Source organism: Rahnella sp. 2050 (assembly GCF_040544515.1).
GTDB classification, from domain to species: Bacteria; Pseudomonadota; Gammaproteobacteria; order Enterobacterales; family Enterobacteriaceae; genus Rahnella; species Rahnella aceris.
This window is the reverse complement of record NZ_JBEPKE010000003.1, coordinates 457780-514197: the sequence shown is the minus strand read 5'-3', so window position 1 is coordinate 514197 and position 56418 is coordinate 457780. Positions and strand designations below refer to the sequence as shown.

58 protein-coding genes and 1 pseudogene (1 of these 59 only partly in view) are annotated in these 56418 nt (G+C 53.0%); 34 read left to right on the top strand and 25 right to left on the bottom strand.

Translation table 11 applies throughout. The features are described from left to right. Positions 1-183: 183 nt before the first annotated feature. The 5 genes from ABIC79_RS15980 to ABIC79_RS15960 are packed head-to-tail and all read right to left on the bottom strand — an operon-like array spanning position 184 to position 5481. A complete protein-coding gene (locus tag ABIC79_RS15980; RefSeq protein WP_013577860.1) occupies positions 184-1698 on the bottom strand; it encodes an ABC transporter substrate-binding protein in 1515 nt (504 codons plus the stop codon). Then, complete coding sequence (locus ABIC79_RS15975; protein WP_013577861.1) at positions 1679-2728, bottom strand: ABC transporter ATP-binding protein; 1050 nt, start codon at positions 2726-2728, stop codon at positions 1679-1681. Before ABIC79_RS15975 ends, ABIC79_RS15980 begins: the two co-directional genes overlap by 20 nt. Beyond that, a complete protein-coding gene (locus tag ABIC79_RS15970) occupies positions 2712-3689 on the bottom strand; it encodes an ABC transporter ATP-binding protein (RefSeq protein ID WP_217244504.1) in 978 nt (325 codons plus the stop codon). Before ABIC79_RS15970 ends, ABIC79_RS15975 begins: the two co-directional genes overlap by 17 nt. After that, a complete protein-coding gene (locus ABIC79_RS15965; RefSeq protein WP_013577863.1) occupies positions 3686-4546 on the bottom strand; it encodes an ABC transporter permease in 861 nt (286 codons plus the stop codon). Before ABIC79_RS15965 ends, ABIC79_RS15970 begins: the two co-directional genes overlap by 4 nt. Continuing rightward, positions 4543-5481, bottom strand: a complete 939-nt coding sequence (locus ABIC79_RS15960; protein ID WP_013577864.1) for an ABC transporter permease — start codon at positions 5479-5481, stop codon at positions 4543-4545. Before ABIC79_RS15960 ends, ABIC79_RS15965 begins: the two co-directional genes overlap by 4 nt. A 227-nt stretch (positions 5482-5708) precedes the next feature. Here ABIC79_RS15960 and ABIC79_RS15955 point away from each other — a divergent pair, with 227 nt between their 5' ends. Both ABIC79_RS15955 and ABIC79_RS15950 read left to right on the top strand, forming a co-directional pair. Then, positions 5709-6464, top strand: coding sequence for a LuxR family transcriptional regulator (locus tag ABIC79_RS15955; RefSeq protein ID WP_013577865.1), 756 nt, complete (start codon positions 5709-5711; stop codon positions 6462-6464). Positions 6465-6553: 89 nt separating this feature from the next. Continuing rightward, entirely contained in the window at positions 6554-7453 is a 900-nt protein-coding gene (locus tag ABIC79_RS15950) for a proline iminopeptidase-family hydrolase (protein WP_354567752.1), read from the top strand. Positions 7454-7530: 77 nt separating this feature from the next. On the opposite strand, the gene ABIC79_RS15945 is transcribed toward ABIC79_RS15950, so the two are convergent. Beyond that, complete coding sequence (locus ABIC79_RS15945) at positions 7531-8517, bottom strand: AraC family transcriptional regulator (protein ID WP_354567750.1); 987 nt, start codon at positions 8515-8517, stop codon at positions 7531-7533. Between the two features lie 60 nt (positions 8518-8577). Here ABIC79_RS15945 and ABIC79_RS15940 point away from each other — a divergent pair, with 60 nt between their 5' ends. The 4 genes from ABIC79_RS15940 (at position 8578) to ABIC79_RS15925 (ending at position 12989) form a co-directional block, all read left to right on the top strand. Continuing rightward, on the top strand, positions 8578-9816 hold the full coding sequence (locus tag ABIC79_RS15940; protein ID WP_013577868.1) for an MFS transporter: 1239 nt from the start codon (positions 8578-8580) through the stop codon (positions 9814-9816). Positions 9817-10350: 534 nt separating this feature from the next. After that, complete coding sequence (locus ABIC79_RS15935) at positions 10351-11784, top strand: cytochrome ubiquinol oxidase subunit I (RefSeq protein WP_112151520.1); 1434 nt, start codon at positions 10351-10353, stop codon at positions 11782-11784. Beyond that, complete coding sequence (gene cydB, locus ABIC79_RS15930) at positions 11777-12781, top strand: cytochrome d ubiquinol oxidase subunit II (RefSeq protein WP_354567747.1); 1005 nt, start codon at positions 11777-11779, stop codon at positions 12779-12781. Before ABIC79_RS15935 ends, cydB begins: the two co-directional genes overlap by 8 nt. Before the next feature lie 58 nt (positions 12782-12839). After that, positions 12840-12989 (top strand): DUF2474 domain-containing protein, encoded by a 150-nt coding sequence (locus tag ABIC79_RS15925; RefSeq protein WP_013577871.1) that lies wholly within the window; start codon positions 12840-12842, stop codon positions 12987-12989. A gap of 29 nt (positions 12990-13018) precedes the next feature. Here the strand turns inward: ABIC79_RS15925 and ABIC79_RS15920 are convergent, their stop codons facing one another. Then, positions 13019-13780 (bottom strand): FadR/GntR family transcriptional regulator, encoded by a 762-nt coding sequence (locus ABIC79_RS15920; RefSeq protein WP_354567744.1) that lies wholly within the window; start codon positions 13778-13780, stop codon positions 13019-13021. A 222-nt stretch (positions 13781-14002) separates the two neighbouring features. On the opposite strand from ABIC79_RS15920, the gene ABIC79_RS15915 reads away from it, so the two are divergent. The 8 genes from ABIC79_RS15915 (at position 14003) to ABIC79_RS15880 (ending at position 21712) form a co-directional block, all read left to right on the top strand. After that, positions 14003-14743, top strand: a complete 741-nt coding sequence (locus ABIC79_RS15915) for an SDR family oxidoreductase (protein ID WP_013577873.1) — start codon at positions 14003-14005, stop codon at positions 14741-14743. Between the two features lie 63 nt (positions 14744-14806). Beyond that, on the top strand, positions 14807-15649 hold the full coding sequence (locus ABIC79_RS15910; RefSeq protein ID WP_217244505.1) for a fumarylacetoacetate hydrolase family protein: 843 nt from the start codon (positions 14807-14809) through the stop codon (positions 15647-15649). 26 nt (positions 15650-15675) lie between these two features. Then, positions 15676-16953 carry an L-fuconate dehydratase gene (locus tag ABIC79_RS15905; RefSeq protein WP_013577875.1) on the top strand — a complete coding sequence of 426 codons (1278 nt, stop codon included), beginning with the start codon at positions 15676-15678 and terminating at the stop codon, positions 16951-16953. Between the two features lie 34 nt (positions 16954-16987). Further along, positions 16988-17842, top strand: a complete 855-nt coding sequence (locus ABIC79_RS15900; protein WP_354567741.1) for an amidohydrolase family protein — start codon at positions 16988-16990, stop codon at positions 17840-17842. Then, complete coding sequence (locus tag ABIC79_RS15895; protein WP_037033115.1) at positions 17842-18618, top strand: L-fucose dehydrogenase; 777 nt, start codon at positions 17842-17844, stop codon at positions 18616-18618. Before ABIC79_RS15900 ends, ABIC79_RS15895 begins: the two co-directional genes overlap by 1 nt. Then, entirely contained in the window at positions 18615-18959 is a 345-nt protein-coding gene (locus tag ABIC79_RS15890; RefSeq protein WP_013577878.1) for an L-rhamnose mutarotase, read from the top strand. The genes ABIC79_RS15895 and ABIC79_RS15890 overlap by 4 nt, the downstream gene beginning before the upstream one ends. Positions 18960-19071: 112 nt before the next feature. Continuing rightward, positions 19072-20310, top strand: coding sequence for an L-fucose:H+ symporter permease (gene fucP / locus ABIC79_RS15885; protein WP_013577879.1), 1239 nt, complete (start codon positions 19072-19074; stop codon positions 20308-20310). A 196-nt stretch (positions 20311-20506) separates the two neighbouring features. Continuing rightward, positions 20507-21712, top strand: coding sequence for an MFS transporter (locus ABIC79_RS15880; protein ID WP_112197588.1), 1206 nt, complete (start codon positions 20507-20509; stop codon positions 21710-21712). Positions 21713-21759: 47 nt separating this feature from the next. Here ABIC79_RS15880 and ABIC79_RS15875 read toward each other — a convergent pair whose 3' ends face one another. The 3 genes from ABIC79_RS15875 to ABIC79_RS15865 are packed head-to-tail and all read right to left on the bottom strand — an operon-like array spanning position 21760 to position 23187. Further along, positions 21760-22470 (bottom strand): ArsR/SmtB family transcription factor, encoded by a 711-nt coding sequence (locus tag ABIC79_RS15875; protein ID WP_354567738.1) that lies wholly within the window; start codon positions 22468-22470, stop codon positions 21760-21762. Beyond that, entirely contained in the window at positions 22467-22859 is a 393-nt protein-coding gene (locus ABIC79_RS15870; protein WP_013577882.1) for an amino acid-binding protein, read from the bottom strand. The genes ABIC79_RS15875 and ABIC79_RS15870 overlap by 4 nt, the downstream gene beginning before the upstream one ends. Continuing rightward, positions 22852-23187 (bottom strand): antibiotic biosynthesis monooxygenase family protein, encoded by a 336-nt coding sequence (locus ABIC79_RS15865; protein WP_013577883.1) that lies wholly within the window; start codon positions 23185-23187, stop codon positions 22852-22854. The genes ABIC79_RS15870 and ABIC79_RS15865 overlap by 8 nt, the downstream gene beginning before the upstream one ends. A gap of 264 nt (positions 23188-23451) precedes the next feature. Here ABIC79_RS15865 and ABIC79_RS15860 point away from each other — a divergent pair, with 264 nt between their 5' ends. Together ABIC79_RS15860 and ABIC79_RS15855 are read left to right on the top strand one after the other, a co-directional pair. Next, positions 23452-24435: a DUF1852 domain-containing protein gene (locus ABIC79_RS15860; RefSeq protein ID WP_112151513.1), complete on the top strand. Its 984-nt coding sequence runs from the start codon at positions 23452-23454 to the stop codon at positions 24433-24435. A 31-nt stretch (positions 24436-24466) separates the two neighbouring features. Continuing rightward, complete coding sequence (locus ABIC79_RS15855) at positions 24467-25498, top strand: methionine synthase (protein WP_013577885.1); 1032 nt, start codon at positions 24467-24469, stop codon at positions 25496-25498. Positions 25499-25683: 185 nt separating this feature from the next. Here the strand turns inward: ABIC79_RS15855 and ABIC79_RS15850 are convergent, their stop codons facing one another. Further along, positions 25684-26244 carry a YceI family protein gene (locus ABIC79_RS15850; RefSeq protein WP_121019827.1) on the bottom strand — a complete coding sequence of 187 codons (561 nt, stop codon included), beginning with the start codon at positions 26242-26244 and terminating at the stop codon, positions 25684-25686. A gap of 69 nt (positions 26245-26313) precedes the next feature. Then, positions 26314-27444: an HD-GYP domain-containing protein gene (locus ABIC79_RS15845; protein ID WP_354567734.1), complete on the bottom strand. Its 1131-nt coding sequence runs from the start codon at positions 27442-27444 to the stop codon at positions 26314-26316. A gap of 275 nt (positions 27445-27719) precedes the next feature. On the opposite strand from ABIC79_RS15845, the gene ABIC79_RS15840 reads away from it, so the two are divergent. The 3 genes from ABIC79_RS15840 to ABIC79_RS15830 all read left to right on the top strand — a co-directional run bounded on the left by ABIC79_RS15840 (position 27720) and on the right by ABIC79_RS15830 (position 29757). Further along, positions 27720-28502, top strand: coding sequence for a winged helix-turn-helix domain-containing protein (locus ABIC79_RS15840; protein ID WP_354567732.1), 783 nt, complete (start codon positions 27720-27722; stop codon positions 28500-28502). Next, positions 28499-28990: a FidL-like protein gene (locus ABIC79_RS15835; protein ID WP_014416560.1), complete on the top strand. Its 492-nt coding sequence runs from the start codon at positions 28499-28501 to the stop codon at positions 28988-28990. The genes ABIC79_RS15840 and ABIC79_RS15835 overlap by 4 nt, the downstream gene beginning before the upstream one ends. Before the next feature lie 200 nt (positions 28991-29190). Further along, on the top strand, positions 29191-29757 hold the full coding sequence (locus tag ABIC79_RS15830; protein WP_013577890.1) for a YfaZ family outer membrane protein: 567 nt from the start codon (positions 29191-29193) through the stop codon (positions 29755-29757). A 92-nt stretch (positions 29758-29849) separates the two neighbouring features. Here ABIC79_RS15830 and msrA read toward each other — a convergent pair whose 3' ends face one another. The 5 genes and pseudogenes from msrA to ABIC79_RS15805 all read right to left on the bottom strand — a co-directional run. Beyond that, positions 29850-30578 carry a peptide-methionine (S)-S-oxide reductase MsrA gene (msrA, locus tag ABIC79_RS15825; RefSeq protein WP_013577891.1) on the bottom strand — a complete coding sequence of 243 codons (729 nt, stop codon included), beginning with the start codon at positions 30576-30578 and terminating at the stop codon, positions 29850-29852. An 18-nt stretch (positions 30579-30596) separates the two neighbouring features. Continuing rightward, positions 30597-31103 (bottom strand): peptide-methionine (R)-S-oxide reductase MsrB, encoded by a 507-nt coding sequence (gene msrB / locus ABIC79_RS15820; RefSeq protein ID WP_013577892.1) that lies wholly within the window; start codon positions 31101-31103, stop codon positions 30597-30599. A 240-nt stretch (positions 31104-31343) separates the two neighbouring features. Then, entirely contained in the window at positions 31344-33383 is a 2040-nt protein-coding gene (locus tag ABIC79_RS15815; RefSeq protein WP_241917425.1) for a glycoside hydrolase family 31 protein, read from the bottom strand. After that, positions 33380-34759, bottom strand: a complete 1380-nt coding sequence (locus tag ABIC79_RS15810) for a glycoside-pentoside-hexuronide (GPH):cation symporter (protein WP_014416564.1) — start codon at positions 34757-34759, stop codon at positions 33380-33382. Before ABIC79_RS15810 ends, ABIC79_RS15815 begins: the two co-directional genes overlap by 4 nt. 326 nt (positions 34760-35085) lie before the next feature. Continuing rightward, a pseudogene (locus ABIC79_RS15805) lies at positions 35086-35183 on the bottom strand (hypothetical protein); the annotation flags it as partial. A 51-nt stretch (positions 35184-35234) separates the two neighbouring features. On the opposite strand from ABIC79_RS15805, the gene ABIC79_RS15800 reads away from it, so the two are divergent. The 4 genes from ABIC79_RS15800 (at position 35235) to idi (ending at position 37931) form a co-directional block, all read left to right on the top strand. Then, the gene (locus ABIC79_RS15800; protein WP_013577895.1) at positions 35235-35654 is read left to right on the top strand and encodes a MarR family winged helix-turn-helix transcriptional regulator; all 420 of its coding nucleotides are present in this window, start codon (positions 35235-35237) and stop codon (positions 35652-35654) included. A 206-nt stretch (positions 35655-35860) separates the two neighbouring features. Next, positions 35861-36343 (top strand): Hcp family type VI secretion system effector, encoded by a 483-nt coding sequence (locus tag ABIC79_RS15795; protein WP_013577896.1) that lies wholly within the window; start codon positions 35861-35863, stop codon positions 36341-36343. Continuing rightward, the gene (locus ABIC79_RS15790; protein ID WP_013577897.1) at positions 36340-36816 is read left to right on the top strand and encodes a DUF2778 domain-containing protein; all 477 of its coding nucleotides are present in this window, start codon (positions 36340-36342) and stop codon (positions 36814-36816) included. The genes ABIC79_RS15795 and ABIC79_RS15790 overlap by 4 nt, the downstream gene beginning before the upstream one ends. A 581-nt stretch (positions 36817-37397) precedes the next feature. Further along, complete coding sequence (gene idi / locus ABIC79_RS15785; RefSeq protein WP_013577899.1) at positions 37398-37931, top strand: isopentenyl-diphosphate Delta-isomerase; 534 nt, start codon at positions 37398-37400, stop codon at positions 37929-37931. Here idi and ABIC79_RS15780 read toward each other — a convergent pair. Next, positions 37884-38420, bottom strand: coding sequence for a P-loop NTPase family protein (locus tag ABIC79_RS15780; protein ID WP_041689187.1), 537 nt, complete (start codon positions 38418-38420; stop codon positions 37884-37886). The two genes, idi and ABIC79_RS15780, sit on opposite strands and share 48 nt — an antisense overlap. A 505-nt stretch (positions 38421-38925) precedes the next feature. Between ABIC79_RS15780 and ABIC79_RS15775 the strand changes: the two genes are divergently transcribed. After that, on the top strand, positions 38926-39183 hold the full coding sequence (locus tag ABIC79_RS15775; RefSeq protein WP_014416568.1) for a biofilm/acid-resistance regulator YmgB/AriR: 258 nt from the start codon (positions 38926-38928) through the stop codon (positions 39181-39183). Between the two features lie 59 nt (positions 39184-39242). Here ABIC79_RS15775 and ABIC79_RS15770 read toward each other — a convergent pair whose 3' ends face one another. Beyond that, positions 39243-40100, bottom strand: a complete 858-nt coding sequence (locus ABIC79_RS15770; RefSeq protein WP_013577902.1) for an SDR family oxidoreductase — start codon at positions 40098-40100, stop codon at positions 39243-39245. Positions 40101-40220: 120 nt separating this feature from the next. Between ABIC79_RS15770 and ABIC79_RS15765 the strand changes: the two genes are divergently transcribed. From ABIC79_RS15765 to ABIC79_RS15740, 6 genes are all read left to right on the top strand, one after another. After that, positions 40221-40637: a winged helix-turn-helix transcriptional regulator gene (locus tag ABIC79_RS15765; protein WP_013577903.1), complete on the top strand. Its 417-nt coding sequence runs from the start codon at positions 40221-40223 to the stop codon at positions 40635-40637. A 118-nt stretch (positions 40638-40755) separates the two neighbouring features. Continuing rightward, positions 40756-41322: an antibiotic biosynthesis monooxygenase gene (locus ABIC79_RS15760; protein ID WP_354567724.1), complete on the top strand. Its 567-nt coding sequence runs from the start codon at positions 40756-40758 to the stop codon at positions 41320-41322. Between the two features lie 14 nt (positions 41323-41336). After that, positions 41337-43217 carry an amidohydrolase gene (locus ABIC79_RS15755; RefSeq protein ID WP_119262397.1) on the top strand — a complete coding sequence of 627 codons (1881 nt, stop codon included), beginning with the start codon at positions 41337-41339 and terminating at the stop codon, positions 43215-43217. Between the two features lie 121 nt (positions 43218-43338). Next, positions 43339-44244, top strand: a complete 906-nt coding sequence (gene gcvA, locus ABIC79_RS15750) for a transcriptional regulator GcvA (RefSeq protein WP_013577906.1) — start codon at positions 43339-43341, stop codon at positions 44242-44244. Between the two features lie 75 nt (positions 44245-44319). Beyond that, positions 44320-45147, top strand: a complete 828-nt coding sequence (locus tag ABIC79_RS15745; protein ID WP_013577907.1) for a DMT family transporter — start codon at positions 44320-44322, stop codon at positions 45145-45147. Between the two features lie 20 nt (positions 45148-45167). Continuing rightward, complete coding sequence (locus ABIC79_RS15740; protein WP_014416573.1) at positions 45168-46058, top strand: oxidoreductase; 891 nt, start codon at positions 45168-45170, stop codon at positions 46056-46058. A 58-nt stretch (positions 46059-46116) separates the two neighbouring features. On the opposite strand, the gene chbG is transcribed toward ABIC79_RS15740, so the two are convergent. From chbG to ABIC79_RS15710, 6 genes are all read right to left on the bottom strand, one after another. Continuing rightward, on the bottom strand, positions 46117-46875 hold the full coding sequence (gene chbG / locus ABIC79_RS15735) for a chitin disaccharide deacetylase (protein WP_354567720.1): 759 nt from the start codon (positions 46873-46875) through the stop codon (positions 46117-46119). Positions 46876-46921: 46 nt separating this feature from the next. After that, on the bottom strand, positions 46922-48265 hold the full coding sequence (locus ABIC79_RS15730) for a 6-phospho-beta-glucosidase (protein WP_354567718.1): 1344 nt from the start codon (positions 48263-48265) through the stop codon (positions 46922-46924). A gap of 60 nt (positions 48266-48325) precedes the next feature. Then, positions 48326-49162 (bottom strand): transcriptional regulator ChbR, encoded by an 837-nt coding sequence (gene chbR, locus ABIC79_RS15725; RefSeq protein WP_013577911.1) that lies wholly within the window; start codon positions 49160-49162, stop codon positions 48326-48328. 14 nt (positions 49163-49176) lie between these two features. Beyond that, positions 49177-49524, bottom strand: coding sequence for a PTS N,N'-diacetylchitobiose transporter subunit IIA (chbA, locus tag ABIC79_RS15720; protein ID WP_013577912.1), 348 nt, complete (start codon positions 49522-49524; stop codon positions 49177-49179). Between the two features lie 65 nt (positions 49525-49589). Next, complete coding sequence (gene chbC, locus ABIC79_RS15715) at positions 49590-50948, bottom strand: PTS N,N'-diacetylchitobiose transporter subunit IIC (RefSeq protein WP_013577913.1); 1359 nt, start codon at positions 50946-50948, stop codon at positions 49590-49592. A gap of 127 nt (positions 50949-51075) precedes the next feature. After that, on the bottom strand, positions 51076-51396 hold the full coding sequence (locus ABIC79_RS15710; protein WP_013577914.1) for a PTS sugar transporter subunit IIB: 321 nt from the start codon (positions 51394-51396) through the stop codon (positions 51076-51078). Positions 51397-51755: 359 nt separating this feature from the next. Here ABIC79_RS15710 and ABIC79_RS15705 point away from each other — a divergent pair, with 359 nt between their 5' ends. The 4 genes from ABIC79_RS15705 to ABIC79_RS15690 form a co-directional block, all read left to right on the top strand. Then, complete coding sequence (locus tag ABIC79_RS15705) at positions 51756-52778, top strand: LacI family DNA-binding transcriptional regulator (RefSeq protein ID WP_153376355.1); 1023 nt, start codon at positions 51756-51758, stop codon at positions 52776-52778. Positions 52779-53267: 489 nt separating this feature from the next. Next, positions 53268-53993: a gluconate 2-dehydrogenase subunit 3 family protein gene (locus ABIC79_RS15700; protein WP_013577916.1), complete on the top strand. Its 726-nt coding sequence runs from the start codon at positions 53268-53270 to the stop codon at positions 53991-53993. Between the two features lie 45 nt (positions 53994-54038). Next, positions 54039-55808 (top strand): GMC family oxidoreductase, encoded by a 1770-nt coding sequence (locus ABIC79_RS15695; protein WP_013577917.1) that lies wholly within the window; start codon positions 54039-54041, stop codon positions 55806-55808. Between the two features lie 15 nt (positions 55809-55823). Next, positions 55824-56418, top strand: partial view of a c-type cytochrome gene (locus ABIC79_RS15690; RefSeq protein WP_502947775.1) — the start only. The gene runs 677 nt beyond the window's last position; only the first 595 of its 1272 coding nucleotides appear in the window; its start codon is at positions 55824-55826; its stop codon lies beyond the right edge, outside the window.

Genomic DNA, 56418 nt, shown 5'->3' with positions numbered 1-56418 from the left:
AGGTACTTGAGCAACCGCTCAAAATCAAGCAGCATCTGCCTGGCAGTTGATGAAGCGTTGAAGATGTAACGGGGGAAAACGTCAGATTTACAGGCAATAAAAAAGCCCGCTCGGAAGCGGGCTAAAAAGGGCAAAACAGACTTTTGTCTCAACTTTCTTATTATCTCCCTGGTGCAGGATTTCTTATTCTTTCACCGTCTCCTCGAGTGTGAAGCGCCCTAACGGATTCTGGTGGAAATCTTTGATATTTTTACGGGTCACGTTGCGGTACGGGCTGTAATACAGATCAATCCAGTTCACATCGGCTTTCGCCATTTTCTGCAAATCGATGTACATCTGTTCACGCTTCTTCGGATCCATCTCCACCCGCGCGGCGGCCACCAGCGCTTTCACTTTGTCATTGTGATAACGCGTCATGTAATTCATGTTCGAGTCATGGCCCAGCGTAAAGGTGGTTTTCTGATCAGGGTCGAGAATGTCGTTAGTCCAGTACATCACCGAAATGTCATAGTCCCCCGCCACTAACATGTCCCAGCTCTGGCTCGGATCCACTTTCTGCAAGTTGGCAGTGATCCCGGCTTTTGCCAGTTGCTGTTGCAGCAATACCGCAATCTGTTCATCCACTTCATCACCGGCATTCACCAGATATTTCAGGGTCAGATTTTTCACTCCGGCGGCGGCCAGCAGTTGTTTGGCTTTTTCCGGGTCGTACGGGCGTTGCAGGTTGTCAGCGTAATGATACAGCGCGCCATCAGGGATGTAGGAGTTGGCGATTTTGCCGTAACCAAACGTCACGGTATCAATAATGGCTTTTTTATCGATGGCGAAGTCCAGCGCCTGACGCACTTCCACTTTGCCCAGGTCACCGTGAGAATGGTTGATCAGCAGGTGATCTTCACGGGTTGACGTATCCAGTTCGACGGCGAGTTTCGGGTCTTTTTGCAGCGATGAAATGCGCGAGAACGGGATCGACAGTGCCGCGTCAATTTCTCCGGCCTGCACTTTCAGCATGCGGGTATTGTCGTCCGGCAGCGTCAGCCACTCGACGCCATCGAGTTTCACTTTTGCGGCGTCCCAGTAGTACGGGTTCTTCACCAGTTCGACTTTCTCACCGCGCGTCCACTCTTTCACGCTGAACGCGCCGGAACCCACCGGGTGTTCGGCAAAATCATCCGCGCCCTGTTTGGTCAGCGCCTGCTGCGAAATCACCGAGGCATTCGGCAGTGCCAGTTGAGAAAGGAATGCTGCCGACGGCGTTTTCAGGGTGATCACCAGCGTATGGGCATCGGGGGCTTTCAGCGTATCGATAATGCTGTATGAATCCTTCCACAGCGATCCGGCGTCATCACGGATACGCGTCAGGCTGAACACAGCATCAGAGGCGGTCACCGGCGTGCCGTCAGAGAATTTCGCGTCGCGCATTTTCAGCGTATAGGTTTTACCGTCCGGCGAAATCGTCCAGCTTTCAGCCAGGCCCGGCAGCAGTTTGGTGCCGGTATTGTCAACGCGCACCAGCGGATCGAACACGTTGGAGAACACCCAGTTATCGGCGTTTTGCGCCGACTTGATCGGGTCAAATGTGGTGCTGTCTTCACGACGGCCGATGGTCAGTACCCCCGCAGCCTGCGCCATTTCGCTGACCAGACTCAACGCCAGCAGCACCCCGGCGGCCACAACGTTAAAATGCTTTTGCTTCATGTAACATTCCTTCAGTCATCGGATTGATCCCGTCGCTTTTGTGGTTATCAAGAACACAGGCGAAGGCATGGTCGGCAATATGCCGGGTTTCAGGTGCCGCACCGTGCCTGCACTCAGGCAGCGCAAAGGCACAGCGTGGATGGAAAGCGCAGCCCGCAGGCAACGAAACCGGGCTGGGTGGTTCTCCCTGTAACGGATGCTCCGGCAGCGGCCGGTCGGGGTCGATTTCAGGGATTGCCGCCACCAGCGCGGCGGTATACGGATGGCGCGGCGCGTTAAACACCGTTTGCGTCGGCCCGCTTTCGACAATACGTCCGAGATACATCACTGCCACGCGGTCACACAGGCGGCGCACAATCGCCAGATCATGGGCAATAAATAAGATCGCCAGCCCCATGCTTTCGCGCAGATCCATCAGCAGATTGATGATCTGCGCCTGAATCGACACATCCAGCGCCGCAACACATTCATCAGCGACAATCAGGCGTGGCTCGATAGCCAGCGCCCGGGCAATGCCGGCGCGCTGACATTGTCCACCGCTCAGCGCCTGCGGACGGCGCGTGGCATGTTCCGGGCTGAGGCCGACCAGCGTCAGCAACGTGCTTACCCGCGCCGGGATCTCCGCTTTCGCCACTTTGTTGTGTACCCGCAACACCTCGCCGATACTTTCGCCAATCGTCTGGCGCGGGTTGAGTGAGGAAAACGGATCCTGAAAAATCATCGCGGTTTGCTGTCGCAGACGGGCAATGTCAGGTTTCATGCCGTCGGTAATCAGTTGCCCGTTAAAACGAACCCGTCCGGCGCTGGCATTTTCCAGCTGCAACATCGCCCGCCCGAGGGTACTTTTTCCGCTGCCCGATTCACCGACCAGCCCCAGCGTTTCGCCTGCGTGAATATGCAGGGACACACCGTTTACCGCCTGAACGTGACGCTTTTTGAGGCCAAAGCCGGAGACCGGAAATGTCACGGAGAGTGCTTCCACTTCCAGCAGCGGATACGGCTGCGGCGTGAGATCAGACGAATGACTCATTGTGCCTCCCGTGGTTCAGCGGATGATGACAGGCCGTTGCGTGGCCGCCCGCTGACATCGCGGGTTGATTTTCACGGCAGAGCGCGGACGCCTGTGCACAGCGCGGATGAAAACGGCAACCACTGGGAAAATGTGCTGCGACCGGTGGCTGACCGGGCAGCGTGATCAGCCGTCCGCTGCCGCCTTCACTGACCGGCTGACAGTCAATCAGGCCGCGGGTATAAGGATGCTGCGCCTGGGCCAGGACCGGCCGTTTTTCACCGGTTTCACATAAACGCCCGCCGTACATCACCGCAATGCGGTCACAGGTTTGCGCCACCACGCCAAGGTCGTGAGTGATCAGAATAATCGCGATACCCAGCCGGTCGCGCAGATCGCGGAGCAGACGCAAAATCTGCATCTGCACCGTGACATCCAGCGCCGTGGTCGGTTCATCAGCAATCAGCATTTTGGGTTCGCAGGCCAGCGCCACGGCGATCATTGCCCGCTGACGCATGCCGCCGGAAAACTCGTGCGGATAGTTATCTGCCCGTCGCTGCGGATCCGGAATACCGACCTGACGCAGCAGTTCCACCGCCTGACTCTGCGCTTCACGGCGGCTGGCCCCAAAATGCAGACGGCGGCTTTCAGCAATCTGCTGACCGATGGTCATCACCGGATTCAGATGGCTGGCCGGATTCTGGAAAATCATGCCGATCTCCCGCCCGCGAATGGCCGTCATGCGTTTATCGTTCAGCGTCAGTAAATCGATGCCATTGAGGCGGATTTCCCCGGCGCGAATATGCAGCCCTTCACCGGGCAGCAGGCGCATCATGGCGCGACAGCTCAGGGTTTTGCCTGAGCCACTTTCGCCGACCAGCCCGAGAATATCGCCCGCATTCAATGTCAGCGAGAGTCTGTCCACCAGCGCCACACCTTGCCGGTCTTCAATGGTTAAGCCGGAAACCTGCATTAACGTCATGGCCGTTCCCCCAGTTTGTCACCCAGTCCGTCCGCCAGCAGGCTGAAACTCATCGCCAGCACCACAATCGCCAAACCGGGGAAGGTGGTTATCCACCACGCCGTAGTAATAAAGCTCTGGCCTTCGGCGACCATCACGCCCCATTCCGCTACCGGCGGCTGGACGCCCAGGCCGAGATAACTCACCGACGCGCCACTGAGTAACACCAGCACGCAGTCGGACATCGAGAACACCAGCGAACTGGTCAGCGCGTTGGGCAGAAGATGCAAAAGTAAGATACGCGGATGGCTGTAGCCCAGGCTGCGCGCGGCCAGAATGAAATCCCGGTGTTTAAGCGTCAGCACCTGCGAGCGCACCAGACGGGCATACGACACCCAGCCCACCATCGCCATCGCAATATAAAAACTGCCCAGTCCCGGCCCGAGAATGGCGATGATCGACAGCATCAGCACCAGAAAAGGAAACGCCAGCACCACGTCTATCACCCGCATGAAAAAGGTATCGACTGCGCCGCCGAGATATCCGGCAAACGCGCCGATCAGCGTGCCGAAGGTAAACGGAAAAATCACACCAATCAGACAGATTTGCAGATCAATCCGTGCCCCCCACATCACGCGGGAAAGAATGTCGCGGCCAAAGTTATCGGTGCCAAACGGATGGGCGAACGTTGGGGGTGACAGTGTCACAGATGCATCCTGCGCAATCGGATCGAACGGCGCGATCCACGGACTGAGCAGCGCAATCAGAACCCAGACACTCAGCATCAGCATGCCGAGCCGCAACGCCTGCTGGCGTGGCAACCAGCGCAAGTGAAAATGCCCCATGCGTTGTGTCGCTATCTTTTCGGTCATGCTCATAGCCTCACCCTCGGATCCAGCGCCACAGTCAGTAAGTCTGCAATCAGGTTCACGAGGACTGTCGCCAGGGCGAACACCAGCACCACACCCTGCACCACCATGTAATCGCGGCTGATAATGGCTTTCACCAGCAACTGCCCCATACCGGGAATGGCAAATACGCTCTCAATTACCACCGTGCTGCCAATCAGCCAGCCGATATTTACTGCCAGCAGATTGACTGTCGGCACCAGTGAATTGGGCATCACATGTCGCCAGAAAATACGGTTTTCGTTTTGCCCCCGCGCACGGGCGGCGGTGACGTAATCATTCTGTAATTCCATCAGCAGACTGGCGCGCAGGTTACGGGTCAGAACCGCTGACAGCGCCAGCGCAACGGTCAGGCACGGCAGAAACAGGTGATGAATCCGCTCGCCGACATCGCTGCCATAACCCGACACCGGGAACCAGCCGAGGGACAGGCTGAACAGTAAAATCATCATGATCGCCAGCCAGAACGCCGGTAATCCGAGGCCGATAGTAGAAAGTAAACGGATCACCTGATCCGCCAGTTGCCCGCGATGTCGTGCCGCTCCGGCCGCCAGCGGCACCGTAAACAGCATCGCCAGCAGCACGCTGCCGAGCACCAGATACAGGGTTGGCTCAATACGCGACATGATCAGCGTTAACGTATCCACACGGTAAATCAGTGACTTGCCCATCTCGCCATGAAACAGGTTGCGCAGAAAATAGAGATATTGCTGCCAGACCGGCAGATCCAGTCCGTACTGCACCCGGATTCGGGCGATGGCTTCCGGTGTGCTGCGTACCCCAAGCAGGATCCGCGCCGGATCGCCGGGTATGGCGCGCACCATCACGAAAGTCAGAATACTTATCCCCAGCAACACCGGCAGCAGTTGCAGAGGTCGCCAGAGCAAAAATCGGTAACGGTGCATGACAATCCTCTTAATGACAGTTTCTGGTGCAGAGCGAGAGTCTTTTCCCCTGTGGCTTTACGTTATCCGCAGTCAGGCCGCGCCGGTAGTTAGCAAAAATACTAGGTTTGCACCGTCAGCGATGTGGCACCGCGATTGCATAAATTTTCCTTACCAGGTGAGATTGAGCAAAACCGGTGCCCGATCAGCCCATTCAGACTGGCAAACAGTGATGCGGAGATAAATTCATGAAGCTCGCGGTGCAAGAGAGTGCAGTGTCTTTGCGGGAAACGACCGTTGATGGTGCGTTTGATCAGCTTTTCGCTCAGACCTCGCGCCTGGGGTTTGACGCCCTGATTTACGACTACACGCCGGTACCGCGTTCGCTTGAGGGCGAGCTGATCACACCGTCGCTGTTGCGGATGTGTAATGTGCCCGGCGACATGCAGCGGTTATGGCTGGAGAACGGGTATTATCAGGTCGATCCGGTGCAGCATTACGCTCTCGAAAGCTGCGCACCGTTTGTCTGGTCTTATCAGCGCCCGGACAATACCTCGCTGCAAAACCGCCTCAGTGACCTCAACAAACCGGTCACCCATTACATGTGCGATAACAACATGCCGAGCGGCGCGACGGTGCCGTTGCATTTGCCAAATGGTGGATTTGTGACGGTCACCGGCATTCACACCGGTGCGGGACATGAGCTGGATATTCATGATGTATTGGCCGAACTGAGCCTGCTGGCGCTGACCTTTCAGGAGTGCGTGTTTCCGCTGTTCGACAGCAGCATTCTCACCTGTCGCCACGTGCGCTTAAGCAAGCGCGAACGCGAATGTCTGACGTGGGCGGCAGAAGGCTTAACCGCCAAAGAGATCGCCCGCAAACTCAACCGGTCGATTGCCACCGTCACGCTCCATCTCAATACCGCCGCCCGCAAACTGGGGGCCAGTAACCGTGTGCAGGCCGTGGTTCGCGCGATGCATTACCGTTTACTCGACAGTTAATCTGCCCTGTTTTCTATCTTTTTTACTAGCTGTTCAACGCCGCCCCGATGTTTACCCTGTGGTTATTATTCACCGACAGGGGAAACAAAATGTACAACATCACTGAAGGCTATGCGCCGTTTCAGCAATACCAGACCTGGTACCGCATCTGTGGCGATTTACACAACGGCAAGACTCCGCTGGTTATTGCTCACGGCGGCCCCGGCTGCACCCATGATTACGTTGATGCCTTCCGCGATATCGCCGGAACCGGCCGCGCGGTGATCCACTACGATCAGATTGGTAATGGTCGCTCGACCCACCTTCCCGACAAACCCGCCGGCTTCTGGCAGCCCGCGTTCTTTCTGGCGGAACTGGATAATTTGCTGCGCCATCTGGGCATTGAAAAAGATTACGCGCTGCTCGGCCAGTCCTGGGGCGGCATGCTCGGTGCCGAACACGCCGTCATGCAACCTCCTGGCCTGAAAGCGCTGGTCATCGCCAACTCACCGGCCTCGATGGAACTCTGGTTGCAGGCCGCCGCCCGCCTGCGCAGCGAACTGCCGCCGGAGGTTCAGGAAACCTTACTGGCACATGAAGCCGCCGGAACCCTCAACAGCGCAGAATACAAAGCGGCGTCGCAGGTATTCTATGCCCGCCATGTCTGCCGTCTCGATCCGTGGCCGGAGGAGGTAAAACGTACCTTTGCGGCGATGGACGAGGATCCGACGGTGTACCTCGCCATGAACGGCCCGACTGAATTCCACGTCATTGGCAGCATGAAAGACTGGACGGTGATCGACCGCCTGCCCGCCATTAACGTGCCGGTATTGCTGATTTCCGGCCGCTACGATGAAGCCGCTCCCGACGTGGTGCAGCCGTTCGCGGATTTAATCAAAGGCGCTGAATGGGTGATTTTCGAGAATTCGAGCCACATGCCACACGTCGAGGAACGGGAAGCCTGTATGAAATGCGTCGTGGAGTTTCTGGAGAGCAACAGCTCCCGCTGATGACGTATACAGGCTGCTTCTGGCTTATCCCGAAGCAGCCTGAGGGAATATTCTTTATGCCCCGATGACTCACAGCATTAACGGCTGACACCGGGCGATTGCCCGGTAATGCGCTTATAAGCCCGGCTAAACGCAGCCTGTGAGGTATAACCCAGACGAAATGCCACGTTCTCGATAGAAATCTTGCTGTCTGAGAGCCACTGCGTGGCGAGTTGCATGCGCAGTTCCGTCACGTAACGCAACGGCGATACACCAATCATCGATTGAAAACGCGCGGCGAAAACCGAGCGCGAGATGTGCGACTCTGCCGCCAGCTCCGCGACGGTCCAGTTCCTGCCCGGCTGCCGGTGCAGCGCCAGAATTGCCCTAGCCAGCCGGGGTTCCCGCAATGCAGCGGCAATGCCTGAGGCATTTTCACATCCACATTCCACCCACCCGCGAACAATCATTGCCGCGGCAACTTCCGCAAGCCGGGCCAGAATGCCTGCAAAGCCGATGCGGCCGGAGCATATTTCACGTTTCATCGAATCCATCACCGGCAACAGTCCGGGATAGCGTTCGCCTTTGGCATCCGCCACCATGGTTTCCGGCATCAGTTTACCCAGACTTTGCATTCCGCCCAGATCAAACGCCATGCAGCCATAAAAAAGAATCGCGCCCGGTATCGTGTCCCTGCTCGGGCAGGTATCCACACCACTCACGGCTTCCCCCAATGGGGCGACATCGAAGTCGTCAATGTCCTGAGCGGTATGGCCGGGTTCAGAAAGAAGCTGATGTGCCATTCCGTGCGGCATAAAAACGACATCACCGGCAGACAATGGATGGAGCGCGCCATCCCCGGTTTTAAGAACAGCGGAACCGACGGCAAGATAGTGAAAATAAGCATGTCCGGGCCTCGGTTTGAACGCCATGCCAAATTCAGAGCCGGTCTGGATGCGGCGATATTGCACACCACGCAGACGCATTCCTGTCAGGAGTTCACTGATCAGGTCAGAAGAAAGGGCAAAGGGATCGTGCTGGGTCATTTCAGGAGTAATAGTCAAAAAACAAGGATTTCGAATCATAGATCATCTCAACCATCCTGCCTAGACTCTGCGCTACGTTAATCTTCAGGAACATTTGAAATGAATCATAAAACAGAGGGCTCAGCGCCCGCGACCCAACAAGATGTGCAACAGGCTCCGCCAGCATGGATGGCAGTCTTCTCCCTCACCATGGGCGTGTTCGGTTTGTTAACAGCAGAATACCTGCCAGCCAGCCTGTTAACGCCCATGGCCTCAGACCTGCAGGTGACGGAAGCATTGGCCGGTCAGGCGGTGACGGTCACCGCGGTTATCGCGCTGTTTGCCGGACTGCTGGTACCGGGCCTGACCCGTAAGCTTGACCGCAGAACCGTTCTGTTAAGTTTTACTGTGCTGATGATCGCCTCAAACCTGCTGGTCGCCCTTTCCTCCAGCCTTGCCGTGTTGCTGGTGATGCGGATCCTGCTTGGCGTCGCGCTGGGCGGATTCTGGAGTATGGCCGCAGCGGTTGCGATGCGGCTGGTTCCGGAGAAACTCGTGCCGCGGGCACTGTCGGTTATCTTCAGTGGTATTGCGGTGGGAACCGTCGTTTCCGTGCCGCTGGGAAGCTTTCTCGGTGAACTCTATGGCTGGCGCAGCGCGTTCATTGCCGCGGCTCTGGTGGGAGGAGTCACTCTTGCTTTTCAGTGGTTCACATTACCGCGCATGGCGCCCCGTCAGGTTACACATATAGCATCAGTCTTAACATTGCTGCGCCGTCCCGGCATTGCCACGGGGATGTCCGGCTGCGTGCTGGCACATACCGGCCAGTATGCCCTGTTTACGTATATTCGCCCTTCTCTGGAAAGCGTGAGTCATGTAGATGCGGGCGGACTGGCCCTGCTATTGCTCGGATTCGGAGTGGCAAATTTTGCGGGTACATTGCTGGCCGGATGGATAATGACTTACAGCCTTCGCCTGACGCTGATTGTGATGCCTTGTTTAGTCGGTATCGCAGCGCTGGGGATGATATTACTGCCCGTTCAGATCACCGGACTCACTCTGCTGGTTTTGCTGTGGGGGCTGGCATTCGGCGGTGTCCCCGTCGCCTGGTCAAACTGGGTAACCCGCTCGGTGCCCGATCAGGCTGAGAGCGCAGGAGGCATGGTGGTGGCTGCCGTGCAATCTTCTATCGCGGCCGGTGCGGCACTGGGAGGCGTCATGTTCGGACTGGGGGGGATCTCCGGGGTATTTATCACGGCAGGTATTGTGATGTTAAGTGCTGCGCTGATCATTGCCTTGTGCGTCAGGGTTGGCCTGTCCGGTGACGGCGCAGAAACCCCATCCCTCCAGCACGAATAGCGTCAGGGAAATAGGCTGATGAACATTCAGTAAATTCCTAAAAACAGCTAAAATTAATTCCACACAAACATTGTTACCATTATATCCGAATACTCAATTTATCATCATGTTAAAACTATTTCCGGTTCATTTCCCTGAACCGGATTGAGCTATAACAGTTTTATTAAAATTGAATATACGTTTTAGGGATAAAATTTACTCCCGGCGGAGTAAAAAATACAGATTAAATATAAATCCTTAAAAATCAATAAACTACACCATGCTGGCGACAATGTTTTTAATTTCTATCATGCGCAGGCGGGAAATAAAATCAATTTCGCTTCACGAAAAAAAACAACAATTAACCCATTGAATTTTAATGATAAAAATGAAAATAACCTGAACTGTTATAGTGTATTTTCACCAAACTGTATCTACCCCGCAAAATAATATCAGTGCACAATCCTTTCATCTTAATCACGTATAAATCACAAGTGTACTCTGTATGTTAATTTTAATTAACGTGTCCCACTTTCTCCACAGGGGATGTCAGCAATGTTTGGATTAGATGCTTTTCACCTGGCAAGAATACAATTCGCATTCACCGTGTCTTTTCACATCATATTTCCTGCCATTACGATCGGGCTGGCCAGTTTTCTTGCGGTGCTCGAAGGGATGTGGCTGAAAACCGGCAACCGCAGTTACCGGGATCTGTATCATTTCTGGTCCAAAATTTTTGCTGTTAACTTTGGCATGGGGGTCGTGTCAGGTCTGGTGATGGCCTATCAGTTCGGCACCAACTGGAGCGGATTCTCGCAATTTGCCGGTAGCATTACCGGCCCTTTACTGACCTATGAAGTGCTGACCGCATTTTTCCTCGAAGCCGGTTTTCTGGGCGTGATGTTGTTCGGCTGGAACCGGGTGGGGCCTGGCCTGCATTTCTTTGCGACCTGTATGGTGGCGCTGGGCACGCTTATCTCCACCTTTTGGATCCTGGCATCGAACAGCTGGATGCATACTCCGCAGGGCTATGAAATTGTCAATGGCGTCGTGGTGCCGACGGACTGGTTTAAAGTCATTTTTAACCCGTCATTTCCTTACCGTCTGTTCCATATGTCAATCGCGGCTTTCCTCGCCAGTGCGTTCTTTGTGGGGGCTTCCGGTGCCTGGCACCTGCTTCGCGGCAACGATACGCCAGCGGTTCGGAAAATGTTTTCCATGGCATTGTGGATGGCGCTGATCGTCGCCCCCATTCAGGCAATGGTCGGTGACGCCCACGGACTGAATACGCTGGAATATCAGCCCGCCAAAATTGCGGCCATTGAAGGGCACTGGGAAAATCCGCCCGGAGAAGCCACACCGTTAATTCTTTTTGGCATCCCGGATATGGAGCAGGAACGCACGAAATATGCGCTGGAGATCCCTTATCTGGGCAGTCTGATCCTGACACATAGCCTGCAAAAACAGGTGCCCGCGCTGAAGGATTTTCCGAAAGAAGATCGTCCCTATTCGCCGGTAGTTTTCTGGTCTTTCCGCATCATGGTCGCGCTCGGTCTGCTGATGATCACGGCAGGCGTGCTGGGTGTGTGGCTGCGTTATAAAAAGCGGCTTTATCAGTCCCGCCCGTTCCTTTGGTTCACGCTGCTGATGGGACCTTCCGGTCTGATTGCCCTGCTTGCGGGCTGGTTTACCACTGAAATTGGCCGTCAGCCGTGGGTGGTTTATGGCGTTCAGCGCACCCGCGATGCCGTCTCCGCGCACGGTGAAATGCACATGAGCCTCAGCCTGTTAGCTTTCCTGCTGGTGTACTCGTCCGTTTTTGGTATTGGCTACGTTTACATGATGCGTCTTATCAAAAAAGGGCCGGTGACCGGTGAAGGTGATGAGGTTTCTCACGGTGGACCAGGTAAGCCAAACACACCGGCGCGTCCGCTGTCTGCGGCGCAGGAAGGGCTGAGCAATCCTGAGGGAAGTAAAAAATATGATTGATTACACTATTATATGGTTTGGAATTATCGTATTTGCGAACCTGATGTACATCGTAATGGATGGCTTTGATCTGGGTATCGGTATTTTATTCCCGTTCAATAAAGACAAAACCGAACGCGACATGATGGTCAACACCGTTGCACCGGTGTGGGACGGTAATGAAACCTGGCTGGTACTGGGCGGCGCGGCCTTATACGGCGCTTTCCCGCTGGCTTATTCGGTGATCACCGATGCACTCACCATTCCGTTAACCCTGATGCTTTTCGGTCTGATTTTTCGCGGCGTGGCGTTTGAATTTCGCTTCAAGGCGACCGAAAAGCACCGTCCGTTTTGGGACAAATCGTTCATTGCCGGTTCCATCGTGGCCACCTTCAGTCAGGGCGTGGCCGTCGGCGCAGTGCTTAATGGCTTTGAGGTGACAGGCAGAACGTATAGCGGCTCAGCGTTAAGCTGGCTGGCCCCCTTCCCTATTTTTTGTGGTATCGGGCTGGTGGTCGCCTACGCGCTGCTGGGCTGTACATGGTTAATCATGAAAACGGAAAATGCCCTGCATCAGAAGATGTGCCGTCTGGCTAAACCCCTGGTGATAACGCTGCTGGCGATCACCGGTGTGATCAGCATCTGGACGCCGCTGACCCATGCCGATATTGCTCATCGCTGGTTCAGCATGCCGAATCTGATCGCCTTTCTGCAGGTGCCGGTACTGGTCTTAGTCTGTACCTGGGGAATTTTGCGGGCGATAAAAAGTCACGCGCACTATATGCCGTTTCTGCTGACTCTCGCGCTGATTTTCCTCGGATTTTCGGGGCTTGGGATCAGCATCTGGCCGAATATTATTCCGCCGGCCATCTCGATTTGGGATGCGGCATCGTCAGAGAAAAGCCTGGCATTTATGCTGGTTGGCGCGGTGTTCATCATCCCCGTGATCCTGATTTATACCTTCTGGAGCTATTACGTCTTCCGGGGGAAAATCAGGGAAAACGAAGGCTACCATTGATCGCAACAGTATCGGGCGAAATGACCGCATTTCGCCCGGTTATCACCGGAGGTTCCTGATGCAGGATATGACCGTTAATAGTAAGAAGCCCTTCTGGAAACGCGTCGTCTGGCTGATCGTCATTTATTCATTGAGTGTTTTATCACTGGCCGTGGTGGCATTCTTATTCAGAATGATGATGACGGCAGCCGGAATGAAGTCGCATTAAAAATACGGTGTCAGATGCAGCGACCGTTGTCACCCTTGCCCGAAAATCTTAATCACCGCATCCAGATGTTCCTTCATTGCCTTCTTCGCTGCACGACTGTCACGGGCCTCCAGCGCTGTCAGGATCTCGAGGTGCTCAATCTCAGAACGGTGCGGCATGTCCTGCGGCGTGTAGTGTAATTGCAGGCTGCGGAACATGGTGCCATAACGGTGGCCGAGCAGGTGGGCGATGATGAAGGCATAAGCCGGATTTCCGCTGGCCTGCGCAATACGGATATGGAACAACCGGTCGCCGGGATGCGTTGCCGAGCCATTGCGGTTATCGCGACAGTTTTGTTCATATGCCTGCCTGATCGCCGCAAGTTCGGCGTCAGTGGCATTTCTTGCCGCCAGCGTGGCCGTTTCCGGCTCTATCAGACGACGGGTTTGCAACAGCGAAAACGGTGGCAGTTCAGCCGTAAAATCCAGCTCAATATTCAGCTCATCATCCACATCCGCCCACTGATTACGCCCCGCCTGCGACATCACCGGCTCCTGCGAAGGCGTGGCCGGAACGGCAGGTTGCTGACGGACAATCACGCCGTTTCCCACCCGCACATCCACCAGCCCGATCACTTCCAGCGCAATCAGCGCCTCACGCACCGACGCGCGGCTGACCTGTAGCTGACTCGCCAGTTCACGCTCGGCCGGAAGACGGCTGCCGGGCGGAAATTCTTTGTTATCAATTAACGTTTTAAGCTGGTCAGCTATCTGCCTGTATATTCTGGGATTTTCTAATTTTTTTATCGGCATCGGACACCTGAGGTCAATTCTCATTAAGTGATTCAGCTAGCATTTTCCGGACAAAAATCTTGCTGATTTGTTTTATGCATGTAAAAAATTGGTTAACCGAAATGGCGTTTTAAGCAGAAGCTTGCCGAACATCTTAACAAAAAGCACTGCGTTTAACGCGTTTTTTTCACCTCCAATGGCCTGACCATTAGGCCTTTAAAGCACCTTTTAGGGAGAATTGTTATGAACCTGGCCGGGAAAAAAGTTCTGATCACCGCCGCCGGACAAGGCATCGGTTTCAACACCGCCACGCTGTTTGCCCGTGAAGGCGCAGAGGTGATTGCCACCGACATCAACATCGACGCATTACACAATATTCCCGGCATCACCCCGCGTCTGCTTGATGTGACCGACCCGCAGGCGATTGCTGCGCTGGCAGAAGAAACCGGCGCGCTCGATGTGCTGTTCAACTGCGCCGGCGTGGTGCACAGCGGCGATATCCTGACCTGCACCGAACGCGAATGGCAGTTTGCGCTCGATCTTAACGTCACCGCGATGTTCCGCATGATCCGCGCTTTTCTGCCCGCCATGCTTGAGCGCAACCACGGTTCAGTGATCAACATGTCTTCCGTCGCCTCCAGCATCAAAGGTGTGCCGAACCGCTTTGCTTACAGCGCTTCAAAAGCGGCCGTGATTGGCCTGACCCGTTCTGTTGCAGCGGATTACGTCACCCGCGGCATTCGCTGTAACGCGATTTGTCCGGGCACGGTGGAATCGCCGTCCCTGCGCCAGCGCATCGCGGCACAGGCAAAGGCCGAAGGCCGCAGCGAAGCCGAGGTGTATGCGGCGTTTGTTTCCCGCCAGCCGATCGGGCGCATCGGTAAAACCGAAGAAATCGCCCAGCTTGCGCTGTATCTGGCTTCCGACGCCAGTTCATACACCACCGGCACGGTTCAAATTATTGACGGCGGCTGGAGCAACTGACACGCCAGCGGCTTTAAACATTTGATTTTCACCGATCTGACTTTCACAGAAGGACACTGACCCATGAAATTATTACGTTACGGCAACGCAGGTTCTGAGCGCCCCGGCCTGCTGGATGACAACGGCACGTTGCGGGATCTCAGCGCACATATTGCCGACATCAGCGGCGAATTTCTGCAGCCTGAAACGCTGGATAAACTGCGCCAGCTCGATCCGCACACGCTGCCACTGGTCGGCGGTGAACCACGTCTGGGTGCCTGTGTCGGCAAGGTGGGGAAATTTATCTGTATCGGCCTCAATTACGCCGACCACGCCGCCGAAACCGGCGCGGAGATCCCGAAAGAACCGGTGGTTTTCAGCAAATGGACCAGCGCGATGGTCGGGCCAAATGACGACGTGGAGATCCCGCGTGATTCTGTCAAAACCGACTGGGAAGTGGAACTCGGTGTGGTGATCGGCACCGGCGGGCGCTATATCAGCGAAGCCGATGCGATGTCGCACGTCGCCGGTTACTGCGTGATTAACGATGTCTCTGAGCGCGAATTCCAGATTGAACGCGGCGGCACCTGGGACAAAGGTAAAGGTTGCGACACATTCGGCCCGACCGGTCCGTGGCTGGTGACAGCGGATGAAATCCCTGACCCGCACCAGTTGAATCTGTGGCTGGAAGTTGACGGCAAGCGCTATCAGAACGGCAATACGCGCACCATGATTTTCCAGATCCCCGAAATCATCAGTTATCTCAGCCGCTTCATGAGCCTGCAACCCGGTGACATCATTTCTACCGGCACACCGCCGGGCGTCGGACTGGGGCAAAAACCGCCGGTGTACCTGAAAGCCGGTCAGGTGATGCGGCTTGGGATTGAAGGTTTGGGTGAGCAGCGCCAGAAGACAGTGCAGGCATAACCCTTTACAGCTAAAGGAATTTTGCGATGACAACGATTACCGCTTTACGTGTTGAAGATGTGCGTTTCCCGACCTCGCTGGCGCTGGACGGTTCGGATGCCATGAACCCGGATCCGGATTATTCCGCCGCGTATGTGATTTTAGACACTGACACTCCGGCGCTGAAAGGCCACGGACTGACCTTCACCATCGGGCGCGGCAATGAAATCTGCTGTGCGGCGATTAAAGCGCTGGAACATCTGATCGTGGGCCGCGAACTGGCGGACATTACTGCCGATATGGGCCAGTTCTGGCGCGATTTCACCAGCGACAGCCAGTTGCGCTGGATTGGTCCTGACAAAGGCGCAATCCACCTGGCGACCGGCGCGGTGGTTAACGCGGTGTGGGATTTATGGAGCAAAGCCGCCGGTAAACCGCTGTGGAAACTGGTCGCCGATATGTCGCCGGAAGAGCTGGTGCGCTGCATCGATTTTCGTTACATCACGGACTGCATCACGCCGCAGGAAGCGCTGGCCTTATTGCAGCAACGTGCCGACAACAAACCCCGGCGCACGGAGAAACTGCTGGCGGAAGGCTACCCGTGCTACACCACGTCAGCGGGCTGGCTCGGCTATCCCGACGATAAACTTCGCCGTTTATGTCAGGAAGCGGTCGACGCCGGTTTCGATTATCTGAAACTGAAAGTCGGGCGCGACCTGGAAGACGATATCCGCCGTGTGCGCATCGCCCGCGAAGTGATCGGCCCGGACCGCAAACTGATGATCGACGCCAATCAGGTATGGGAAACCAACGACGCCATCCCCTGGGTGAACGCCCTCGCCTTTGCCAACCCCTGGTTTATCGAAGAACCGACCAGCCCGGACGACATCGAAGGCCACCGCAAAATCCGTCAGGGCGTTGCACCGGTTAAAGTCGCCACCGGCGAAATGTGCCAGAACCGCATCATGTTTAAGCAGTTCATTATGCGCGAAGCCATCGACGTGGTGCAGATTGATGCCTGCCGCATGGGCGGCGTCAACGAAGTGCTGGCGGTGATGCTGATGGCGGCCAAATACAATCTGCCGGTGTGTCCGCACGCGGGCGGCGTCGGCCTGTGCGAATACGTGCAGCACCTGTCGATGATTGATTATCTGTGCATCGCAGGTACGCATGAAGGTCGCGTCATCGAATACGTTGACCATCTTCACGAGCATTTTGTGCATCCGTGCGACGTCCGGGGCGCGGCCTATATGCCGCCGCAGGCACCGGGATTCTCCATTGAGATGCATCAGGCGTCGATCGAAAGATACCGCCATCACGCCTGACCTTAATGATCGAAAAGCAGCAAGGAGAACGCCGATGATGCGAATCGACAGCCACCAGCATTTCTGGCGCTACATCCCGCAGGATTATCGCTGGATAGGCGATGACATGGCGGTGCTGAAACAGGATTTATTGCCGGAGATATTGCGGCCTGCGTTACAACGTCACGATATTCAGGGCACGGTTCTGGTTCAGGCCTGTTCCTCTGTGCAGGAAACCCGCTGGCTGCTGGAGATCGCAGAGCAAACCTACTTTGTGCATGCCGTGACCGGCTGGGTGGATCTGTCGTCACCCGCGCTGCAACGGGATCTGGAGGCTATTTCACACCCGCTGCTGCGCGGCTTTCGTCATCAGGTTCAGGACGAGTCTTCGCCTGCGCAGTGGCTGGAAGATCCGGCGATCAATGCCGGTATTCGCCAGATTCAGCGGCAGGACTATGTCTATGAAATTCTGGTGACGCATCGCCATCTGACTGACGCCATAAAATTTGCCGAACGTCATGATGACTATTTTCTGGTGCTCGATCACTTCGGCAAGCCGGATCTCAGCCGGGGTGCAGCGTACTGGAAGCAGCAGATTGCACCGCTGGCGGCGTTAAAACACGTCAGTTGCAAGCTCTCGGGGTTGCTGACCGAGCCGCGTCCGGCAGGTATGTCAGCCCGCGATCTGTTGCCGTATTTCGATGCCGCACTGGACGTTTTCGGTGCCGGACGCCTGATGTTTGGTTCCGACTGGCCGGTGTGTTTACTGGCAGACGGGGATGAAAATCCGTGGGATTTATGTGAACAGGCCACGGCCGCACTCAGTTCTGACGAGCAGGCAGCCATTTATGGCGGCAATGCCTGCACGATTTATCGATTACAGCCTTTACCGATTACAGGAAATGACTGATGAATCTGCATCTGCAAAATAAAGTGGTGATGGTCACCGGTGGCGGTTCCGGTATCGGTGCGGCGATTTCGCTGACGCTGGCGGAAGAAGGCGCGGTTCCGGTGATCATCAGCAATACCGAACCGGCCAATGAACTGATGCATAAACTGCAACAGCTTTCGCCACAGGCCAGTTTTGTACTGACTGAACTGCGCGACGAAGCCAGTTGCAAGGCGGCGGTGAATGAGGTGCATACCCGCTACGGCAGTATCGACGGGCTGGTGAATAACGCCGGTGCCAACGACAGCGTCGGGCTGGATGCCGGTCGCGAAGCCTTTGTGCAGTCGCTCGAGCAGAATCTGATCCACTATTACCTGATGGCGCACCTGAGCCTGAACGCCCTGCGCGCCAGCCGGGGAGCTATCGTCAATATCAGCTCGAAAACCGCACTCACCGGACAAGGCAACACCAGCGGTTACGCTTCGGCCAAAGGCGGCATTCTGGCGCTGACCCGCGAATGGGCAGCGGCGCTGCTCGGCGACGGTATCCGCGTGAACGCGGTGATCCCGGCGGAAGTCATGACGCCGCTGTACGAACGCTGGATCAAAAGCTTCGACCATCCCGAAGAAAAGCTGCAACAAATCACTTCGCATATTCCGCTGGGACAGCGTATGACCACGCCGCAGGAAATCGCCAACACCGTGGTGTTCCTGCTCTCTTCCCGCGCCTCGCACACCACCGGCCAGTGGCTGACCGTGGACGGCGGTTATATGCATCTCGACCGGGCCTTAACATGAAACGCCGCTATTGTCAGGCGCTGGATCTGGCGGACGATCCGGTGCTTATCGAAGAATATCAGCGTTATCACCGCGAAATCTGGCCGGAAATTACCGCGCACCTGCGCCGCTATGGCATCGCAGACATGGAAATTTACCGGCTGGGCAACCGCCTGATGATGGTGATGGAAACCACGGAAGATTTTGACAGCGGACTGTTCGAACGCCGCAGTCTGGAGGATCCGAAAGTCTGCGAATGGGAAGCCCTGATGTGGAAGTATCAGCGCCCTACGCCGTGGACGCCCGCCGGTGAAAAGTGGGTGGAAATGGAGAAGATTTTTTCGCTGGCTGATCAGAAATAGCTATACATCTCCCTGCTATGAGGGAGAAACCGTTTTTCACGTTATCTGACATAAAAAATCAGCCACCTGAGCTGACCCCCTACATGCGTCACCAGATACTGAGGAATACAACATGCTCGCCGATAAAACTGCCGCGCCCGCTTATGCGCAGCGCAAAACGACGTCCGGTTTCCGACTGGCGTTCATACTGGTCACCACGCTGTTTTTCCTGTGGGGTTTATCCTACGGGCTGCTGGATGTCCTGAATAAGCATTTCCAGGACGTGTTGCACGTCAATAAAGCCCAGTCCGGTCTGCTACAGGCCGCCTATTTCGGGGCGTATTTTATCATCGCCCTGCCCGCCGGTTTCTTCATGGACAGGTTCGGTTATAAAGCCGGGATCCTGGTGGGTCTGTGTCTGTATGCCCTGGGCGCACTGTTATTCGTGCCCGCCGCCTCCGCAGGCAGCTTCGGCATGTTCCTGTTCGCATTGTTCGTGATTGCCCTCGGCCTGGGCTGTCTCGAAACCGCCGCTAACCCGTTCGCTACCGTTCTCGGCGATCCGGCCGGAGCCGAACGCCGCCTGAACCTTTCTCAGTCCTTCAACGGTTTAGGTCAGTTCATCGGCCCGATCATCGGTGGTTCACTGTTCTTCTCCGCCACACAAGGCACCACGACGGACGGATTGTCCTCGGTGAAAACCACTTACGTCGCCATCGCCGTGTTAGTGCTGCTGATTGCCTTCCTGTTCGGACGCACAAAATTGCCGGACATCCGCGAGCAAAGCGCTCCGGAAGATCACGGTATCGAGAAAGGATTGTGGCAGCACGGCCATTTCACCGGCGGCGTCATCGCACAATTCTTCTACGTCGCGGCACAGGTTGGCGTCGGTGCCTTCTTCATTAACTACACCACCGAACACTGGCACACGCTGTCGAACCAGAACGCGTCGTATCTGCTGTCTGTCGGCATGATCAGCTTTATGGTCGGGCGTTTCTTCAGCACCTGGCTGATGGGCTTTGTCCGCCCGGCCACGCTGCTGGTGGTCTACGCCATCATCAATATTGTGCTGTGCGGCGTGGTGGTGGCCGGTATTGATAATGTGTCGGTGATTGCGCTGGTGGCGATTTTCTTCTTCATGTCGATCATGTTCCCGACCATTTTCGCGATGGGCGTCAAGAACATGGGCAAACAAACCAAACGCGCCAGCTCGGTGATGATCATGGCGATTGTCGGTGGCGCGGTGATGCCGTATCTGATGGGCGCGATTGCCGACCACTACAACACCGCCGTTTCTTACGCCCTGCCGATGGTATGTTTCGCCGTGGTGCTGATTTATGCCGTGAAACAGCGGGCGAAAGCAGCGATCTGAGAACGTTGTCATACAAAACAATCTGACGGCTCCCCCTCACCACACAGCCCCTCCTTAATACCCTTCGGGTGTCGGGGAGGGGTTGCAACCCTGCAAACCGCGTCATGAGTTTTAACATTCCTGTCATCCCTGATAGAAAAATCCTGTTTATACTTCATCGCGTATAAAGCTGGTTAATAACGCTGAAGGGTAAAAAATGTCGATTCGTTCATTGCAGGCACTGTGTTTAACCAGTTTTTTTATTGCGGATGTTCGTGACGGGCTTGGGCCCTTTCTGGGGATCTTTCTGACACAACGCCACTGGCAGCCCGATGATATCGGCTTGCTGATGACCGCTGGCGGCGTGGCAGGGTTGCTGGCAACGCTCCCTGCGGGCTTCATGACTGATGCATCGAAAAACAAGCGGCTGATTCTGGCGCTGCTCTGCGTGCTGATCACCGGCACGACGCTGCTGCTCTGGCTCAGTCAGGCAAATGCCGTGGTGGCGTTTTCGCAGATCGTGAGCGGAATATGTGCTGCGTTTGTCGGTCCGCTGATCACCGGGATCACGCTGGGTCTGACCGGGCAAAAAGGCTTTAGCGCGCAGATGGGTAAAAATGAGGCGTTTAACCATGCCGGGAATTTTATCACCGCGCTGATTGCCGGAGGGATCGCCTGGTACTGGGGCATCGGCGGTATTTTCATTCTCATGACCTGCACGATGTTATTAACGCTCATCGCACTGACGGGCATTCGCCGCAGCGATATAGACGATGATGCCGCGCGAGGGCTGGAGTCTGGCGCATCCGCTCAGGTCCCCGATTTCTCGGTGCTGGCCCAAAATAAACCGCTGCTGATCACCGGTCTGACACTGCTGCTGTTTCATCTGGCCAATGCGGCGCTGTTACCGATGCTCAGCATGAGAATCGCGGCAGCGCCCGGCTCCGTCAATCCCGGCCTGTACGCTGCCGCAACCGTGATTATTTCTCAGATGGTGATGATCCCGGTAGCAATCTGGACCGCCGGGCGCATCGACAGAGTCGGCTACTGGCGCCTGATTATGCTGGCGCTGCTGATCATGCCCGTCCGGGCGGCGCTGGCGGCGAGTTCTGCCGCCCCTTTAATGATGGTGCCGGTGCAAATACTTGATGGTTTCGCGGCTGGCGTACTGGGCGTGGTAGTGCCGAGCTTTATTGTGGTGCTGCTGCGCGGAAACGGTCATGTCAACGCGGGCCAAAGCGTGGTGATGCTGATGCAGGGCGTCGGCGCGGCCATGAGCCCGGCCCTGACGGGTATGATTGCAGGGCATTATTCGTTCGCTACGGCGTTCAGCGTTCTGAGCGTTATCGCCCTGACGGGGCTGCTGATCTGGTGGCGATATGCCCCGTTACTTTCAACACAGTCTTGTATGGAGACAAGCTAAGTCGTCGGTCACGCGGGGCGAAGCAAGCGTAAACATAGCCTGCAGAATCAGGCCAGATTCAAACCGAACAGGCGGCTCAGGGCAATTCTGCCGCTGTCGGTGACGCTCACTTCACGATAACCCTGCGTGCGGGATATCCACGTTTTTTGCAGAAAAAGCGTCATTAATGCCTGCCCCGCATCGCCTCCCAGATGGAAGCGTCTTTCGCTCCAGTCAAGGCAAGGGCAGCAAGCCTTGCGGCGCGGGCGCGGATTGAGCACCGCGCCCAGACGTTGAAAATGGGCTTTCCCGGCCGGAGTCAGCGCGTAACCGTCCGCTTCAAGCCAGTTTTCCTGCAGCAGAAAATCGTAGATTTTTACCGCCAGCTCTCCGGCCAGATGGTCATAACAAGTTCGTGCATAACGCAGAACGACCGGCGTCCGCGACGCAAAAGTTTTGTGGTTATGCATGGAAACCCCCATCAGGTTTTCCAGCAATCCGGCGATATGGTGGCCAGCCAGGCTGTAATACCGGTGGCGCCCCTGCGTCAGGCAAATCACCAGCCCGTTGCTGAGCAGCCGGGTAAGATGACCGCTGGTTGTGGAGGCGGCGATGCCCGCCACCGCACTGAGTTCAGTCGCGGTCCACGCGCGTCCGTCCATCAGGGCACACAAAATACTGACCCTTGATGGGTCAGATATTGCTGAAGCCACCAGTGACATGGATTTTTCAAGAGACTCATCCGGCTCACTGTCGTATTCGGTTTGAAGAAAATTCATGCAGAAGGTATCGCCCATTGTTGAGTGACTTCAGCCGCGCGGATATCGTCATCCGTCAGCAGAATAAGCCGGTTATCGTGGTCGCTGTACTGTACCAGAATGTTAATGCCATTCCGGGCGAGTGTCTGGGCGATTTCGCCCAGCTCGCCCGGCTGTTTCTGGGGTAGTTTTCTTATCAGCGGGCGTGACAGCTTTCTCACGTCAAAGCCAGCATCAGTCAGAACCTGACGGGCTTTTTCACCGTCTTCTATCAGGAAATGCGCATGCCCCGCTTCTGCCGTGGAAAATACGCCGCCGCCCTCCAGCCCCACACCGTTCATGCCCAGAATACGGCCAAGGGAGGCCAGCGAACCGGGTGAATGGTCGAGGATCACGTGAATGTCATACATGCTGATGCGCTCCTTTACCGGAAGACTTGTCGGAAGAATAGTCACGAAATACACGGGCAACGCGTATTCTGTAGAATGAAAAAATCGACTGTTTACCCTCTTTCTGCGCGGCCAGATGCATCAGATTCTGTTTCCACCCTGCCACCGACTCTTCATCTTCCCACCATGATAATGAAAGGATTTTTCCGGGCGTGGTCAGGCTCTGGAATCTCTCAATGGAAATAAATCCCGGCGTGTCCGATAACAATGGTTTCAGTTCTGCCGCCAGTTCAAGGTACCGCTCACGCGCTTCGGGTACTGCATCTGCCTCAAAAAGTACTGCGATCATCGTTCTGCTCCCTCATGAATTTCGTTCAGCTTATTACCGGCAAAAATCAGATGCTTCGGTCAACACCGAAGTGTGTCTGTTCCCTGCGGGCAGGAACGGCATCCGGGGAGGCATGATCATGAATTTGTCTCATGTTCAGTGAATTTAAATCACTTTTTTTCACTCAATGACTCAGGCATAAAAGAGTCATCGCGATTCACTCTTAAAAATACGAAAACGACTGAAATAACGTAGATTTTTCAGCAGCCGGGACACCTGATAACAATGAATAAAAAACTGACATTTACCCTTAAAAGCATCCGTTTCGACGAGAATTATAACCCCTCGGAAAATACGCGTATTACCACCAATTTTGCCAATCTGGCAAGGGGTGAAAAACGCCAGGAAAACCTGCGCAACACCTTAGTGATGATCGATAATCGCTTCAATTCCCTGGCGAACTGGGATAATCCTAATAAAGACCGGTATTGTGTCGAACTCGATATTATTACTGCTCAGTTGAATATTGATGCTGAAGGCAAGGCCGACAGCTTCCCGGTGATTGAAATACTGAAAACAACTATCGTTGATAAAAAAACCCACCAACGCATTGCAGGCATTTTAGGAAATAACTTTTCCTCCTATGTGCGTGATTATGACTTTAGCGTTTTACTGCCAGAGCATAATAAGGATCAACCTGAATTTAGCCTGCCGGATAATTTTGGCGAATTACATGGGAATATATTCAAACAATTTTTAAAATCAGAGACTTACAAAGATAATTTTACTAAAACACCGGTTATCTGCCTGAGTGTTTCAAGTAAAAACACTTACTATCGCACGGGAAATAAACACCCTGTATTAGGCGTTGAATATCAGCAGGATGAACTCTCCCTGACTGATGAATATTTCGCAAAAATGGGATTACGGGCGCGGTATTTTATGCCTGAAAACAGCGTTGCGCCTCTGGCATTTTATTTTTCTGGCGATTTGCTCAGTGATTACACTAATCTTGAGCTTATCAGCACCATCAGCACGATGGAGACTTTTCAGAAGATTTATCGCCCTGAGATTTACAATGCTAATTCTGCGGCAGGATTGCAATATCAACCCAGCCTGAATTACCAGGATTATTCTTTAACCCGTATTGTTTATGACCGGGAAGAACGTAGCCATCTGGCTATTGAGCAGGGGAAGTTTACTGAAGAATGCTTCATCAAACCTTACCAAACTGTTCTTGAACAATGGTCTGCCCATTCCGCTCTCTGATTAACCATAAAAAATATAAGGTCACCTGTGTATGAAAAAATTATTACCGACATCGACTGCGGGCAGTTTGCCTAAACCTTCGTGGCTGGCACAACCTGAGGTGCTCTGGTCCCCGTGGAAATTGCAAGATCAGGAATTAATTGACGGCAAAAAAGATGCCCTGCGTTTGTGTCTGGAAGATCAACAGCAGGCAGGTATCGATATTGTCAGTGACGGCGAGCAAACGCGTCAGCATTTTGTCACGACCTTTATTGAGCATCTCGAGGGCGTTGATTTCGAGAAACGTGAGACGGTTAAGATCCGTAATCGCTATGAAGCGAGTGTGCCGACAGTTGTTGGCCCGGTGAGTCGCAAAAAGGCCGTTTTTGTTGAAGATGCGAAGTTTTTGCGCCAGCAAACTACACAACCGATCAAATGGGCTCTTCCTGGGCCGATGACGATGATCGATACGCTTTATGACAACCACTATAAAAGTCGCGAGAAACTCGCCTGGGAATTTGCCAAAATTCTCAATGAAGAAGCCAAAGAATTAGAGGCTGCTGGCGTCGATATCATCCAGTTTGACGAACCGGCCTTTAACGTGTTCTTTGATGAAGTGAATGACTGGGGCATTGCCACGTTAGAAAGAGCCATCGAAGGGCTGAAATGTGAAACGGCTGTGCACATTTGCTACGGCTATGGCATCAAAGCCAATACCGACTGGAAAAAAACGCTGGGCACAGAGTGGAGACAATACGAAGAGATTTTCCCCAAACTGCAAAAATCTAATATCGATATCATTTCACTGGAATGTCATCACTCGCATGTTCCGATGGAACTGATGGAGCTTATCCGCGGTAAAAAGGTGATGGTGGGTGCCATAGACGTGGCGACCAATACCATTGAAACCCCGGAAGAAGTCGCCGCAACGCTGCGGAAAGCCCTGCAGTTTGTAGACGCCGATAAACTCTATCCTTGCACCAACTGCGGCATGATTCCTTTACCCCGTGGCGTCGCCAGAGGCAAGCTGGATGCATTAAGTGCAGGCGCAGAAATTGTCCGCAAAGAACTGCTGGCTAAATAACGTCGCCAAATAGCCGATCACTTAAAAAGAATTTTGTCTGGGTTGCGCGATCATTTCGATCGCCAACTATCCGGAAACCCGCCTGAGGTGTAAGCAGCCCCGTTTTACGCCTGTTTGTTGTTTTGCCCGTGCGCTTTTTTACCCCTGTCACGGACGAAACTATTCCGATAAAGCGCGTAGCCGCGTTATGCCTTATAAGGCTGCGCGGCAATATCAATATCGATGTTAATCGTGTCACCGACCAACGACAGCAGACTGTCCATCGCGAAAGCAGAGCGGGAAATCGCCGTGTGTGCGTGCAGAATCAGGGACTTCGCGCTGGCGTCATTCATAACAGCATCCAGCACAACCGGTCTTTGGATATTTTTGATAGTCAGCATGCCAAAAATCTTAAATTGCCCATTTCCCGACTGCGTGACTTTTTGACTGGTGAACGTGACCCAGGGATAACGGTTTTCATCAAAGAACATACTGCTCTTTAACTGATGCGTCAGCAGCAGGTTCGAAGCCTCCAGCGAGGAAACCGGAATTCTGACATCTATATGATTCTGCATGTTTTGCTGATGATCTAAAAAAGCATCGCCGGATACCTGCGATAAATTCGCCTGCGAGGGATGTGTGCTGAGCATGACCCACGACAACGTAATGGTTGTGCGATCTGCGTTGATAACATAATGCTCCGGGGTGCCGGAGAAAGATAAAGATGCATAACCCATTGATAAAATAAATAAAAACGCTCGCAGCATGAGGGGTTCTCCAGAGGTTGACTCTGAGTAAACGTTTCAGCTGTTGTTTCTATTCGGTTGAAATCAGTATTAAGGCAAAAGCAGTGATGCACTGAGCATATCCTGCCCCGCCCCCATCAAATCCGAACGGAGCGCTTCCACCACTTCAGGGTCGAGCCCACCGCGCGCTGCGGTCTCCTGCATTATGATGAGGCTTTTTTCCGGCGAATATGCCGGTTTGTAACAACGGGCTTCACGCAGCGCGGCATAGCAGTCGGCGACCGAAATAATGCGCGGCCCGAGATCGAGCTGTGCACCGCGCAGATGGAAGGGATATCCCTTGCCGTCCGGCCGTTCATGATGAAAGCTGGCCATCCGGGCGATGTCCTGCATGCCGGCAATCCGCGAAAGAATTTTCCAGGTGAACTGCGGGTGTATATGGATCTGGCGGCGTTCGAAATCCGTCAGAGGCTGCGCTTTGGTGAGCAAGGCGGCGGGGACAACCAGTTTACCTAAATCATGCAGCAAACCGGCGACGCGGATCCGCGCGACACCTTTTTTAGAAAACCCGTACATTTGCGCAAGCCTGGCGGCGATACCTGCCACCACAACAGAATGTTGTGCGGCTGAACGGCAATGCAGGTCAATGACGACAGCCAGCAGGGCAGACAGTTGCGTCATTTCATTGTCACTTAACACACGGTCAGCAAAGGGTGAAAAGGACGCGGCTGTACTGATAAGCGTGGCAGAGGCGAATTCCGCCCAGAATTCCTTTTCCAGTCCAAGCTCGCGTAACGCCAGCATGTCGTCGAGCAGGTAACGGGATCCGATGGAATCACACAGGGTTTCGACCGCGCGCACCGGATAATGACCGCGTGGAAATTCATGCAATGCCAGTAAATCCAGATTATCGGCCAGATCCAGCAGGCGGTTTTCTGAATGCTGCCGGCCTCTTGCGACGATCAGACCCGCGCTGTCGGCCAGTAACGGGATATCCGCAAGTTGGCTGGCGCAATCGTGCGGAGCATGTGCCCCCCTGCTGATATCACGTAAAAGTGCAGCAATGAACAACCGCTGTTGTGCCAACAGACTGAACTGGCGCTGACGGGCAATATTCATCACGATATAAGCACGCCGCACACCACGATGTCCGTTTTCAGGGCTTAACAAGTCCAGCGCAGAAGAAAATCCGATAAGAAAATCCGTAAAGGTAACGTCCACGTAACCACTCCCACTCATTCAACAATGCGAGAAGGAAACCGGATTTCAGGATGACAGACAATTTAATTGCCCAAAGTGGGTATATATAGGTTTTTATTCCTTAATGGTATCTTTGACAGATATAATAATTGGCTTTTTTCCCTATGCTGGCTGAAGTTTTTACCTATACCTTTCACAGATTCTGATCGCGGAATGTAGACTGTATAATATTAATCTTAGCGGTGTGTAAATCCGAACGGGTTTGATGTGGCTTTACTTATTACTGTCAGGATCAGATGAAGTATCTCATTGATAACGAAATAGAATTCAACTCAGACGATGGTACATTGCACTATCCTGCCAGCCAGGACGTGATCAAACTGACACTCCCGGCCGCACGGTTGCTGGAAGAATTTCTTTCATCAGAAGGGCGTGATCTGACGCGGGAATATCTGCTGGAAACAGTCTGGGACAAGCACGGCCTGCATGCTTCCGGCAATAATCTTAACCAGTACGTCAGTATTGTCCGCCGCAATCTGGCGCTGTTTGAATGCCACGAACTCATTATTACCCTCCCCAAAGTCGGTTTTAAACTGAATCCGGCGGTCAGTGTGCAACGCCTTGAAGCGCCACCGCCTGCCGGGCGGGTACCGGCCTCTCCGTCTCCGCTCAGAATGCAAACACCCGATTCAATTTCTGCTCCGGTTAAACCTGCACGGCGTGCTCTTTTTATTCTGCTCTGCCTGCTGGTTCTGGTTAGCCTGTCTTTCGGCGCGTGGAAATACGACGACGCCACCAACGGAATGACCGAAATAAAACAGCCCGACACCGGCTGCGATATTATTTTCCTTAAAGATATTTCGGACGATGCCAAAACTGCGGTGCTGGAACGGGTCAGTCACACACTAAAAACCAATAACCTGACGTGCAATAAAACCAACGTGCTCATTTATAACAGTGAATTATCCTATTCATCTCAAAACAACGCCCGAACACTGCTGTCCTTATGCACCCGCGGTAATAATAATGAGATTATTTCGTGTGATAACTTCTATCACTATAAGTGGATCAAACCATGATCATGATTAAAAAGAAGTGGTTCTATGCCACCGTCGCAACTGTTTGCGTCATCGCAGCAACCGTTCTTTATTTATGGCCATCCAAAGATATTCCCACCTTAAAATGTAAAGCCTTCGGCAAAGTGAATATGGATATTGAGCAGGGGCAACTGGTTTTTTCTATTGTTGAAAGCCTGCAATTTTACGATAAAGACAAAGGTATTATTCAGTACGAAGGCTATGTAAAGTCGGCCAAAGCCAGTACCTATCTTGAGCGTACCGTCTATCTCAGTCATGGTGTCAAAGTGGATAATAAAACCTATCATTTCACCATTGACAAAGTGACGCCGTCACCTTTGGATAACACGCCAGATACTGATTTCGACCAGATGTGGCTGGAAAACACGGGCGATAATGCCTCACTCAACATTGGTGTTAAGAAGATACGGGACCAGGCGTATGTAGTAAGCAGTACCTATTCCCCGCAATTTGTTTGTGTCGCGTACTGAACACGCCCGCATTCTTCAGGTTATTCATCTTTAATAAAAGTAAAATTAAGAATAAAAACCTATTTATGTTGCAATCTGACATATAAATTGATGACGATGGCCGGAAGAGTGTTTTATAGCCACTCACTGACGGGGTATCCGTCTGGCGGCAGAGTGGCAAAGACTGCTCAGCGCCGATCACTTAAAAAATAGGTAAACAAATGCGTACTAACACAATCAAACTGACTGTCGCTGGCAGTGCCATTGCGGTATTTATGGCTTTCTCTGGCCAGACTCAGGCTGTTGAACTGGGTGCAAAAGCGGGCACAAATTTCACTGAACTGAACGCCGGTATGGGCCGTCAGACATCCGGTCTTTATGTCGAGGGTAACTGGGCGAAGAACACTCAAAATGGCCGCCAGATTGGTGGCGTGAGCACCGGTTTTAATATTCCGGCAGGCCCGGCAATGATTAATCTGGGCGCGAAAGCGCTTTATATGCAGGGTTCTACTTCTGATAATGAAGGCGTGGCATTTCCCGTCGGCGGCGGTATTACCGTCCCCTTCACCGACAGTCTGGCATTTTATGCAGAGGGTTATGCAGCACCTGATGCATTAAGCAATCGTGTAAAATCTTATTCCGAAGCCGATGCCGGATTTAGCTGGATCCCGGTCGCGCCATTAAAAGTGAAAGCCGGTTACCGCTATGTTGGCCTTGACGGCACTGCGGGAAATCCTAATGAACGCATTATTGATGGTGCGTATTTAGGCGCAGAGATGGATTTCTGATTTAACGTTTAATGTGCTGCAAAGAGTGCATATTGCATTGACCCGGAATGTGCACTCTCCTGTTATTTTTCAGGACTGAAAAAATAGATCCGTTATTGTTTCACCAGTACCGGCTGTTCACGATATTCTGCCGGAAAATACTGCTTCAAATCTTTAATCTTCGGCAGATCGTTCACCACAATATACGGATAGTCCGGGTTATCGTTTAAAAAGTTCTGGTGATAAGCCTCAGCCGGATAAAAGTGTGCATTGCTTTCAACTTTGGTGACCAGCGGTTCGCTGTAACTGTGGCTGGCATTAAGCTGGGCAATGTACGCGTTCGCCACTTCCGCCTGCGCAGCGTTCATAGGAAAGACTGCTGACCGGTACTGACTGCCGGTATCCGGCCCCTGACGGTTTAACTCTGTCGGGTTATGCCCTACCGAGAAGAAGATGTGCAACAGTTCGCCATACGTTACTTGTGTCGGGTCGAAGGTCACTTTCACCGATTCCGCATGACCGGTCTCGCCGGTACTGACCTGCTCGTAACTGGCCGTTTGCGCCACACCGCCAGCATAACCGGACACCGCGCTGGTCACGCCTTTTACATGCTGAAACACCCCCTGAATCCCCCAGAAACAGCCACCGGCAAACAGCGCGGTTTCGCTGTGTGCAGTGCCTGCTGGCTCATCTTTTGCCGGTGCCGGGATCACGACCGCCGGTTCAGCGCCCCCGCCCCATGACCAGGCATTATTTTCGAACACGAACGCAGACGCCAGCATCAGCCCGGCGATCAGGCTGTAGTGGCGAAAGTTACGCCGGTTTTTCGATGCAATTTTCATAGTCAATTTCCTGACAGATTAAGCTTGAGGGGTGAACGTCATGGCCAGCCCGTTCATGCAATAACGCAGACCGGTCGGCTGCGGACCGTCATCAAACACATGTCCCAGATGGCCGCCACACCGGCGGCAATGCACTTCATCGCGCACCATACCCAGCGAGGTGTCCCGGCTGGTTTGCGCCGCATCGGCAAGAGGTTGCCAGAAACTCGGCCAGCCGGTATGGCTGTCGAATTTGGTCGCTGAAGAGAAAAGAGCAAGGTTGCAGCCTGCGCAGGCAAACTCGCCCGCACGATGTTCGTTGTTTAACGGACTGGAATAAGGACGTTCGGTGCCTGCTTCGCGCAAAATACGGTACTGATCATCGCTGAGGCGCTGATGCCACTGGGCATCCGTCAGCATGATTTCGAATTTCGCAGGTTTTACCTGCGCGCCGGCATTGCGGGAAAACAGTGACGGGACCAGCCCCATCATGGCCGCGGCAGATACCGCGCCACTGCCCAGCAGGAAATTACGTCTGTTAATCATTTTTGCCACCGATCCGGTTGCTGTCGATGGCATCAGATTACAAGGGGAGGGATTACGGAATCCTCGCGGAGAGTTAACGGTTTTGTGATAAATGGGGGGATTGTTTTAACTCCCTCCCCTGCGAAGGGGAGGGTTGGGGTGGGGTATTAAGGTCAAAAACTAAGGTCAGAGTGTATACGAAGATGGGGGTTGTCTGCTAAACCCCCTCCCCGCCTCCCCCTTCGCAGGGGGAGGAGCAGGTCAAATACCAAGTTCTCCTTTCACGTCTGCCCCCTCCCGCACAAACACCGGTATCCCGTCCAGTGGCGCGGAAGCCACTATAACCTCTCCTCCCTGATACCGTTCCCCATTCAGCCCCACCCAAATCTCCCCCGCCGGTAACCACACTTCCCGCTCGCGCTGACCGGCATACAACACCGGCGCGACCAGAATGTCTGCGCCAAGCATGTACTGATCTTCCACCTGCCAGCTTTCAGCCTGACCCGGATACTGATAGAACATAGTGCGCATCGCCGGATCGCCATTTTCATGCGCTTCCTGCATCACGCGGCTGATGTAAGGGCGCAGTTTTTCGCGCAGGAATAACCCGCTTTTCATCAGCTGGTAATTCTCTTCGCCGTAACTCCAGACTTCATTGGGTGCGCCGCTGTTGCATTGCGCAATGCCGTCACGCCACGGTTCTGACGGCTGGATTTGCGGTTCGCGGTAGCCATGTAAACGCATCACCGGACAGAATACGCCCCACTGGAACCAGCGGATCAGCAACTCATGAAACGCCGGATCATTCACATTCCCCCCCTGGAAACCGCCGATATCCGTCGTCCACCAGGGAATGCCCGCCAGCCCCATATTCAGACCGGCGGCAATCTGATTACGCAGCGCGTGGAAGGAAGAATGGATGTCGCCCGACCACGCCAGCACGCCGTAACGCTGGCTGCCTGCCCAGGCGCAACGCACCAGATTCACGATCTCGTGCTCACCTTCCTGCTGTAAACCGTCGTGAAAACCTTGCGCGAATTTTTGCGGATAGATGTTGCCCACTTCCAGCACCGGCCCGAGATGATAGCGATAGTTATCAAAATCATAAGCGCGGTATTCCGGCTCGGCTTCGTCCAGCCAGAAGGTGCGGATGCCCAGATCGTAATAGTTCTGCTTCACCTTATCCCAGACAAACTGACGCGCGCCGGGATGTGTGGCATCAAAGAAGGTACAGTTGCCGAGAAAATCCAGATTCACCGACACACCGCGATCGGTATTGACCAGATAACCTTTGGATTTCATTTCCTTATAATTGTCGGTGCGGCTGTCTACCGTCGGCCAGACCGACACCATAGTTTCGATGCCCAGCGATTTAAGCTCCGCGACCATGGCTTTCGGTTCCGGCCAGTCCACGGGGTCAAAACACCAGGTGCCCTGATTCGGCCAGTGGAAGAAGTCGATGACAATCACCGAAACCGGCAAATTGCGCCGCCTGTATTCACGCGCCACCTCCAGCACTTCCTGCTGCGTACGGTAGCGCAGTTTGCACTGCCAGAAACCGGTCGCGTATTCCGGCATTTGCGGCGCAGTGCCGGTCGCGCGGCCATACTGATGCAGGATGTCAGCGGGCGTGTCTCCGGCGGTGATCCAGTAATCCATCTGCTCCGTGACCTGCGCTTCCCAGCGGGTAATGTTTTTGCCGAATGTCGCTTCGCCAATCGCCGGATTGTTCCACAACATGCCGTAACCCAGGCTTGAAAGCATAAAGGGTACGCTGGCCTGCGAGTTACGCTGCGCCAGTTCCAGCGTGCAGCCTTTCAGATCCAGACAGCTCTGCTGGTACTGCCCCATGCCATAAATTTTCTCGTCCGGACGCGATTCAAAACGCACGGTTAATTGATGCTTGCCACCGGGAATGGCTTTAAATTCGCGGGCATCCATCTTCAGTGCACTGATGTATTTATCCTGACTCTTTTCCGTTGCGCCAATGCCCACAGTCGAACGCTGACGCCAGTACTCTTCGAGGATCAGTTCACCACGCAGGTTATAAAACGCCAGTTGCCCTTTGATATTCACCGTCGCGGTGATGTTGCCGTTGCGCAGCGTCAGGGTTTCTGTGCTGTGACTGATGTCTGCTTGTGGCTGAGTGTCCGCGGGCAGCAGCGCCCACAACGAATCATTGAGTTCAGGACGGCAGGTGGCGCGCACGCGCAGGCTGTTCTCGCCCCAGGGTTCAATCACCAGCGTTTGCTGATCAAAATGCCAGAGGATACGGTTCTTTTCGGCGATTAATTCGCTCATGCGGACTCCTGTGTATGCAAGGTGGCCTGAGGTTCAGGCTCATGTTCCCGGGAAATTTTTGACTGATTGATTTGTTTCATGGTGGCGTCATTAAGCTTGTACCAGCGCATCGACAGCGCGCTGAACATTGACAGCACGCCAGGCACCAGCGAGAACAGCGCGATAATCGACAGCATCGCGACAGTATTCTGCTGTGCGGCATGCGGCACGTAACCGCTCATGCCCAGCGTCCAGCCGACCACCGCCCCGCTCACCGCCATCCCCATTTTGAGGATCGCCAGCAAGGTGGAAAACACGGTGCCATCCATGCGTTTGCCCTGTTTGTATTCGCCGTAATCCACCACATCAGACATCATCACCCACATCAGCGTGGTGGTGACCTGATAGAAGGTGGAGACCAGCAAGGTCATGCCCACCAGCAGGGAAATCCACGCCGGAACGAAGAAAATCGCCGCGCTCAGCGCACCGGTCAGAATGGCGCACAGTGTGAAGGCCGCGAGTTTACTGCGGTTGCGGGTCAGCGGTTTAACCAGCAGACTGCCGAGACTTTTGCCGACAATGTGTGCCGCCAGCAGCCACATAAAGTAGCTGGCATTGCCGAGATAATAAGTGACGTAATACATCATTGCGCCGAGACGCACCACGCCGAAGGAGATGTTGAAGAAGATCAGCGCTGCCACCACCCGCCACTGATCGTTACGCACTAAGTCACGTAAATCGGAGAGAAAATTCTCATGTGTCGGCGGCGCGCTGATACGTTCTTTCGTATTGAGAAAACACAGCAGGAACATCACCACGGCAATCGACGCCATGATCGCCATCGCGCCAAAATAGCCGTCGAGTTTATTGCCACCGCCCATCATTTCCGCCAGCGGCATCATCAGGAATGTGGACATCGCGCCGCCGAGCGTAGCGAGGAAGAACCGATAGGATTGCAGGGAAATACGCTGGGTATTATCCGGCGTAATGATCGCGCCCATCGAGCAATAGGGAATGTTAATGGCGGTGTACATCAGCATCATCACGCAATAAGTGACGCTGGCGTACACCATTTTACCGCCCAGCGTCAGAGATTCCGGCACCGCGTAAACCAGTAAACAGCTTGCCCCGAAAGGTAACGCCAGCCAGAGAATATAAGGCCGGAATTTACCAAACCGGGTTTGTGTCCGGTCAGCGATCAGCCCCATCGCCGGATCCACAATCGCATCAGCGACGCGTGCAACAAGAAACATTGTCCCGACAAAGACTGCCGGTAATCCCACAACATCGGTGTAATAAAACGTCAAAAATATAATCACATTATCCAGACCAATATGGCTCGCCATATCCCCCAGACCGTAACTCACTTTTTCTTTTACGGATAACTTCGCAGTCATTTTTCGTCCTGCCTTTTGTAGGTTAAACACAAAAAAGTCAGTCCGTCCGTGGCCCGAGGACTTGTTATAGAATGGTTAAAAGCGAGTCACAATTACGAGATGTTATAAATTTCTTATGATTTTTGATTTGTGTGATACCGGTAACATGAGGAGGGGAAAGGATCTTGCAGTCCTTTGACCTGGCCTTTGAGTCAGGACCGTGGGTTGCCACCCACACAGGCTTCAAGGTCAAGGTCGTGGGCTAGCCGCCCACACTGGCCTCAAGGGGTGCGGCGATAGGCGCCCCTTGAGGCCAGTGTGGGTGGCAACCCACGGTTTTGACTTTAAAGTGTATTGAGCGCAATGCGCGCATCAGTAAATCCTTCCACATTATCGAAATACAGCGCGGGGCGCCTTCGCCGATACGGCCGGTGGCGTTCGCGCTTCAGAGATTGCTAAGATAGAGGCAGACCAATAAGAAATTCGGGAAGTGATGATGAGCACAGAATTGAGACAGGAAGCCTTTCACTTAATGCGCAAGGTTTTCCAGCAACACACCGCGAGATGGCAGCAGTGCATCCCGGAACTGACCAAACCGCAATATGCGGTGTTGCGCTCTGTCGCTGAAAATCCCGGCATTGAGCAGGTGCTGCTCACGGATGTCGCCGTCAGCAGCAAAGCGACACTGGCGGAAATGCTGGCGCGCCTTGAAACGCGCGGGTTGCTGGTCCGTGAAGCCGATCCGGCAGATAAACGCCGGCGTTTTATTACGCTGACGGCGGAGGGGAAAACGGTTCTCGCGAAAACCCAGCCCGTCGGTCAGCAGGTAGATACTGAATTTCTGGCAAGACTTTCTCCAGACGATCAACAGCATCTGGTGCGCCTGCTGAAGTCTATGACAGAGGATTCAGTATAACTTTGCCGTAAAGCCTTGCGGCTTGATGAGGTGAAGGCCCACTTCGTTCCATAATTCCAGTCATTAATCGATATTCAGCGCCTTGCCCAGGTGAACGCTCACTGATAATAAACCTCTGAAAATCAACTTATTACGATATTCGCTAATTGTTTTCGGCGATTGATGGGCATAACTTATACCCTCAATCTCAAAAGGGACTTATCAAAATGGCAATACCCGCTTACCTATGGCTTAAAGATGACGGCGGCGCTGACATCAAAGGATCTGTCGATGTGAATGGGCGTGAGGGGAGTATCGAGGTTCAAGGATTTGGGCACGGCTTGTTTTTACCTACTGACAACAACACAGGCAAGATCACCGGTACTCGTGTACATTCCGCGCTGACTTTTGAAAAAGAATTCGATAGCTCATCGCCCTACCTTTACAAGGCCGTCGCAAAAGGCCAAACCTTAAAATCTGCGGAGATAAGGTGGTACAGGATCAACGATGCTGGTCAGGAAGCTGAATATTTCAATATGCTGATGGAAAATGTAAAGGTCGTTTCTGTTTGCCCGCTAATGCATGATTGCAAAAACCCTGCCACTGATAAACATAACCATCTTGAGTCAATTTCACTGCGTTACGAGCGGATCACGTGGAAACATTGCGATGGGAATATCATTTTTTCAGATGCGTGGAATGACAGATGATCAAGTGCACGTTTCGGTTAAACGGAGCGGGTATATCAACGCTAAGTTGCCCGGGAATTGGTTTTTTCCCTGCATACTCAGGCAATCCCGCACAGCGCAACGATCCTGAACAGACAGCGGTCAAAAACATAGGACCACTACCACCAGGCAGGTACTACATCGTATCCCGCCCTGTGGGGGGTTTAATGTACAAGCAGCGTGATTGGCTTAAGTCAATTGTCAGCGGTTCAGATCATGCAGCGTGGTTTGCATTATTTCGCGATGATAGCTTGATTGATGACACGACTTTCATTGAGGATGTCGAACGTGGAAATTTCAGATTACATCCGGCTGGATATCAGGGGACAAGTAACGGCTGCATAACATTTACCAGTAAGTCACACTTCGATATCCTTCGAGAAGCATTACTCAAGACACCAACCACGATGGTTAGCCCAACAATGAAAGCGTTTGGCACAGTGCAGGTGTACTAATGAAACCATACCAATATATTCTGATCTGGATGGCTGGCTCGGCGTCTTTTGTCGTAATACTCGTCACCATTTTCGCCTTAATACCCGAAAATATCGCGTACTCACTTTTGACAGAAAAAACAGGTTTTATAACAGAACAATCATGGGCAAATATCTTTATGACCTTTATCCATCTGACTTCATTCCTGTTGAACATTTCACTGATCTGGCTTGTCGCCTTTTTACTGAGAAAGAAAGAGTAATCAAAGCCCGGCGGCAAGCCGGGCTGGTATTCAATACAGTGATGCATGGAAGGACCGCTTATGGTGAATAACCAGGATGTATAGATTGGTATAACTCAGGATGGAATAAGACGGCTAAATGCCGGGTTTTTTACATGCACGGAAGATCATCAAACTCATCCGTAGTGGCATCGTTGAAGCTATGCGTAACAACACCGAAAATTATTGTCGTCCCTCGAAACCACCGCCATCGATCAGGATGTCTGACTCAGGCCGCATCACGGGATGGATGTCAACGGAGAGTGAACGGTTGGAAGGAGGTTATACAGGGTCTATGATGGAGGACTAACGGGAGTTTTTATGATTGAAGAAGTCGTATTACTTGATGGTAAAAATCAACCGGCGGGCACCATGGACAAAGCGCTGGTGCATACCGGCCAGACACCCTTGCATCTTGCATTTTCCTGCTATATTCACAACGATCGCGGCGAAATCCTGCTGACACGACGCGCCCTGAGCAAAGTGGCCTGGCCCGGCGTCTGGACCAATTCTGTCTGCGGACACCCGCTGCCGGGTGAATCCCTGCGGGCGGCAGTTTGCCGTCGCTGTCAGTACGAACTGGGTTTATCCGTGGAGCAAATCACGTCGCTGGTTGACGAATTTCAGTATCGTGCCACCGATGCATCCGGGATTGTCGAAAACGAGTTTTGCCCGATATTTGCCGCTTTCACCCGCCAGCTCCCCGTACCGCGTGCTTCTGAAGTCATGGATTATCAGTGGGTTAAGCCGGAAGATTTGCTGAACAGCGTTCGGGCAACACCCTGGGCATTCAGCCCGTGGATGGTGTTACAACTGGGCCAGATCACGCAGGAAAACCTGAGTCTGCTGGGGTGATCTGAGGCGCACAAAGCGGACATGCTGCCAGTCAGGATCGTTAAACAAAGCCTGATACTGGCGACGATTTTTCGCGTAAGTTTTCAGCGTCCACAGAATAATTGAATCCCGGCTGAAGAAGCTTTTACGAAACGATTCGCGATTCCCCGTTCCCGCCCAGATTTCCTTTTGTGCCCATGCCCGCGTGGCGGCGCGTTTCACCGCCTGATATAACGTGCGCCCGAACGAATAATCCACCCACACGATCATATCGATTTCGCGCCATTTTACGGCCTGAGTACGTTTGTAATTTCCGTCAATCACCCAGCCGTCACTGGCCGCCAGTTTTTCTGTCAGACGGGCAAAAAATTCTTCATCCGGTGTGCCCTGCCAGTCCGGCTTCCAGAACAGCGCATCCAGTTCAATATAAGGAATATTCAGTTTCTGAGAAATGTTGCGCGCAAGCGTTGATTTCCCGCTTCCGCTGGTACCAATAACATTGATTTTCACCACATGATCCTTATCCGCTGCCGGATGTTGCATCTGGCCTGAAAAAAAAGGGCGCATATTATGCCGCAACATATTTCACTTGTACAAGCACATGAATTAACGCCCGCAACCATTACGCACAGAACTTAGTTGTCGTGTGAATGTATTGCCGCTGCGAATGGATGAACTATTTGTGCTTTTTTTTCGATTGCTAGCAACAAAATCTAAGATATCTTGCAGCCATACCTGTACAGAATGGCAATCTTTGTATAACTTCCTGTTACCCCTGCTTCATCATTAGTCCGTCTTTTACGGGCGTATTCAGCCTGACCTTTGGAAGAAAAATTGGATTTCCCTTCTTCCAAAGGTTTTTTTCATGGCTGGGGTTTTCGTGATGCACAACACAACGATCAGATGAGTCAGGGCCGGAAATTGTGAAGAAAAACTTCACAATACTCTCTTTTCTGACTGGCAATAGGCACTTTTCACGTGAGACGAATCCGCTGAAAAGTTTAAGGAGGTCTACATGCAAATCGAAGCAGAACAAACAGTTACAGAAATCAGTGATTATTTAAATGTGCGGGAAACGCCGACATTAAGCGAAGTTGAGATCCTCGGGACTATTGTTTCAGGACTTCTCTCCAGCCACTATCCGGTGAGTAATAAGGCCATCATTGAAGGTCTGGTGCGCCATCTGGAACAGGAGACCAACATCAGTAATCAGCAAGGTTGCCGTAACTTACTGGAACTGGTGTTACTTTCCACGCAGGACGATGTGATTTAAAAAATATTACCGGCCTGTTAAAGATGATGTTAACAGGCCGGAGCGCAATAACTGTTTTGTTAAAGCGATTTCAGTGTCGCGGCGATCACATCTTTAGCCGGCGTGGTTGGACGACCAATCAGTTTGCTCAATGTATGAGAATCATCAAACAAGCCCCCTTTCTCTGCACCTGCATCAGAATCTGCCAGCATATTCGCCAGACCTTCCGGTAACCCGGCACCAAGCAGCGCTTTGGCAAATTCCGCCTCCGGCAGGTTGATGTAATCAACTTTTTTACCGGACTGACGGGCAATTTCAGCAGTGAATTCCGCCAGCGTGTAGGCTTCATCCCCGGCCAGTTCGTAGATTTTACCGGCCTGATTTTCCTGCGTCAGTACTGCCGCCGCGGCCTCAGCATAATCCTGGCGCGCAGCGGAAGAGATTTTTCCTTCACCGACTGAACCAATAAACGCGTTATGCGCCAGCGCCGGGGCGATACTCGCCGCATAGTTTTCGGTGTACCAGCCGTTACGCAACAGCACGAATGGAATGGCGGATTCGCTTAATGCTTTTTCGGTCGCACGGTGTTCAACACCCAGTCCCAGCGGACTTTTGTCTGCATGAAGCAGACTGGTGTAGGCCAGCAGTTTCACGCCTGCACGTTTTGCTGCGTCGATGACCGCGTTATGTTGTGCTTCGCGCTGACCGACTTCACTGGAAGAAATCAGCAGCAGTTTTTCGACGCCTTTAAACGCAGAATCCAGTGTGGCGGGCTGGCTGTAATCGGCCTGACGCACGTCAATACCCAGATCTGCCAGATCCTGAGCTTTTTGCGGATTACGCACCGCGGCAATAATCTGATCAGCAGGCACTTTTTTCAGAAGTGCAGCAATAACGAGGCGGCCTAACTGGCCGGTAGCACCGGTAATTGCGATCATAATGGTTTCTCCAAAAAGTATTCGACAGATGATTTATGCTTTCAAGGCGCTAAAAATGTCGCCGTAAACACATCCTATGCGATACACTAACTTTTCGTAAGTACGTACCCTAAGGTTAGTATGAAAATAATTTCCTCTGAGCAACCCGCTGAACGTTTGCCACTGTCAGAACAAATCCGCCGGGGCGAAGTCCTGAATCCCAACTGCCCGTCGCGCGAAATCCTGCGTCACATCACCAGCCGCTGGGGATTACTGATCCTGATCGCGCTCAGCGATAACACATTGCGCTTTAGCGAACTGCGCCGCAAAGTCGGCGGTGTCAGCGAAAAAATGCTGGCGCAGACTTTACAGTCCCTCGAAGAAGACGGTTTCATCGACCGCCGTTCTTATCCGGTGGTGCCGCCGCATGTGGAATATTCTCTGACCCCCCTCGGCATCGAAGTAAAAGATCAGGTTGCCGGACTTGCAGACTGGCTGGAGTCGAATCTGCATCGCGTTATGAAACAGCGTAGCCTGCGTATCGTAGGTGCAGAGTAATTAACAAAAAAACTTAACAAGTCCCCAAAAATTCTCACCTATCATTGACTCTATCCACCGACTAACATCATTTCATTGATTCGATAAAACCTTTTATTTTAATCAGCTGAGGTGATGTATGTCCCCGTCCCAGACCCACAAGCAACATGTCACGCTCGTCATTACCCATAAGATTGCGCCAGCCAGCGAAGCGCAATATGAAGCCTGGCTGAATAAAATTATGCCACAGGCCAGTAACTTCCCGGGGCATCTTGCCGTCAACGTCATCCGCCCGAGCCGCAGCGGCGATGCTTATACCATTCTGGTGCGTTTCGACACGCTGGAAAATCTTAATGCATGGCACAACTCGGATCTGCGTAAACAACTGGTGGCGGAAGTCAGCCCGCTGTTGTTGCAAAACGACAGCACCGAGGTGCGTCCCGGTGCCGAATTCTGGTTCACCCCGCCAAGTGCGAATGTCCGCCCGCCCGCCCGCTGGAAACAGTATCTGCTGACATTGGGGGTAATTTATCCATCGACCCATATTGTGCCCTGGTTTTGGGGGCAGTTTTTGCCACAGCTTAAAGGCACCGAAGGCGGTCATTTACTCAATGACGCCACGGTCGTAGTGCTGGTGGTTTTCCTCTGGATGCCAATCGTTACACGAGTGTTCCATTCATGGCTGACGCGCGCTTCCGCGCAATAACAGGAGATTTCCCAATGAATTCAATAAATAATGTTGCTTCACTGATCCTGCTTAACGGCAAATTCCACACCGTTGACAGAGAAAAACCGCTGGCAAATGCTGTCGCAATCAAAGACGGTAAATTTCTGGCTGTCGGTACCGAAAATGAAGTGATGCAGTTTGCTGATGCGCAAACGCAGGTAGTGGATTTGCACGGACACACCGCCATTCCGGGCCTGAACGACTCGCACCTGCATCTGATCCGTGGCGGTCTGAATTACAATCTGGAATTGCGCTGGGAAGGCGTGCCTTCGCTGGCCGATGCCCTGCGGATGCTGAAAGAACAGGCGCTGCGGACACCAAGCCCGCAGTGGGTGCGCGTGGTAGGAGGCTGGACTGAATTTCAGTTTGCCGAACGCCGCATGCCGACGCTGGATGAAATTAATCAGGCCGCGCCCGATACGCCGGTGTTTATCCTGCATTTATATGACCGCGCATTGCTCAACCGCGCCGCGCTCAAAGTGGTCGGCTACACCAAAGACACCCCCAATCCGCCAGGCGGTGAAATTCAGCGTGACAGCAATGGTAATCCGACCGGCATGCTGATCGCCAAGCCAAACGCGATGATCTTATATTCAACGCTGGCGAAAGGACCGAAACTGCCGCTGGAACAGCAGGTGAACTCTACCCGCCAGTTTATGCGTGAACTGAACCGTCTCGGCCTCACCAGCGCGATTGATGCAGGCGGCGGCTTCCAGAATTACCCTGAGGATTATCAGATCATCGATGAGCTTCATCAGAAAAATCAACTGACGATACGTATTGCTTACAACCTGTTTACCCAGCGTCCGCAACATGAACTGGAAGATTTCGAGCTGTGGACCGACATGCTCAAACCCGGCCAGGGCACTGATTTCTACCGTCATAACGGTGCAGGCGAAATGCTGGTATTTTCAGCCGCAGACTTTGAAGATTTCCTGCAACCGCGTCCGGATTTACCGCCGGGAACGGAGGTCGAACTTGAACGCGTGGTGCGTCATCTGGTGGAGCACCGCTGGCCGTTCCGCCTGCATGCAACCTATGACGAGTCGATCAGCCGGATGCTGGATGTCTTTGAGAAAGTGAACAGCGATATCCCGTTCAACGGGCTGCACTGGTTCTTTGACCATGCGGAAACCATCACCGAACGCAACATTGAGCGCGTCAAAGCGCTGGGCGGCGGCATTGCGGTACAGCACCGTATGGCGTTCCAGGGAGAATACTTCGCTGAACGCTACGGTATCGAGGCCACCAAACATACGCCACCGGTGGCGAAAATGTTGTCCGCAGGCGTGCCGGTCGGGTTGGGCACCGACGCGACCCGTGTTGCCAGCTATAACCCATGGACGGCACTGTACTGGCTGGTTTCCGGTCGCACCGTCGGCGGCATGGCGATGTATGACGACGCCGCCCGTATTGACCGCGAAACCGCGCTGATGCTGTGGACGCAGGGCAGTTCCTGGTTCTCCAGCGAACAGGGCAAGAAAGGTCAGATCAAAGTCGGGCAACTGGCCGATCTGGCCGTTCTTTCCGAAGATTTCTTCAGCGTGCAGGAAGAACGTATCAAGGGCATCGAATCGGTGATGACCGTGGTCGATGGCAAAGTGGTTTACGCGGCAGGCAGTTTCTCGCCGCTCGCGCCGCCAGCCATCCCGGTGCTGCCGGACTGGTCGCCGGTCACCACAGTGCCTGGGCATTACCGCTCTGCGCCGCCACAGGGTGCAGCGCGTGTCGGGCTGGTTCGTCAGGGGCATCAGTGCGTCGGCCCGTGTGGCGTGCATAAACACAGCCATGATATTGCCCGTGGTTCTGATGTCCCGGTGTCCGATGATAACGCTTTCTGGGGTGCGTTAGGATGTTCGTGCTTCTCGTTCTGACCCGTTGAGAATGACATGAAAATGGCCTGCATTGCAGGCCATTTTTTTCTGTCACCGTATCTTTTGCACACGCTCCGGCATACCCTGTTATGAGCATTAGCTCATTAACAGGAACTGAATGATGCGTGACCTTCCCCCTACAGCCACACTTCGCGCCTTTGAAGTCGCCACCCGCCACACGACGTTTACCTCAGCCGCAGAGGAGCTGTTTATTACACAAAGTGCCGTCAGCCATCAGTTGAAAAAACTGGAAGATAGCTGGGGCCTGCAGCTTTTTCAGCGTGGTAAAACCCTGAGCCTGACGCCTGCCGGTGCAGCGCTTGCCCCTCTGGTACGGGAATTCTTTAGTAAGCTTGAAACGACACTTGCCGATCTGCGTGAACAAAAAGGACGGGTGCGACTGCGTGTCAGCACCACCTATTCTTTCGCGTTAAAGTGGCTGTTACCGCGCCTGCCGGAATTAGCACGTTTGCATCCGGAAATTCTGGTCTCGCTGGAAAGTACGGATAAAGCCATTAACTTCGCCAGTGCAGATTCCGATGTAGCGATCCGTTTCGGACACGGTAATTATGCGGCGCTGCATACAGAGTTTATGTTTCGCGAACAATTATTTCCCGTTGCCAGCCCCGCATTCTTAGCCGGTTTTGGTATACCCGCTGAACCTGCGGAACTGCTGCGTTTTCCGCTGCTGACGCGTGACGGGGCTGATCTGGTACCGAAATGGGATGCCTGGTTTAAGCAGGTCGGCGTAAATACTGATGTACTGCACGAAAGCGTCCGCTTCGCCGACACAAATATGACGATCGAAGCCGCGTTACTGGGTCAGGGCATTGCATTAGCGCGCAGCGGCCACGTTGAAAAAGAAATCCATGATGGCAGTCTGGTCAGGCTCTTTGACGTCGTTTTCCCCTCTCCGGCCGCCTATTACTTTGTCTGTCCGGAAGGCATCGAGACACAGCCGCACATCCTGAAATTCCGTAACTGGCTGCTGGCCGAATCACAGCAGGCGCAGCACAGTTACCGTTGAAGTATGAGTTATTACTCATACCACGATGACAACACTTCACTGTTAATCCGGGCACAGGCTGTTTAGCATCAGTACATGCCCGCTCATATTATTTTTCTGACCTTATTCGCCGCCCTGCTGCATGCCAGCTGGAACGCCTTATTACGCAGCGGAACTGACCGGTTGTGGTCGATGACCATCATGTGCGTGACGATTGCCGTTACCTGCGGGGTTATCGCGCTGTTTCTGCCACTTCCTGACTTCGCGAGCGCGAAGTATGCGGTGTTATCGGCCCTGCTGCATGTCGGTTACAACCTGTGTTTAATACGCAGTTATCAAAGCGGTGATCTCGGGCAAACCTACCCGATTGCGCGCGGTTCTTCGCCGCTGATGGTGACCTGTGGCGCGGCCCTGTTCGCCGGGGAAAAGATCGCCTTCAACACCCTTGTCGGCATCGCGCTAATTTCTGGCGGTATTCTGATGCTTGCCATGAGAAGCCGTAAACTGGCGATACCGGGCCTGAAATATCCCCTGGCCACCGGCGCTTTTATCGCGGCATACAGCGTAGTGGATGGTATTGGCGTGCGTGTCTCCGGCAATTCGTTTTCCTATACCGTGTGGATGAGCATGTTATGGGGAGTACTGATGCCAGCGCTTTATATCGCCCTGCGCGACACGAAAAGTTTACTGCGCTGGCGGCCCGGTTTACTCAGTGCGGCGGCAGGGGGTGTGGTGTCGCTGCTGGCTTACGGCATGATCATTTATGCCATGGTGGCCGCACCCATGGGCGCCGTCTCCGCGCTGCGCGAAACCAGTGTGCTGTTTGCCGCCGTTCTGGGTTATCTGTTTCTTGGTGAAACACTGACACTGAGAAAAATGCTGGCGTGTGCGGTAATTGCTACCGGCACACTGTTGATAGGTTAATCAAATCAGGAGAACTCGAGATGTCTGACCGCCCTGCTATTGCTCTGATAGGTCCCGGTGCGATTGGTACGACCATCGCTGCAGCACTGCATGAAGTTAACCGCACGCCGCTGCTTTGCGGGCGCACTGCGCATCCGCAATTAATTCTGCGTCATGATGACGGCGAGGTGGTGGTGCCAGGCCCGGTATTAATCAATCCGTCGAAGGTCCACTCTCCGTGTGATCTGGTTTTTGTTGCGGTGAAAACCACACAGGTGGCTGACAGCGCCGGCTGGCTTACCGCATTGTGCGATAAAAATACCGTTGTCTGTGCACTGCAAAACGGCGTCGAACAGAAAACCTCGCTGGAACCCTACGTCAACGGAGCAACAGTACTGCCTTCCGTTGTTTGGTTTCCAGCACAACGTGAGCCGGATGCCTCTGTCCGGCTGCGCGCAAAACCGCGTCTGACGCTGCCGGATGTGCCGCAGGCAAAACGGATCGCTGATGCGCTCAGCGGCACACGCTGTACGGTTGAATTGTCATCCGACTTTCTCACGATCGCATGGCGCAAATTGCTGCAGAATGCGGTCGCGGGTCTGATGGTTCTCTCTAACCGCCGTGCCGGGATGTTCTCACGCGGGGATATCACGCAACTGGCACTGGCTTATCTGCGTGAGTGTCTGACTGTCGCGCGTGCGGAAGGTGCGGTACTCAGCGATAACGTTCCGCAAGAGATCGTTGACGGTTTTCATCGTGCGCCCGCGGACCTGGGCACTTCTATTCTCGCCGACCGCCAGGCTAACCGCCCGCTGGAATGGGATATACGCAACGGTGTCATACAGCGTTACGGTCTCGCGCGGGGTATTCCTACGCCCGTTAGCGACATTCTGGTACCGCTGCTGGCGGCAGGAAGTGAGGGGCCGGGCTGACGCCAATAAAAAGCCCGCCGCAGGCGTCATGCCAGCGGCGGGCTTTACGTATGACGGCTTATAAATCCTTAAACGATCCCAGCCGGAATCCGCGTTCAGTTATCGCAGTTTTGAGCGAGGCCGACGTCAGTACATCCAGCTCCGCCAGGCGCGGATAGCAATATTTGCTCGCCAGAAGGGTGTTATCGATAAACGCCGGATGGGTCATGATTTCCACCGAGCGGTCACCGCGCTGCGTGGCGTTGTCCAGCTTTTGCACAAACAGGGCTTCTGAAACCGTCTCTCCGTAGAAACTGCTGTCGAAACCGTCGGTACTCTTCGCGCCACACAGCGCAATGTTGCCCCGGCGGATCTCGTCACGATCGATGCGTACAGGAATGCCCTGATCTTTCGCGAACGCTTCCACGATCGGGAAAATCTGCGGGAACATATGCACATGATGATGACTGTCGAGATGTGTCGGCAAACGGCCAAACAGAGACACAAAACGCCCGAACTGGCATTGCAGTTCCTGCGCGATTTCATCAAGCGGTAACGTGCCCTGCTCTGCCATTTCCCAAATCCATTTTCCCAGTTCACCGTCGCGGGCCAGCCCCGGCATGGATGACAAGGGACGTCCGAGCGTTAGCACGAAATGCATGCCGACGGCAAGATCAGGATTTTCTTTGCTGAGCACCACGGCATGTTCTGCAGCGGCCATATTCACCATCGCCGTCGTCGACCGCACCACACCGTGGTTGAATGCGTCGATGATCCCGTAGTTTTGCGCTTTACAAAGGCCGAAATCATCGGCGTTCACTATCAGTAATTTATCCATAAATGTCCCGGTTGAACGCCTCCCCTTTTCAGGGAAGGCCGTGGGTTTATTTCAGCGCAGCAATGGTGTTAGCAAAATTTGGCAGTAGTTTTTCATGTGCCAGCAACATTTCGCGCGCCAGTATCTCAGCATCTTTATCGGAATGGATCAGCGGGCTGAGGTTCATCGCCAGCAGAACATCATTGAATTCACCGCTCAGTGCGGCATTGCTCGCGGCAATCTCAAAGCCTTTGATGGTGTATATCAGGCCAAGCACTTTTTCGTCGAAATGCGTGATACGCGGGTGTGGTTTTGCGCCGTCACGCCCGATGGTGCACGTCATTTCCACCGCCCAGTCAGACGGGATGTTATCAATATGGCCGTTATGCGGGAAATTGACGTACTGCTCGGTTTGTTTGTCGTTGTAAATTGCGCTGATCACTTCGCAGGCGGCATCGGAATAATAGGCCCCGCCGCGCAATTCCAGTTCTTTCGGTTTGACGTTCAGATCAGGGTTTTTGTACAGATCGAACAGCTGCTTTTCAACCTTCTGTACCACCGTGGCGCGTGCACCGCCTTTGTAGAATTCGCCCATCTCAATCGCCAGCATCTCTTTCTGCTTAAAGTAATACAGCAGATAAGAACACGGCAGCAAATTCAGGGAGCGGATCAGGCCTTCGCTGAATGGTAAATCAAAGATGTTTTTCACCGAACCGGCGGTCAGCGTGCCGGACGCGACGCCGTCGAGCAGTTCGGCGAAACGTGATTCGCCGTTGACCAGAACATCTTTAATGAACACCATGTGGTTCAGGCCAAACAGGTCGATGGATAAATCGTCCTGCGGGGTCAGTTGCAGCACATCCTGAATGAACATTTTCATGCCAACAGGGATGTTACACACGCCGATGAATTTCTTGAATCTGGTGTGCCGGAATATCGCTTCCGTTACCATTCCGGCCGGGTTGGTGAAGTTAATCACCCAGGCGTCCGGGCAGATCTCTTCGACATCTTTAATGATGTCAAAAATCACCGGAATGGTACGCAAGCCTTTGAACAGGCCACCAGCGCCGTTGGTTTCCTGCCCGAGATAACCGTGGCTGAGCGGAATACGTTCGTCCAGTTCGCGTGCTTTGAGCTGGCCAACACGCAGTTGCGTGGTGACAAAATCGGCATCCACCAAGGCTTCGCGGCGATCCAGCGTTTTATGCATTACAATCGGCACACCTGCACGTTCGACCATACGCTGGCAAAGATTGAAAATAATATCCTGTTTCTCTTTTCCGGCTTCCACATCGACCAGCCATAATTCGGTAATAGGCAATTCATCGTAGCGTTTAATAAAGCCTTCCAGTAATTCCGGGGTATAACTACTTCCGCCACCAATTGTGACGACTTTCAGTTTTTTACGCATAGGAACTCCCGTGCAATAATAATGCACTGCAAATTTAAACAGAGAAATAAATGATTCGGTTTAATTAATACTGCATAACTTCTTTCGGTAATGATTGGGGGTAAAAGAAGTTAGCTTTTTAAAGTTTTTAATAAACATACTCGGGCTGCTGTAACCGGATTCAAACGCGATGTCCGTGACCGAATAATTGGTGATCTCCAGCTGTTTCTTGGCAAAATCAATACGGATTTCATTAATAATCTGCATCGGTGTTTTGCCATAATGTCGCTGCGTGGCACGGCTGAGATATTCCTGTGATTTGCCGGAAAGGGCCACCATATTCGTTAATGCTTTGTCACTAAACTGTGCTTTGTCGTGCATCTTTTCGATGGTATTTTTAAGCCAGCCTGGCGCATCTGTCGTGATTTCTGATTCTCTGTGATGGCGTAAACGGTTCACAATATAAAACGTCACCATTTCCAGAAACTCATTAAATTCCCCGTTCCTGAAATTAAGAGAAGCGATCACAGATTCTATATAAGCCAGAAATTCAGTCTTGATCTGATAAACCTGTGACGCCACAAAACGGGATGGCAGTAAAGATAAATAGTGTTGCTCGAAGAACGCTTTGCTGATCCCGACATTTAATATCCGCGTCGCACCGAATTCATAGAAACTTTGGTGATGGGAACCCAGAGGGATAAAGACAAAATCGCCGCGTTCTAACAACACCCGTTTACCATTGACGTTCTGGTAATACCGGCCGGTCAACACCACTGTAAATTCGTAGTAATCATGTTCATGCAGTCCGGAAATGCTTTCTACTTTGTTGTAGATGAACATGTGGAAATTCTGACCGTCGAAGAGTTGATTTTCGCGCGCTGTCTTGATTTCCATGCTCAGTACCGGTGGCTGCATTATGGCTCCCTACGTTATTTTATTTTTTCATGAAGCTCAATGAGTTCCGCAATCAGTTCGCGGGCCAGCATTGACGTCATCAGGTGATCTTGTGCATGCACCAGCACCAGGCTGACTTTGGTTTTTCCTTCGCCCTGATCGCCTTCAATCAGTTGAGTCTGCACCAGATGCGCTTCATTCAGCGCCATTTTTGACTGCGCCATCACCGAACGCGCCTGCTCAAAATCACCTTCTTTGGCTTTTTTGAGCGCCGCGTAAGCCAGGCTGCGTGCTTGTCCGGAGTTGATGATCAACCCCATCACCACTTCTTCGAGATCCTGCATTTCGCTTTCAGTTTCAACAATGCTGTCTAAATCCATCATCTCTGTCTCTCCATGATTGGCCGGATAACGGCGGGAAGATGGCCTCTGCCCGCCCTCCGTTCAGATTAAAATTTCAGTGAAGCGGCAATGTCTTCTTCGCTTTCTTCTTCTTCAATAATCGCCTGCGCCTTGTTAGACAAGATCACGAATGGCATGTACACCAGCGTGGCAATACCGAGATTGAACAATGCGACGAGCAGTGCCGCGATGCTGCCGTTACTGTTAAAGAAAGCGCCAAGCCCGGTCGGCATGGTCCACGGCGCCAGGTTAGTGACCGGAGGAATGATACCCATGCTGTACGCGGCGATCGTGATGGCGGCCAGAATCGGCTGAACCAGCACGAAGGGGATAAACATCACCGGGTTCATGATAATCGGCAGACCAAACAGGATGGGCTCGTTAATCTGGAAGATGCCTGACGGCAGTGCCAGCTTTGCCACCTGACGATGATCGGCACGGCGTGAGGCGATAAAGATGGCGATGATAAGCCCGAGGGTTGCACCGGAACCGCCCAGCATGATGTAGGAATCCAGCATCGGTTTGGCCCAGAAGTGGAAGGTTTTCCCTGCATCAATCGCGGCACTCACGGAACCGTATTCGGTGTACAGCGCGATATTTTCAAGCGCCCACGGGGTCATGATGCCGTTGTCGAGCGCGGTCAGCGCCAGAGATCCGTGTACACCAAAGAACCACAGCAGTGAGTTGAAAATCACGTACGCCCAGCCAACCACGCTGCCCATTGCCGCCAGAGGTTTGGAAATTGAATCCATAATAATCTGGTGGAAGTTGTGGCCATATAATCCGAGTAACCAGGAAATAACCCCGAAGATAAACAGAATAATAAAGCCCGGAATTAACGCGGAGAAGGATCGGGAAACCGAAGACGGCACACTCGCCGGCAAGGTAATGACCCAGTTGCGGCGAATCACAAAGGTGAACATTTCTGCGACAACCAGACCTATTACCATACCGGAAATAATATTCGCGCCACCTAACCAGTTTGCGCCCACCGCATAAGCTTCACCGACGCTGTATGGCGTCACGGTCATAAAGGCTGCAACGGCTAATAAACCGGCGGAGAGGGAATCAACTTTACGTTCTTCCGCTAATGCCATGCCAATAAAGAATGGCGCCATCAGCGACATAATACCGAGCGTACCGTTATAAACATTAATACCGATGGTTTTCAGACCGGCCAGCGTATCGATAGTTGACGGGTCTAAGCGCACGCCTAAAGAATAAAAGAAAGAACCGGCACCAAAGTTCAGGAACACGTTATTAATTAAAACGAACATGGCACCCGCGAGGGTCAGCGGCATGAGTTTTATGAAGCCATTTTTAATGGCATTAATATGCGGTTGTTTACCTATTTTAACGGCAAAAGGAAGAAGTATCTTTTCAAGTGAATCAATGGCTTTGCTCATTGGTATTTTCCTTTAATGCCGCCATCTGGCGGCCAGGGGAAGAAATTCGCTCTTTGACTGGAGTTCTCTTTGACTTAAAAATTTCAATATAAAGACGTTCAATTTTAAAATAAGGAAAAACGTAAGATCACTGTGCTGCTGCTTTTTTGATCGCAGCAACGGCTGCTTTCAGAACACCTAACCCGTCAATTTTGCCGTACAGGCCAGAATCGATCACTTCAACCGGTTTACCCGGCAAGACTTTTTTAATTTCATCCAGCATATAGGCAATTTGCGGCCCAAGCAGAACGACATCGGCTGCCGCACCTTTCTCTGCAGCCAGTGTTTCAGGAAATGCTTCGATAATGACCGGGACCTCATACTTCTCAGCCTGAACCTTCATTTTAGAAACCAGTAACGAGGTTGACATTCCGGCGGAGCAAAACAAATAAATGACTTTCTTTTCCATGATAAAACCCTCATATCCCGATAAATTGCAGCTCAGGCAACGGTTTTTCCTTCACCTGCGAGAATGTATTCAGAGCAAATAAATTGAAGATAACGAATCGTCTCTGCCTGAAAGCAGTATACGGCATCACTTCAGGGCGCGATAATTCGGAACTTATAGAAATTGTCTCTCCTTGACCATCCCTTATGACTCCCTTCACGTTTTGGGTAAATAACTCGCGAGGATAAATAAGATAAAGACGCACGGCCACGCAACAAGAAGTTAACATTTACACTTACCCAAGCAGGGGACAATATGAGAAACTGGCAATGATTGCGCAAACATTACTATTTTGACGCCATAATTCAGTGGTCAACGCTTTGAATAATAAAATAAATGCTCAGAAAGGCCGTTCCCGTACGGCTACGCTCGAAGATGTTGCTCAGGCCGCCAGCCTTTCACCCATGACGGTCAGCCGCGCCTTAAACAATCCCAAAGTCGTGCGCCCGGCGACCATTGCCCGCGTGATGGAAGCCGTGAGAAGTACCGGTTACATCCCCAATATGCTGGCCGGTGGTCTGGCGACCAGCCGCACGAAACTCATTGCCGTCGTCGTGCCGCAGATTAACAACAATATGTTTGTTGATACCGTGCAGGCCATCAGCGACCAACTGGCGGCACGGGGTTATCACATGCTGTTGTGTATTGTCGGCTATGAGCCGGAAGATGAAACCGATATTGTCGCCACCCTGCTTTCGCGTCGACCGGACGGGATTGTGCTGACCGGCATTCATCACACGTCGGAACTGAAAAGAATCATTCTTAACGCCAATATCCCGGTAGTAGAAATCTGGGATTTAACGCCCACACCGATTGACATGCTGATTGGCTTCTCGCACGAAAAAGTCGGCAATGCCATCGGTGACTATTTCCTCGGCAAAGGCTTCAGGCGTTTTGGCTTTATCTGTGCTTCCGATCGCCGCGCAATGGTGCGTAAAAACGGGGCAATCAGCGTGTTGCGGGCCATTCCTGAGCACGACATTAAAGAAGTGATTGTTTCCCGTCCGGCGAATATGGAAGTCGGACGCCAGGCACTGCGCCAACTGCTCGCCAGCGATCACCGCTTTGACGCCATCATTTGCAGCTCCGACACCCTGGCGCAGGGCGCAATCATGGAAGCCGAATCGCAGGGTTTACGCGTGCCGGATGATTTCTCGGTGATCGGTTTCGCGGACCTGAATTTTGCCGCCCATAACCGCCCTGCCATTACCACCGTCAGCGTCGAAAAATGGGATTTAGGCATCCGCGCGGCAGATATGCTGGCGGATAAAATTGAAGGCATCGCGGTTGATGAACCGATTGTTGATATGGGTTACAAACTGGTTATTCGGGAATCAGCTTAGCGCCTTGCACACTTCAGCTTTTGTTTTAACCATAATACTCCACCCCAACCCTCCCCTTCGCAGGGGAGTGAGTTGTCCGCATAATTAATTCAACTTTATATTTTTCCCGGTTATAAATAACCCCGACAATTGAAACTCATTCTTATTTGTTAAAAATGTTAGCTAACATTCATAACAACAAATAACAGAAACTTTCCGTGCGGAATTATATTGATCTAAATTCAACCCACAAAATCATGAAGAATACTTTGATAAACAATGCTATTTCCCCCTTAGCCATTCACAATAAAAACAATCAATATCTCATTGATTTAATGAGACTTTAAATCAAATTAAACCCGTGGAACTCCTTAATGCATTTCCCGCCTTATAGTTCATGGGGAATTTATTCATTTATTTTAGATGTAGCGGTGATATTATCGATTTGTACCCAAAAAATAATAATAATTAACCCAAACTTAACATCAGGCATGTGAGAGTCGTAATTCTATGCTCCTTCAAAAAAAAACAACCCGTCGCAAGTTTTTACTTGGGTCGCTGATGGCTTTGCCTGTCGGGACCATCATGATGAAAGGGCTGTCAGCGGCACAAGCTGCAGAAATGGCTGCCCCGGATTTACTCGAATATAAGCCGATATTTTTCAGCGCCGATGAGTGGCAGTTTATTATGGCCGCCGCTGACCGCCTGATCCCTGCGGGTGGCAAAGGCAAAGCACCGGGCGCACTCGAAACCAATGTGCCGATTTTTATCGATCAGCAAATGCACGGCGATTTCGGCGAAGAAATCTATATGCAGGGCCCGTTCAACGTGCATGCTCCGGCGACGATGGGGTATCAGATCCCGTTCCGTCCGCAGCAAATCTACAAAACCGGCATTCGTATTGCGAACGCCTGGTGTCAGCAAAATCATCAGAAAGCCTTCCATGAACTGGCCGATCAGGACAAAGACAATGTGCTGACGCAGTTGCAGAAAAACGGCATCAAATTTGCCGATGCGGGCGAAGAAAATCTTGTCGCCTCGCAATTCTTCAGCGAACTGCTTTCAGACACCAAACATGGCTATCTGGCAGACCCGATCTACGGCGGGAACAAAGGGATGAAGGCGTGGATTGCCATCGGCTTCCCCGGCGCTCGCGCCAGTTTCACTGAGTGGGTTAAGCAGCACAATGTCCCGTATCCGCTGGGGCCTGTGAGCCTGCAGGGCGCGCGTGCCTGAGTGCCTCGCCCTATTACCGTTTTCTGATGACTGACAGGATTAAAGATGGCAAAAGTAACTAAACCAGAAGTCGACGTCGTTGTTGTCGGCCTCGGCTGGGCTGGCTCGCTGATGAGTATCGAGCTGGCGATGGCGGGCCTGACCGTTCGTGCGCTCGAACGTGGCGGCGATCGCGGCTACGAAGAATTTGCTTACCCGAAACCGGCGGACGAATATGCCTACGCGGTACGCAATAAAGTCATGGCGACGCCGGCTGAAGCCGCTGTCACCGTGCGTTACAACATGAGTGAAACCGCCCTGCCAACCCGTAAATGGGGTGCATTCGCGCCGGGTACCGGCGTGGGTGGTTCCGGTCTGCACTGGACGGCGGTATTGATTCGCCCGACGCCGACCGATTTAAAACTCAAAACTTACGCTGACGAAGCCTACAAACCAGGCATCCTGCAGGAAGACATGCGGATCATGGATTTCCCTTTCTCCTGGGATGAAATTGAGCCGTATTACACTAAGTTTGAGCATATCTGCGGTCAGTCCGGCAAAACCGGTAACCTGCGCGGTCAGATTATGGAAGGCGGGGATCCGTTCGAAGGGCCACGTTCCGAGCCGTATCCGCTGCCTGCGCTGGAAGACACGCTCAACAGCAGCATGTTTGCTGAAGTCACCAAAAAAATGGGCTACCACCCGTTCCCGAACCCGTCAGCCTGCGTGTCCCGCGCCTGGACTAACCCGTACGGTAACCAGATCGCGCCGTGTAACTACTGCGGTTATTGCAGTAAATACCCGTGCCTGAACTACTCGAAAGCGTCGCCGCAAACGGCGGTGATGGACGCGCTGAAACGCATGGATAACTTCTCTTATGAAGTGCATGCCAATGTGCTGAAAGTCGAACTGCATGATGATAAGAAAACCGCCAAAGGCGTGATCTACATGGATGCAGACGGCAACGAGTGCTTCCAGCCAGCGAAAATCGTGGTACTGAGCAGCTTCCAGTTCTGCAACGTGCGGCTGATGCTGCTGTCCGGGATCGGCAAGCCTTACAATCCGATCACCGAAGAAGGCGTGATTGGCCGCAACTATGCGTTCCTCAGTAACGGCGGTTCGACGCTGTTCTTCAAAGACAAAAACTTCAATCCGTTTGCCACCGCAGGCGCCACCGGCCAGATGTTCAACGATATCTCTCCGGGCAACTTCGACGGCCCTTCCCTTGGCTTTATCGGCGGTGCGAAAATTCACAGTTCGCAGGCCACCGGCACGCCAATCAGCACCTCGCTGCCAAAAGGCACGCCTGCGTGGGGCACCGGCTGGAAAGAAGGCATGGAAGAATGGTACGGCCATTCGATGAAAATCAGCATCACCACCACCTGCCAGTCTTACCGCGATATTTATCTGGATCTGGATCCGAATTACAAAGATGAATATGGCTATCCGCTGCTGCGTATGACCTTCGACTGGAAACAGAACGAACTCAAATTGCAGCAATATCTGAAAGGCATCGTGGGCAATATCACCAAAGAGCTGAACCCGGACAGTTACAGCGAAAGCTTCCTGCCGATGGACGCGCATTTTGACCTGACCAAATACGTCTCTACCCACAACGTGGGCGGCGCGGTGATGGGCGATAACCCGAAAACCTCGGCGCTGAACAAGTTCCTGCAAAGCTGGGATGTGCATAACGTATTTGTGCCGGGCGGTAACGCTTTCCCGCAAAACTTCCAGGCTAACCCGACGGACACCATTGGTGCGATCACCCTGATGGCGGCGCAGGCGATTAAAGATCAGTACCTGAAAAACCCTGGTCCACTGGTTCAGGCATAAGCGGAGATGAACAGGATGAAACTCAAAAGTTTATTTATCGCTAACGCCTTGCTGCTGGGTGCGGGTTTTATGGCGAATGCGCAGGCGGATACCAATACACAACCCGACAACGCAGCGCTGATCAAACAGGGCGAATATGTGGCGCGTCTGGGCGACTGCGGCGCCTGTCATACGGTGGCGGGGAAACCGGCGTTTTCAGGCGGGCTGGCGATCAACTCCAATCTGGGCACCATTTATTCCACCAACATTACACCGGATAAAGACCACGGTATTGGCGGTTATAGCGAAGCACAATTCTCGGATGCAGTGCGCAAAGGCGTTCTGCCGGACGGCACCCGTTTGTATCCGGCAATGCCTTATCCGGATTACGCTAAAATCAACGATCAGGATATGCACGCGCTCTACGTTTACTTTATGCAGGGCGTAAAACCGAGCGCAGAACAACCGCCTGAGACCGATCTGAGCTTCCCGTTCAGCCAGCGCTGGGGCATGCGTTTCTGGAACTGGGCATTCGCGTCTGACAAACCTTTCCAGCCAATCGGTGGCGCTTCTGAGCAGGTAAACCGGGGTGCGTATCTGGTGGAAAGTCTCGGGCACTGCGGCAGTTGCC

Bases quoted from the DNA above. Each gene is read 5' to 3' on its own strand.
- chbA (WP_013577912.1), bottom strand. From the start codon at position 49,524: ATGATGGATTTAGACAGCATTGTTGAAACTGAAAGCGAAATGCAGGAT.
- ABIC79_RS15910 (WP_217244505.1), top strand. From the start codon at position 14,807: ATGAAATTATTACGTTACGGCAACGCAGGTTCTGAGCGCCCCGGCCTG.
- ABIC79_RS15830 (WP_013577890.1), top strand. From the start codon at position 29,191: ATGCGTACTAACACAATCAAACTGACTGTCGCTGGCAGTGCCATTGCG.
- ABIC79_RS15755 (WP_119262397.1), top strand. From the start codon at position 41,337: ATGAATTCAATAAATAATGTTGCTTCACTGATCCTGCTTAACGGCAAA.
- ABIC79_RS15865 (WP_013577883.1), bottom strand. From the start codon at position 23,187: ATGATCGCAGTACTTTTTGAGGCAGATGCAGTACCCGAAGCGCGTGAG.
- ABIC79_RS15860 (WP_112151513.1), top strand. From the start codon at position 23,452: ATGAATAAAAAACTGACATTTACCCTTAAAAGCATCCGTTTCGACGAG.
- ABIC79_RS15745 (WP_013577907.1), top strand. From the start codon at position 44,320: ATGCCCGCTCATATTATTTTTCTGACCTTATTCGCCGCCCTGCTGCAT.
- ABIC79_RS15905 (WP_013577875.1), top strand. From the start codon at position 15,676: ATGACAACGATTACCGCTTTACGTGTTGAAGATGTGCGTTTCCCGACC.
- chbC (WP_013577913.1), bottom strand. From the start codon at position 50,948: ATGAGCAAAGCCATTGATTCACTTGAAAAGATACTTCTTCCTTTTGCC.
- ABIC79_RS15980 (WP_013577860.1), bottom strand. From the start codon at position 1,698: ATGAAGCAAAAGCATTTTAACGTTGTGGCCGCCGGGGTGCTGCTGGCG.
- msrA (WP_013577891.1), bottom strand. From the start codon at position 30,578: ATGAAAATTGCATCGAAAAACCGGCGTAACTTTCGCCACTACAGCCTG.
- chbR (WP_013577911.1), bottom strand. From the start codon at position 49,162: ATGCAGCCACCGGTACTGAGCATGGAAATCAAGACAGCGCGCGAAAAT.
- ABIC79_RS15810 (WP_014416564.1), bottom strand. From the start codon at position 34,759: ATGACTGCGAAGTTATCCGTAAAAGAAAAAGTGAGTTACGGTCTGGGG.
- ABIC79_RS15950 (WP_354567752.1), top strand. From the start codon at position 6,554: ATGTACAACATCACTGAAGGCTATGCGCCGTTTCAGCAATACCAGACC.
- ABIC79_RS15765 (WP_013577903.1), top strand. From the start codon at position 40,221: ATGAAAATAATTTCCTCTGAGCAACCCGCTGAACGTTTGCCACTGTCA.
- ABIC79_RS15880 (WP_112197588.1), top strand. From the start codon at position 20,507: ATGTCGATTCGTTCATTGCAGGCACTGTGTTTAACCAGTTTTTTTATT.
- ABIC79_RS15945 (WP_354567750.1), bottom strand. From the start codon at position 8,517: ATGATTCGAAATCCTTGTTTTTTGACTATTACTCCTGAAATGACCCAG.
- ABIC79_RS15960 (WP_013577864.1), bottom strand. From the start codon at position 5,481: ATGCACCGTTACCGATTTTTGCTCTGGCGACCTCTGCAACTGCTGCCG.
- fucP (WP_013577879.1), top strand. From the start codon at position 19,072: ATGCTCGCCGATAAAACTGCCGCGCCCGCTTATGCGCAGCGCAAAACG.
- ABIC79_RS15915 (WP_013577873.1), top strand. From the start codon at position 14,003: ATGAACCTGGCCGGGAAAAAAGTTCTGATCACCGCCGCCGGACAAGGC.
- ABIC79_RS15710 (WP_013577914.1), bottom strand. From the start codon at position 51,396: ATGGAAAAGAAAGTCATTTATTTGTTTTGCTCCGCCGGAATGTCAACC.
- ABIC79_RS15700 (WP_013577916.1), top strand. From the start codon at position 53,268: ATGCTCCTTCAAAAAAAAACAACCCGTCGCAAGTTTTTACTTGGGTCG.
- ABIC79_RS15815 (WP_241917425.1), bottom strand. From the start codon at position 33,383: ATGAGCGAATTAATCGCCGAAAAGAACCGTATCCTCTGGCATTTTGAT.
- ABIC79_RS15855 (WP_013577885.1), top strand. From the start codon at position 24,467: ATGAAAAAATTATTACCGACATCGACTGCGGGCAGTTTGCCTAAACCT.
- ABIC79_RS15935 (WP_112151520.1), top strand. From the start codon at position 10,351: ATGTTTGGATTAGATGCTTTTCACCTGGCAAGAATACAATTCGCATTC.
- ABIC79_RS15965 (WP_013577863.1), bottom strand. From the start codon at position 4,546: ATGAGCATGACCGAAAAGATAGCGACACAACGCATGGGGCATTTTCAC.
- ABIC79_RS15835 (WP_014416560.1), top strand. From the start codon at position 28,499: ATGATCATGATTAAAAAGAAGTGGTTCTATGCCACCGTCGCAACTGTT.
- cydB (WP_354567747.1), top strand. From the start codon at position 11,777: ATGATTGATTACACTATTATATGGTTTGGAATTATCGTATTTGCGAAC.
- ABIC79_RS15890 (WP_013577878.1), top strand. From the start codon at position 18,615: ATGAAACGCCGCTATTGTCAGGCGCTGGATCTGGCGGACGATCCGGTG.
- ABIC79_RS15850 (WP_121019827.1), bottom strand. From the start codon at position 26,244: ATGCTGCGAGCGTTTTTATTTATTTTATCAATGGGTTATGCATCTTTA.
- ABIC79_RS15730 (WP_354567718.1), bottom strand. From the start codon at position 48,265: ATGCGTAAAAAACTGAAAGTCGTCACAATTGGTGGCGGAAGTAGTTAT.
- ABIC79_RS15840 (WP_354567732.1), top strand. From the start codon at position 27,720: ATGAAGTATCTCATTGATAACGAAATAGAATTCAACTCAGACGATGGT.
- msrB (WP_013577892.1), bottom strand. From the start codon at position 31,103: ATGATTAACAGACGTAATTTCCTGCTGGGCAGTGGCGCGGTATCTGCC.
- ABIC79_RS15920 (WP_354567744.1), bottom strand. From the start codon at position 13,780: ATGCCGATAAAAAAATTAGAAAATCCCAGAATATACAGGCAGATAGCT.
- ABIC79_RS15795 (WP_013577896.1), top strand. From the start codon at position 35,861: ATGGCAATACCCGCTTACCTATGGCTTAAAGATGACGGCGGCGCTGAC.
- ABIC79_RS15895 (WP_037033115.1), top strand. From the start codon at position 17,842: ATGAATCTGCATCTGCAAAATAAAGTGGTGATGGTCACCGGTGGCGGT.
- ABIC79_RS15940 (WP_013577868.1), top strand. From the start codon at position 8,578: ATGAATCATAAAACAGAGGGCTCAGCGCCCGCGACCCAACAAGATGTG.
- ABIC79_RS15925 (WP_013577871.1), top strand. From the start codon at position 12,840: ATGCAGGATATGACCGTTAATAGTAAGAAGCCCTTCTGGAAACGCGTC.
- ABIC79_RS15775 (WP_014416568.1), top strand. From the start codon at position 38,926: ATGCAAATCGAAGCAGAACAAACAGTTACAGAAATCAGTGATTATTTA.
- ABIC79_RS15870 (WP_013577882.1), bottom strand. From the start codon at position 22,859: ATGTATGACATTCACGTGATCCTCGACCATTCACCCGGTTCGCTGGCC.
- ABIC79_RS15970 (WP_217244504.1), bottom strand. From the start codon at position 3,689: ATGACGTTAATGCAGGTTTCCGGCTTAACCATTGAAGACCGGCAAGGT.
- chbG (WP_354567720.1), bottom strand. From the start codon at position 46,875: ATGGATAAATTACTGATAGTGAACGCCGATGATTTCGGCCTTTGTAAA.
- gcvA (WP_013577906.1), top strand. From the start codon at position 43,339: ATGCGTGACCTTCCCCCTACAGCCACACTTCGCGCCTTTGAAGTCGCC.
- ABIC79_RS15740 (WP_014416573.1), top strand. From the start codon at position 45,168: ATGTCTGACCGCCCTGCTATTGCTCTGATAGGTCCCGGTGCGATTGGT.
- ABIC79_RS15955 (WP_013577865.1), top strand. From the start codon at position 5,709: ATGAAGCTCGCGGTGCAAGAGAGTGCAGTGTCTTTGCGGGAAACGACC.
- idi (WP_013577899.1), top strand. From the start codon at position 37,398: ATGATTGAAGAAGTCGTATTACTTGATGGTAAAAATCAACCGGCGGGC.
- ABIC79_RS15695 (WP_013577917.1), top strand. From the start codon at position 54,039: ATGGCAAAAGTAACTAAACCAGAAGTCGACGTCGTTGTTGTCGGCCTC.
- ABIC79_RS15800 (WP_013577895.1), top strand. From the start codon at position 35,235: ATGAGCACAGAATTGAGACAGGAAGCCTTTCACTTAATGCGCAAGGTT.
- ABIC79_RS15770 (WP_013577902.1), bottom strand. From the start codon at position 40,100: ATGATCGCAATTACCGGTGCTACCGGCCAGTTAGGCCGCCTCGTTATT.
- ABIC79_RS15900 (WP_354567741.1), top strand. From the start codon at position 16,988: ATGATGCGAATCGACAGCCACCAGCATTTCTGGCGCTACATCCCGCAG.
- ABIC79_RS15875 (WP_354567738.1), bottom strand. From the start codon at position 22,470: ATGAATTTTCTTCAAACCGAATACGACAGTGAGCCGGATGAGTCTCTT.
- ABIC79_RS15975 (WP_013577861.1), bottom strand. From the start codon at position 2,728: ATGAGTCATTCGTCTGATCTCACGCCGCAGCCGTATCCGCTGCTGGAA.
- ABIC79_RS15790 (WP_013577897.1), top strand. From the start codon at position 36,340: ATGATCAAGTGCACGTTTCGGTTAAACGGAGCGGGTATATCAACGCTA.
- ABIC79_RS15760 (WP_354567724.1), top strand. From the start codon at position 40,756: ATGTCCCCGTCCCAGACCCACAAGCAACATGTCACGCTCGTCATTACC.